Annotated in this window: 51 protein-coding genes and 2 pseudogenes (2 of these 53 only partly in view); 29 read left to right on the top strand and 24 right to left on the bottom strand. The window is 57.2% G+C overall.

Annotated elements, in window-relative coordinates:
* A pseudogene (locus MUU53_RS05575) lies at nt 1-138 on the top strand (MurR/RpiR family transcriptional regulator); its annotated part reaches 687 nt to the left of the window's first position; the annotation flags it as partial.
* A 13-nt stretch (nt 139-151) separates the two neighbouring features.
* Here MUU53_RS05575 and MUU53_RS05580 read toward each other — a convergent pair.
* The 5 genes from MUU53_RS05580 to MUU53_RS05595 form a co-directional block, all read right to left on the bottom strand.
* Nucleotides 152-814: a hypothetical protein gene (locus MUU53_RS05580; protein ID WP_247260007.1), complete on the bottom strand. Its 663-nt coding sequence runs from the start codon at nt 812-814 to the stop codon at nt 152-154.
* A 124-nt stretch (nt 815-938) separates the two neighbouring features.
* On the bottom strand, nt 939-1,181 hold the full coding sequence (locus MUU53_RS05585) for a hypothetical protein (RefSeq protein WP_247260008.1): 243 nt from the start codon (nt 1,179-1,181) through the stop codon (nt 939-941).
* Nucleotides 1,182-1,219: 38 nt separating this feature from the next.
* Nucleotides 1,220-1,843 carry a hypothetical protein gene (locus MUU53_RS05590; protein ID WP_247260009.1) on the bottom strand — a complete coding sequence of 208 codons (624 nt, stop codon included), beginning with the start codon at nt 1,841-1,843 and terminating at the stop codon, nt 1,220-1,222.
* A gap of 183 nt (nt 1,844-2,026) precedes the next feature.
* Nucleotides 2,027-2,635, bottom strand: a complete 609-nt coding sequence (locus MUU53_RS23335) for a helix-turn-helix domain-containing protein (protein WP_425524253.1) — start codon at nt 2,633-2,635, stop codon at nt 2,027-2,029.
* Between the two features lie 316 nt (nt 2,636-2,951).
* Complete coding sequence (locus MUU53_RS05595) at nt 2,952-6,929, bottom strand: Pls/PosA family non-ribosomal peptide synthetase (protein ID WP_247260098.1); 3,978 nt, start codon at nt 6,927-6,929, stop codon at nt 2,952-2,954.
* Nucleotides 6,930-7,497: 568 nt separating this feature from the next.
* Between MUU53_RS05595 and repA the strand changes: the two genes are divergently transcribed.
* The 17 genes from repA to MUU53_RS05680 all read left to right on the top strand — a co-directional run bounded on the left by repA (nt 7,498) and on the right by MUU53_RS05680 (nt 29,354).
* On the top strand, nt 7,498-8,673 hold the full coding sequence (gene repA, locus MUU53_RS05600) for a plasmid partitioning protein RepA (RefSeq protein ID WP_247260010.1): 1,176 nt from the start codon (nt 7,498-7,500) through the stop codon (nt 8,671-8,673).
* The gene (gene repB, locus MUU53_RS05605; RefSeq protein WP_247260011.1) at nt 8,670-9,659 is read left to right on the top strand and encodes a plasmid partitioning protein RepB; all 990 of its coding nucleotides are present in this window, start codon (nt 8,670-8,672) and stop codon (nt 9,657-9,659) included. The genes repA and repB overlap by 4 nt, the downstream gene beginning before the upstream one ends.
* A 157-nt stretch (nt 9,660-9,816) precedes the next feature.
* Nucleotides 9,817-11,157, top strand: coding sequence for a plasmid replication protein RepC (gene repC, locus MUU53_RS05610; RefSeq protein WP_247260012.1), 1,341 nt, complete (start codon nt 9,817-9,819; stop codon nt 11,155-11,157).
* Between the two features lie 121 nt (nt 11,158-11,278).
* Nucleotides 11,279-12,367 (top strand): RHE_PE00001 family protein, encoded by a 1,089-nt coding sequence (locus tag MUU53_RS05615; RefSeq protein ID WP_247260013.1) that lies wholly within the window; start codon nt 11,279-11,281, stop codon nt 12,365-12,367.
* Nucleotides 12,368-12,707: 340 nt separating this feature from the next.
* Complete coding sequence (locus tag MUU53_RS05620; protein WP_247260014.1) at nt 12,708-13,595, top strand: hypothetical protein; 888 nt, start codon at nt 12,708-12,710, stop codon at nt 13,593-13,595.
* 6 nt (nt 13,596-13,601) lie between these two features.
* On the top strand, nt 13,602-15,566 hold the full coding sequence (gene asnB, locus MUU53_RS05625) for an asparagine synthase (glutamine-hydrolyzing) (protein WP_247260015.1): 1,965 nt from the start codon (nt 13,602-13,604) through the stop codon (nt 15,564-15,566).
* A complete protein-coding gene (locus MUU53_RS05630) occupies nt 15,556-15,810 on the top strand; it encodes an acyl carrier protein (protein ID WP_247260016.1) in 255 nt (84 codons plus the stop codon). The genes asnB and MUU53_RS05630 overlap by 11 nt, the downstream gene beginning before the upstream one ends.
* Before the next feature lie 7 nt (nt 15,811-15,817).
* Nucleotides 15,818-17,326, top strand: a complete 1,509-nt coding sequence (locus tag MUU53_RS05635) for a class I adenylate-forming enzyme family protein (protein ID WP_247260017.1) — start codon at nt 15,818-15,820, stop codon at nt 17,324-17,326.
* 5 nt (nt 17,327-17,331) lie between these two features.
* Nucleotides 17,332-18,312, top strand: coding sequence for an NAD(+) synthase (nadE, locus tag MUU53_RS05640; protein WP_247260018.1), 981 nt, complete (start codon nt 17,332-17,334; stop codon nt 18,310-18,312).
* 81 nt (nt 18,313-18,393) lie between these two features.
* On the top strand, nt 18,394-18,993 hold the full coding sequence (locus MUU53_RS05645; protein WP_377307320.1) for an ANTAR domain-containing response regulator: 600 nt from the start codon (nt 18,394-18,396) through the stop codon (nt 18,991-18,993).
* A gap of 40 nt (nt 18,994-19,033) precedes the next feature.
* Nucleotides 19,034-20,317, top strand: coding sequence for a CmpA/NrtA family ABC transporter substrate-binding protein (locus MUU53_RS05650; RefSeq protein ID WP_377307313.1), 1,284 nt, complete (start codon nt 19,034-19,036; stop codon nt 20,315-20,317).
* A gap of 356 nt (nt 20,318-20,673) precedes the next feature.
* Nucleotides 20,674-21,966: a CmpA/NrtA family ABC transporter substrate-binding protein gene (locus MUU53_RS05655; RefSeq protein ID WP_247260019.1), complete on the top strand. Its 1,293-nt coding sequence runs from the start codon at nt 20,674-20,676 to the stop codon at nt 21,964-21,966.
* Nucleotides 21,967-22,034: 68 nt separating this feature from the next.
* The gene (gene ntrB, locus MUU53_RS05660) at nt 22,035-22,931 is read left to right on the top strand and encodes a nitrate ABC transporter permease (RefSeq protein ID WP_247260020.1); all 897 of its coding nucleotides are present in this window, start codon (nt 22,035-22,037) and stop codon (nt 22,929-22,931) included.
* Between the two features lie 12 nt (nt 22,932-22,943).
* Complete coding sequence (locus MUU53_RS05665; RefSeq protein ID WP_247260021.1) at nt 22,944-23,744, top strand: ABC transporter ATP-binding protein; 801 nt, start codon at nt 22,944-22,946, stop codon at nt 23,742-23,744.
* A gap of 5 nt (nt 23,745-23,749) precedes the next feature.
* Nucleotides 23,750-26,200, top strand: coding sequence for a nitrite reductase large subunit NirB (nirB, locus tag MUU53_RS05670; RefSeq protein ID WP_247260022.1), 2,451 nt, complete (start codon nt 23,750-23,752; stop codon nt 26,198-26,200).
* Between the two features lie 159 nt (nt 26,201-26,359).
* On the top strand, nt 26,360-26,692 hold the full coding sequence (nirD, locus tag MUU53_RS05675; RefSeq protein ID WP_247260023.1) for a nitrite reductase small subunit NirD: 333 nt from the start codon (nt 26,360-26,362) through the stop codon (nt 26,690-26,692).
* Between the two features lie 4 nt (nt 26,693-26,696).
* Complete coding sequence (locus MUU53_RS05680; protein WP_247260024.1) at nt 26,697-29,354, top strand: nitrate reductase; 2,658 nt, start codon at nt 26,697-26,699, stop codon at nt 29,352-29,354.
* Here MUU53_RS05680 and MUU53_RS05685 read toward each other — a convergent pair.
* Both MUU53_RS05685 and MUU53_RS05690 read right to left on the bottom strand, forming a co-directional pair.
* A complete protein-coding gene (locus tag MUU53_RS05685) occupies nt 29,338-30,507 on the bottom strand; it encodes an HPP family protein (RefSeq protein WP_247260025.1) in 1,170 nt (389 codons plus the stop codon). The genes MUU53_RS05680 and MUU53_RS05685 overlap by 17 nt on opposite strands.
* Before the next feature lie 123 nt (nt 30,508-30,630).
* Nucleotides 30,631-31,299, bottom strand: coding sequence for a GntR family transcriptional regulator (locus tag MUU53_RS05690; RefSeq protein WP_247260026.1), 669 nt, complete (start codon nt 31,297-31,299; stop codon nt 30,631-30,633).
* 288 nt (nt 31,300-31,587) lie between these two features.
* Between MUU53_RS05690 and MUU53_RS05695 the strand changes: the two genes are divergently transcribed.
* From MUU53_RS05695 to MUU53_RS05735, 9 genes are all read left to right on the top strand, one after another.
* Complete coding sequence (locus MUU53_RS05695; RefSeq protein ID WP_247260027.1) at nt 31,588-32,718, top strand: BMP family ABC transporter substrate-binding protein; 1,131 nt, start codon at nt 31,588-31,590, stop codon at nt 32,716-32,718.
* Between the two features lie 17 nt (nt 32,719-32,735).
* On the top strand, nt 32,736-33,881 hold the full coding sequence (locus tag MUU53_RS05700; protein ID WP_247260028.1) for an ABC transporter permease: 1,146 nt from the start codon (nt 32,736-32,738) through the stop codon (nt 33,879-33,881).
* On the top strand, nt 33,881-34,807 hold the full coding sequence (locus MUU53_RS05705) for an ABC transporter permease (protein WP_247260029.1): 927 nt from the start codon (nt 33,881-33,883) through the stop codon (nt 34,805-34,807). The genes MUU53_RS05700 and MUU53_RS05705 overlap by 1 nt, the downstream gene beginning before the upstream one ends.
* A 21-nt stretch (nt 34,808-34,828) precedes the next feature.
* A complete protein-coding gene (locus MUU53_RS05710; RefSeq protein ID WP_247260030.1) occupies nt 34,829-35,845 on the top strand; it encodes a formamidase in 1,017 nt (338 codons plus the stop codon).
* Between the two features lie 10 nt (nt 35,846-35,855).
* Nucleotides 35,856-36,557, top strand: a complete 702-nt coding sequence (biuH, locus tag MUU53_RS05715; RefSeq protein ID WP_247260031.1) for a biuret amidohydrolase — start codon at nt 35,856-35,858, stop codon at nt 36,555-36,557.
* Between the two features lie 32 nt (nt 36,558-36,589).
* On the top strand, nt 36,590-38,134 hold the full coding sequence (locus MUU53_RS05720) for an ABC transporter ATP-binding protein (protein WP_247260032.1): 1,545 nt from the start codon (nt 36,590-36,592) through the stop codon (nt 38,132-38,134).
* Nucleotides 38,134-38,802, top strand: a complete 669-nt coding sequence (locus tag MUU53_RS05725) for a cysteine hydrolase family protein (RefSeq protein WP_247260033.1) — start codon at nt 38,134-38,136, stop codon at nt 38,800-38,802. The genes MUU53_RS05720 and MUU53_RS05725 overlap by 1 nt, the downstream gene beginning before the upstream one ends.
* Complete coding sequence (locus MUU53_RS05730) at nt 38,795-39,136, top strand: cupin domain-containing protein (protein WP_247260034.1); 342 nt, start codon at nt 38,795-38,797, stop codon at nt 39,134-39,136. Before MUU53_RS05725 ends, MUU53_RS05730 begins: the two co-directional genes overlap by 8 nt.
* A 188-nt stretch (nt 39,137-39,324) precedes the next feature.
* Nucleotides 39,325-39,600 (top strand): porin, encoded by a 276-nt coding sequence (locus tag MUU53_RS05735; RefSeq protein WP_247260035.1) that lies wholly within the window; start codon nt 39,325-39,327, stop codon nt 39,598-39,600.
* Between the two features lie 594 nt (nt 39,601-40,194).
* On the opposite strand, the pseudogene MUU53_RS05740 reads toward MUU53_RS05735, so the two are convergent.
* The 6 genes and pseudogenes from MUU53_RS05740 to MUU53_RS05765 all read right to left on the bottom strand — a co-directional run.
* Nucleotides 40,195-40,376: pseudogene (locus tag MUU53_RS05740) on the bottom strand (polysaccharide deacetylase family protein); the annotation flags it as partial.
* A gap of 65 nt (nt 40,377-40,441) precedes the next feature.
* Complete coding sequence (locus MUU53_RS05745) at nt 40,442-40,603, bottom strand: hypothetical protein (protein ID WP_247260036.1); 162 nt, start codon at nt 40,601-40,603, stop codon at nt 40,442-40,444.
* A 162-nt stretch (nt 40,604-40,765) separates the two neighbouring features.
* Nucleotides 40,766-41,056, bottom strand: a complete 291-nt coding sequence (locus MUU53_RS05750; RefSeq protein WP_247260037.1) for an HU family DNA-binding protein — start codon at nt 41,054-41,056, stop codon at nt 40,766-40,768.
* Between the two features lie 168 nt (nt 41,057-41,224).
* Entirely contained in the window at nt 41,225-42,151 is a 927-nt protein-coding gene (locus MUU53_RS05755; protein WP_247260038.1) for an MYG1 family protein, read from the bottom strand.
* A gap of 138 nt (nt 42,152-42,289) precedes the next feature.
* Nucleotides 42,290-43,252: a dihydrodipicolinate synthase family protein gene (locus MUU53_RS05760; RefSeq protein ID WP_247260039.1), complete on the bottom strand. Its 963-nt coding sequence runs from the start codon at nt 43,250-43,252 to the stop codon at nt 42,290-42,292.
* Between the two features lie 99 nt (nt 43,253-43,351).
* Nucleotides 43,352-44,053: a GntR family transcriptional regulator gene (locus MUU53_RS05765; protein ID WP_247260100.1), complete on the bottom strand. Its 702-nt coding sequence runs from the start codon at nt 44,051-44,053 to the stop codon at nt 43,352-43,354.
* 107 nt (nt 44,054-44,160) lie between these two features.
* On the opposite strand from MUU53_RS05765, the gene MUU53_RS05770 reads away from it, so the two are divergent.
* Nucleotides 44,161-44,580: a GNAT family N-acetyltransferase gene (locus MUU53_RS05770; RefSeq protein WP_247260040.1), complete on the top strand. Its 420-nt coding sequence runs from the start codon at nt 44,161-44,163 to the stop codon at nt 44,578-44,580.
* On the opposite strand, the gene MUU53_RS05775 is transcribed toward MUU53_RS05770, so the two are convergent.
* The 9 genes from MUU53_RS05775 to murA all read right to left on the bottom strand — a co-directional run bounded on the left by MUU53_RS05775 (nt 44,581) and on the right by murA (nt 55,072).
* A complete protein-coding gene (locus MUU53_RS05775; RefSeq protein ID WP_247260041.1) occupies nt 44,581-45,696 on the bottom strand; it encodes an anhydro-N-acetylmuramic acid kinase in 1,116 nt (371 codons plus the stop codon).
* A 10-nt stretch (nt 45,697-45,706) separates the two neighbouring features.
* Nucleotides 45,707-46,720 (bottom strand): serine hydrolase domain-containing protein, encoded by a 1,014-nt coding sequence (locus MUU53_RS05780; RefSeq protein WP_247260042.1) that lies wholly within the window; start codon nt 46,718-46,720, stop codon nt 45,707-45,709.
* Between the two features lie 15 nt (nt 46,721-46,735).
* The gene (locus tag MUU53_RS05785; RefSeq protein ID WP_247260043.1) at nt 46,736-48,487 is read right to left on the bottom strand and encodes an ABC transporter ATP-binding protein; all 1,752 of its coding nucleotides are present in this window, start codon (nt 48,485-48,487) and stop codon (nt 46,736-46,738) included.
* The gene (locus tag MUU53_RS05790) at nt 48,484-49,326 is read right to left on the bottom strand and encodes an ABC transporter permease (RefSeq protein WP_247260044.1); all 843 of its coding nucleotides are present in this window, start codon (nt 49,324-49,326) and stop codon (nt 48,484-48,486) included. The genes MUU53_RS05785 and MUU53_RS05790 overlap by 4 nt, the downstream gene beginning before the upstream one ends.
* The gene (locus MUU53_RS05795; RefSeq protein WP_247260045.1) at nt 49,323-50,285 is read right to left on the bottom strand and encodes an ABC transporter permease; all 963 of its coding nucleotides are present in this window, start codon (nt 50,283-50,285) and stop codon (nt 49,323-49,325) included. The genes MUU53_RS05790 and MUU53_RS05795 overlap by 4 nt, the downstream gene beginning before the upstream one ends.
* A gap of 22 nt (nt 50,286-50,307) precedes the next feature.
* Nucleotides 50,308-51,768, bottom strand: coding sequence for an ABC transporter substrate-binding protein (locus MUU53_RS05800; protein ID WP_247260101.1), 1,461 nt, complete (start codon nt 51,766-51,768; stop codon nt 50,308-50,310).
* Nucleotides 51,769-51,892: 124 nt separating this feature from the next.
* Entirely contained in the window at nt 51,893-52,816 is a 924-nt protein-coding gene (murQ, locus tag MUU53_RS05805) for an N-acetylmuramic acid 6-phosphate etherase (protein ID WP_247260046.1), read from the bottom strand.
* Between the two features lie 124 nt (nt 52,817-52,940).
* Entirely contained in the window at nt 52,941-53,819 is an 879-nt protein-coding gene (locus MUU53_RS05810) for a glucosamine kinase nucleotide-binding domain-containing protein (RefSeq protein WP_247260047.1), read from the bottom strand.
* Entirely contained in the window at nt 53,816-55,072 is a 1,257-nt protein-coding gene (murA, locus tag MUU53_RS05815) for a UDP-N-acetylglucosamine 1-carboxyvinyltransferase (protein WP_247260048.1), read from the bottom strand. Before murA ends, MUU53_RS05810 begins: the two co-directional genes overlap by 4 nt.
* Before the next feature lie 122 nt (nt 55,073-55,194).
* Here murA and MUU53_RS05820 point away from each other — a divergent pair, with 122 nt between their 5' ends.
* A complete protein-coding gene (locus tag MUU53_RS05820; protein ID WP_247260049.1) occupies nt 55,195-56,043 on the top strand; it encodes a MurR/RpiR family transcriptional regulator in 849 nt (282 codons plus the stop codon).
* Nucleotides 56,044-56,052: 9 nt separating this feature from the next.
* Here the strand turns inward: MUU53_RS05820 and MUU53_RS05825 are convergent, their stop codons facing one another.
* Nucleotides 56,053-56,901, bottom strand: a complete 849-nt coding sequence (locus MUU53_RS05825; protein ID WP_247260050.1) for a carbohydrate ABC transporter permease — start codon at nt 56,899-56,901, stop codon at nt 56,053-56,055.
* Nucleotides 56,898-57,671: the 3' portion of a carbohydrate ABC transporter permease gene (locus MUU53_RS05830; RefSeq protein ID WP_247260051.1), read on the bottom strand. Its footprint extends 147 nt past the window's final position; the window shows 774 of its 921 coding nt (coding positions 148-921); its start codon lies beyond the right edge, outside the window — the gene reads right to left on this strand; the stop codon is at nt 56,898-56,900. Before MUU53_RS05830 ends, MUU53_RS05825 begins: the two co-directional genes overlap by 4 nt.

The following is a 57,671-nucleotide window of genomic DNA, read 5'->3' on the forward strand; positions in this document are numbered from 1 at the left end:
GGACCTCTCTTCAACCACACGGCTGTCATGACGCTCTGCCATCTGCTGATCACCCGTTGTCTTGAAAAGGCAGGCGTGGAGGGCAGGAAGCGCCTGCGGCAGATCGAGACGTTAAACGAAAGGCTTGATGAGCTTTGACCTCGCCGAACCATCAACTGGTCAGCTGGAACTGACATGTCGTATCGTTGAAGATGATGCTCTGTGTCGCATTAGAAGCCGAGAAGCTGAGGATAAGCGGAGGCTGTATGGTGACCTGTCCGGTGAGACGGTTGTCATAAGACGCTGAAAAATCTGGAAAGGAGTAGGTCGGGACCGCCATTCCGACTGCGGCACCCGACATGACCGTTATCATGATGTCATTGGTTGGCCAGAATGTCGCCAGACCTTGAACCATGAGAGATGATGCTGTGGTTGCCGCGGGTGCTTGCGTCTGACTGTTTACGGTGAAGACCTTTGCCAGTCCGGTCGTCACCGTACTGCCCGACCCATTCGTTAACTGAACAATGCCTTGCGCGCCAGCCTGTCCAGCCGCAGAAATGACACTCCCGTTAAACGCATAGGCCAATCCAAGATAGGCGATTTCCGAAGAATTTATTGGGATGATTTGATCCGTCGAAAGCTGCGTGGAGGACGTGTACACTGTAAGAGTATCGGTCCAGGCAACCTGGATGCTATTGAGAGGAGAAATCAGAACTGCGACGATCTGATAATATGAGGAAGCCTGCGGCACGAGAATCGCTATAGATCCGCCAGCCGCGTTGATCGTCTTGATACCATCGTTGTCGACAGAGATATTCAACAAGAAGTTTGTCACGCGTTCTCCTGATGTTAGAGGTGGCCGACCCCTCCCCCGAGGGATCGACCACCAGCCCTGTAACCCCTCTGCCCGAAATGCCAGGTTTTCCGAGCAGGAAGCTCTAAAGCGTCAGGAAGACACTTTACCAGGACAGGGTCAGATTATCGGGACCGGGCGCGGGTGTGGTATTTGACACCTTAACGCTCCGGCCACCGACGTTATAGGTATGGATCTGGCCCAACGGGATGACGTGCGGCTCAGGCTCTCCATCGCCGATCGCGATGGTGTAGGGCGTCATGACGCCCGTCACCTGGAGTGGTCCCCGAACCTGCCCTTCTCTCAGAAAGGCAGACTGCCTGCGCGGCACTGTTATGACCGATAGCATGACCGATACCTCAAACCATCGATGCTTCGATTGACGCCTCAGCTCATGATGAACTGGTTGTTCTGATCGTTATATGCGACGCTCGCAGTGGAGTTGGTCGTATAGGTGACCGTCAGCGCATTGCCAGCAACCTGCGAGATGACGATACCGTTGTTCGAATAGCTCGACGTATAGATCTGGATCGTCTCGATCGGCGTGAAGATCGCCTGTTGGTTGAAGAGAATGCCAACAGCGCAAATCGGGGCGGAAAGAGCCGCGCCGTTGACCGTTGCACCCTGTACGAGACCACCGGTCACCATCGCCACATTGTTGATCTTGAGGTTCGGATCGCCGTTGTTGATCTCATACTGGGTCGAAGCGACTACATTGGGAACACCCGGATCGAAGTATCCGGCGGTGTTGAGGTTGTAGCTGCTGCCGCCAATTGCCGTTGCCTGGGAACTGGTTATGATCTGAGCACCTGCCTGGGCATTGGTCGTCGACGCGTAAACCGAATACTGCTCCGTCCACGTAACGATGTTATTGAGCTGCGGCTGGAATGTGATCCAGGCGGTCTGAAGGCCGCCCGCAGACTGCTTTGCAATTGTAACGCTCTGTCCAGCCTGGCTCAGCGCCTGAAGACCGGCCTGATCAAATGCAATATTCAGGGTATAATTTGGCATGGTAATATCCTTATTGAGGCTTATGTTCATGTTATGGGGAGGTTTCCCTGCAGATTGTGGTCGCCTCCCCGTTGGTGGCTGCATTCCGTTAGGGCATTCTCTCCGAATCAACCTAAGCGTTTTTTATTGATGATTGCAACCTAAAAGAGAAGCTAGAATTCTTCTCTGAAGGTTTCTTCTTCGTTAGTCATCCTGACGTTTGCGTGCTTCATCTCTTCGGTATTGAAGGGGTGATTTGCCGAAACGACGCTTGAACGCCGTCGCGAAGTTGTTCGGCGATGGATAGCCAAATTCGGCTGCGATTTCGTTGATCGAATCCATGCTTCGCATCAGACGGTAGGCTGCACCTTCCAATCTGAGTTTTCGTTGCCAGGCGAGAGGCGGAAGTCCGAACTCCTGCTTGAAAAGGCGGTTTATGGTGTTGTGGTTGCTATGGAAATTTCTGGCTAGCGACCGGACGGATACAGTCCGCTGCGGATCCTCGCTCATGAAGTTGCAGATGCGTTCTACAAGTGGGATTGGCGAAAACCGGTGATATTTTCCTTCATCAGACCAGATCCCGCAACGACCGAGAATCCGAACGCTTAGTTCGGACGGCGTAAGGGGCCATGCGATGAAGTCGGTAAATCCGGACGCGTAGGTTGTTTCACGATTGGCCAGCGCGGGGGGTACGAGAGCTAGATTATGGACATTCGACGAAACCCTCGTGGAATTCGTGTCTGCAGTCGAAGATAGCAAAACCCCAGGACCTTGCCTGGTTCTACGGTTCTCCGTGGTATAGCTGCAAGCCATTCAACGACTGGATTGCAGTGGTGATGATCCCCATGAGATTCAGGTCGGTCGAATGAATTTCGAGCGCGATGGAGGTTCCGGTAATTTTGTGAGTGAAATGGATTGAGTGCATGTTACTACCAAATTGCTGTTTAAAACAATTTTTGGTAGCAGATTAGTTGCACTACTCTCGATCGCTGGAATCGATCACATTCATCATAGGTTGCATTTTACCGTTCTGCACATATGGAAAATCCGCTGCCACAGGGTGACAGCGGATGGAAGAATTCCGGTGAGAAAGGCTATCATGCGTCTCTCGAATCTCTCTGAGGTCGGCTCAATCGCCCGCCGCTTTGAAAAAGCCATAGAGTTTGCCGGGATTGCCACGCCAGATGGAATTCTTCTCCAGAATTTCACCCTTCATGATGAAGCAATCCAGATCCGCAGTAGAACCTTCCTGCATGACGACGCCGTAGTGGACGAACGCGCCTGTGGCCAAGGTACATCCGTTACCGATACGGATATGGTCTGACTTGAAGGCTCCCTCTTCCAGAGAGTGAGCCTGGATGACGCAACCTTCGTTCAACGTTACATCGTCACCGATTTGGACCAGCGAACGCTCGGTCAGGTTCGCGCCGCCATCATAGACGCGCTTGCCCATTTTGACGCCAAGCGCTCTCAAGATCATGGGCCTGAATGGTGTTCCCGTAAAAAGGTTTGTGATCGGAGAATCCGCCAGTTTCCAGTGCCGTTCATGCCGCCAGAACGAGATATCATAGATCGTTGTCATGTTCGGCTTCAGAGGCCGGAAACGCAGGCTTGCCCATTCGATGAAGATGTGCAGCACAATGGTGACACTGGCAGTCAGGACGACTGCACCGAACAAGGCGAGGTGACCCCACTCCGTGTAGTAGTTCAGCGCGCGATCCCAGATTGCGAGCGTTGAAAACAGCATGATCCACTGAACTGCGAAGAATGTGAGGCCCGTTGCCGCATTGTGCCTGTTCTTCCGCGGCAACTGCGCGCGTCGCTCGTCCTCGGTGACACCTTGGATAAGGTCGACATCGCGTTGAACGATACGGGGGATCTCGAAGGGTGGGGAACCCAACAGTCCTACATTCTCGCGCATCGGGCCATCAACCGGGATCATGACCTTGGTTCCGAGAAGAACATTCTCCCCCGTGCGGCCATTCGGCGGATAGAAGATATTGTTTCCAAGGTAGTTGCGCTCACCAATCTTGGTCTTTTCCAGGCGGAACGCGGTTGCAGACTTGTTGACGTTGATCATGTACAGACCGTCCGAAACCATTGTCCCGGAGCCGATCTCGCAAAAAAGCGGGTTATCCTGCTGTTGATTGCTGCCAAAGTTCGAACCGGTCTGAACCACCTTGTTCAGTTTCCATCCGAGAGCTCGAATGTAATGAACGATGGCGGAACTGTCGCCAAACAGAAGGTTCAGCAATCGCGCATTGGTGACAACTTCAACGATGGACTGAAGCCAGAAATGGAAACCATAGAGCTTGTAGGTCCGGTTCGGTCGCAAGATGAAGCTGAATAGTCGAGGCAGGATGAGCGCGGCAGCCAATAGACCCGCGAACAAGGCAACCAGCGTTACGGTCGTGCCGATTGCCACAACGCCAATGGATTCCTGGTAGTCGTCGGAGACATTCTGCCAATAGCTGTGGAACCACAGCGGGATAGGGGTGACAAAGACGAATAGCGTGATGACCTGGACGATTTCGTAAAGAATTCGGCGGGTCGTCGAAATCTGGACCGGTGGAACGGGGCAGTAATTGGCAGTCGTCTGGCTGGCAGGAGAGCCGTGCCAATGCTGATCGTCAGGTATCCGCTGCCCCCTCAGGAGCGAGGAGGCATGGCCGAGCTGCGACCGATTGCCAATACTCGTATCGATGTCGATCATGCAGCCCATCCCCACAAAGGCATTATCGCCAATCGAAATGGGGCCTGTGTGAATGTATCCAGACTGTGCGCGGTAACCAGTAAGCATGGACTCTTTGCGCAGAATGGAATTGTCACCAATCGAAATGAGATCTGTACAGACAGGAATTGAACGGCATTCGATCGTCGTATTGTCACCCAGACGGGCGCCTAACAAACGCAGGTAGACGCTGTAGAGGGGACTCCCTCTGAAAAGTACGACAGGCGCCGTTTGTATCAGCGTCTTCACGATCCAGAAGCGGTAATAGCGCAAACTCCAGAGGGGGATGCTCTCGGGTTTCCAACGTCCGATCAGCAGCCACTTCATCAAAATTGCAAAGCCGGACATACCGAAGAAGATAGCAAGCGATAGAAGTGCGCATCTCGCATAGAGCTGGGCGGGATCATCCAGCTTGTCATAGACCCAATTCAATCCAAGATTGAGCAACCAAAGATCTGCATATGCGTAAACTCCATAGAACAAGAGTTGCGCTGCGCCACAAGCCCAGTAGGCAAGATTGCTTGCTCGGTGACGGGGATACGTTTCCTCAACTGCGATAACCTCTTCCTCTGGTCCCTTGAGGTGTTGCGCCAAACTCGCAACAGAAGGATGCATGTAGATGTCACGCATCGAGGTGGTGGCCCACTCTTTGCGCATTCTCAGCTTTGCACAAAAGCGCGCCAGGAGGAGAGAGTTGGCGCCTAAATCGTCGAAGAAATGATCATTGATCGAATTGACTTTCATATTCAGCGCCTCGGACAGCGCAGCGGCAATAAAGCGTTCCTCATCATTGGTAGGCGGCACCTCTGGCCGTTCCTTGCTAACTCGCAAACTCGTGGGTTTTGGCAGACGACGCGTATCGATCTTGTCGGATACGGTCATCGGAAGCACTGGCAACTCCTCAAGGAAGGATGGCACCATATAGTCGGGCAGACGCTTTCGCAGTTCTGCAGCAATGGCGCTACGCGAAATCGTATCAACGCCGGACTTGTATGCATAGTATCCGACAAGCTCAACGCGGCCTGGTTCAACCTCCCAGGTCGTCACGGCAGCCTGAGCGATGGACGACTGCTCCAGGAGCACCGATTCAATTTCGCTCAGTTCGATCCGATAGCCTCGTATCTTCACCTGAGTGTCGATGCGGCCGTGATACTCGATGTCGCCTTGCTCGTTGATCCGCCCGAGGTCACCTGTCCGGTAGATGCGATTAGACGGATTGTTCGGCAGTCCAATGAAATCGCGGATGAACTTTTGCCGGGTTAATTCCGGACGGTTGAGGTAACCAACTGCAAGCCCGATACCAGCGATACCAATTTCACCCAGATCTCCATGCGAAACAAGTTCAGGAGCTTCAGGATCGAGAAGAACAATGGAATATGTTGGCAATGGTTTTCCGATTGTGACCGGATGATCAGGGGTCAGGCAACACATCGTCGCAGTGACGGTGGCTTCCGTGGGACCATAGGTGTTCAGGATCTGCCGGTCTGGACGCCACCATCTCTGTACAAGATTTTGCGGACAGTGCTCCCCACCAACAAGAATTGCGCGAAGCGACGGAACATCACTCTCAATGGAGGACAGGAGGGTAGGTGAGCACGCTATGCAGGTTATCTGGTTGGCGCGGAGGAATTCTGCAAGCTCCTCACCGACAAGCGTCATACGGCCCGGTGCCGGAACAACGGTCGCACCAGCGGCGAAGGGAACCCAGATCTCCTCGGTGGAAAAGTCGAAGGCAATGGTCATGCCCTGATAGATGCGGTCATCCGGGCGGTAGCCATAAGCATCGGCTGCGACGCGCACGAAATTGCAGATGCTTCGATGCGCAACGGCCACACCCTTGGGTCGACCTGTCGTGCCGGACGTATAAAGGATGTAGCAGAGAGAATCGGGAGCAGAACTAACCTGAACCGCCAAAGACGCGAACTTGGACAGATCTTCGCGGTCGAGCCTCGCTACGAGGGACGGCACGGATAGACCACACGCACGATCAGCATAGGCCTCGGTCGTAATCAAGAGGCTGACATTCGCGTCCTCCAGGATGAGCGCCATGCGCTCGTCCGGAAACGCCGTCGCAAGCGGAACAAAGACTGCACCGGCCTTCAGGATGGCGAGGATGGTGATGTAGGTTTCAGCAGAGCGATCGACCAGAAGCGCGATGCGGTCGTCAGGCTTCACATTCTGCTCGATCAACATGCGGGCGAACTGATTGGCGCACGCATCAATCTCGGCATAGGTCCATCGTCGACAGGAATCGATCACCGCTACCACATCGCCGTCTGTTGACGCGCGCTCGGCAAAAAGTTGCTCCAACCGTTCATCTTGATTGTATTGGAAGGCGGGTGCAGGACCGAGTAGGATCGCGGCATTCTCTCCCATGTCGGAAAGGTCAAGTCCGCGCAAATGTGTCCCCATCAAATTCATAATGTCCACCTGCCTACGCTGCGCCACCGCTGATCATACGTGAGGAGACGGTATTACCGGTTCTGGACTCATTATGATTGCAATGAATTCTTGCAGACTCTCGTCTATTCTGGAGCTGCGCCACACCTATGTTTCGTGGGGGCCGGTTCGGTCAAGACTTCTGTTTAGTTCGCCACTTTTTTTTGCACAGTGTGCTAATTCTTCAGCAGATCGAGCAAAACTCGAATTGCATATGTTCCGATCCTGGCCTCGCATTCTTACACAGCAGCCAGCGCTTCAGTAAAATCGGATTTCGGTAGATCCCATTATCAGATGAGGGTCTTGTCTGCCACCAAGACAACTGGACAAAGGGTAAGGTTCCCCGCGGGGAACTATTGCCCATTCACCACCAATCCGAATCGATATAGGCTTGTAGTTGCGCATAATTGCCGCAGTTCCGGTTTTTTGCGAAACATCACCGTCGTTAGAGACATGTTAACCAAGGCTGCTCCTATCTATCGCAATGCAATTGAGGACCCGAATCGTGAATCGCCATCTAAGTAGCCTTGACTTCATGCAAAGCTTTTCGAGCAAACTGGACAGCGCGCTCCAGAGCCTGACTCTAGCGCAATACCCTCCCGATTCCCGCCGTGAAATGCGCCTTTTTCCGGCAGCGGAGGTGGCAGCGCTGCTCGATGTGTCGGAAGCCTATATTCGCCAGATCGTTCAGAAGGAAAAGGGGCCCACCCCGGAGGTCAACGGCAATGGGCGTCGCATGTACACTCTTGAGCAAATTCTCGAGCTGAGAATGACGCTTGCGGAAAACGGGCGAAAGAAGTGGATGAACCCTCGCCGCGTTTTCGGCGAAGCCTGCCAGATCATTTCAGTGACGAATTTCAAGGGCGGATCGAGCAAGACATCCACGACGGTGCATCTGGCACATTACCTCGCCTTGCGGGGTTACCGCGTGCTGCTTCTGGATCTCGATCCTCAGGCCTCGCTCACCAGTCTTCATGGAGCGCTGCCGACGTTTGATCCACGGACAGATGATACGTTTTATGCGGCCATCCGGTTCGATCAACCGCGTCCAACACGCGAGCTCATTCACAAGACGCACATCACCGGCCTCGACGTCATCTGCGCCGGACTTGAACTGACGGAATTCGAGACCGCTGTCGCACTCGAGATGCGCAAAAGCGGCACAAGCTTCCTGCTGCGTGTCTCTCAAGCTCTGGAGCAGGTAACGGACGATTACGACATCATCCTGATGGATTCAGCACCGTCGTTGAACTTCCTCACGCTCTCCTCGCTGACAGCGGCAACCGGTGTCATCATTCCGGTGCCGGCCCATATGCTGGACGTAGACGCGACCGGCAAATTTCTCGAACTGGCATCGTCGTACATGCAGATCCTCAATGATGTCGGCGCATCCGTCTCCTGGGATTTTGCGAGATTCCTGATTACCAAGTATGAGCCGAACGATCATCCGCAAGCCAATATGGCTGCTCTCATGCGTCAGGTCTTCGGCGAGAATCTGCTGCTGAACATGATCATCAAATCAACGGCTGTGGCCGACGCACTGACCTGGAAGCAAAGCCTCTACGAAGTGCAGCGTTCGAGATTTTCGTCACCCAAGACCTACGACAGAGCAATTGAATCGCTAAACGCGTCGAATGAAGAAATCGAAAAACTGATCTGGACTGCATGGGGTCGCCAATGAGCCGTAAAGATTCCAAAGGGATGTTCGCCAATGTGCTGGGACAGATGCAGGCTCCGGCCAGCCCAACCATCCCGACATCGGCGCCGAATTCCCAGTCTCCACATCTCAAGAAAGTCGCCGACGGCATTCGCCAGATGCAGGAGAGGGGAGAAATTCTCGACCGACTGCTGAAGGAAGGCGACCGCATTGCTGAAATCGATGTCGACGATATCGCGCAGTCTGCAATTCAGGATCGCTTCGAAGGAGCTTATGACGACAGTGCAATGGCCGAGATGCTTGAATCGATCAAGCAGCAGGGCCAGATTGTGCCCGGCCTGGTTCGGCCGACATCGGACGGAATAAAGCCTTTTCAAATCGTCTACGGTAGGCGCCGTCTGGCTGCCGCCAAGGTTTTGGGTCTGAAGTTTCGTGCGATCGTCAAGGACCTAACGGATGAGCAGGCGATCATCTATCAAGGCGAAGAAAACACAAATAGAGACGATCTTACCTTCATCGAAAAGTGCAGTTTCGCCCTGGCGCAACAAGAGGCCGGTTTCAACCGCGATATTATCTGCGCATCGCTTTCTACGGGCAAATCGCACATCTCCGAAATGATCCGTATCGCAACAACGGTGCCGGGAGATGTACTGCGCCTTATCGGCCGTAGTCCAGATACTGGCCGACGTCGCTGGATGGAGTTCGTCGAACACTGGCATCAGGCTGACAATGCCGATGGACAGGTGAGGGCGGCTCTTGCCTATGTCAAAGATGGTGCGGATCGTTTCGCGCTGGCGCTCAACGCGCTGAAGACCCAAAAAGTCAAGCAAACTGTATCTTCAATTCGCGAGATCGAAGCGAGTGGATTGATTATCGGAACCCTTGCACATTCTAAATCGGGCTCGAAAATCAATTTCAACAAATCTGTTCCAACGGACTTTGCTGAATTCATTTCAGAGCAGCTGCCTATGCTGCATGCCCAGTATCTAAAGAAAAACAGGAAGGAATAGTCCGCAAAAGAAAAAGGCCCCCGAGACGTCGCCGTCGTGGAAGCCCTTCTCATATCCTTAAGCAAGACAGAGAATCGCACTTTCACGAATCGTAGTCAAGAGTTTTTGGCACCGTTTTGGTGAGCGGATTTCTTTTGCCTATTGAAAGGCAAAGAAGATGCATCTCGAATCTATAACGACGCCCTTTGGGCGACGGCAGTTAACGCGTGCTCAATTGAAACACCAAGCGACAGCGACTTCCGTCACTGGGTCTCAGATTGTCGATAAGTGGAAAGTGTTCCGGCACATCGCTGAAGCTCGCTCAAAGCTTGGTCTTCAGGATCGGGCACTTGCAGTGCTGAACGCGCTTCTGTCATTTCTTCCAGGAACCGACATGGACCCCAAGGCGCCATTGGTCGTGTTTCCTTCAAACGAACAACTCTCGCTTCGCGCCCACGGCGTTTGCGCCAGAACGCTACGGCGGAGCATTGCCTCGCTTGTTGAGGCCGGACTGATCTGCCGAAATGATAGTCCAAACGGTAAACGCTATGCCCATCGTTCGCGCAGTGGTGAGATCGAATGTGCTTATGGCTTCGATCTGCGCCCTATGGCGTTAAGGGCTACGGAGTTTGCCGAAATGGCAGCCGAAATCGTGGAAGAGGCAATGCGCCTGAAACGAACCAGGGAAGCGATAACAATTTGTCGCCGCGATCTGAGAAAGCTCCTGCAGTTCTACATCGAGGAGACTCGGTCGGAGGACCTCATCGCAATTTCCTGCCGCCTGGATGAAGTCCTGGCTCATCTTCCTCGTCAGGCAACTGCAGCAAATCTGCAAACGACGTTACGCGCGCTTGAAGCTTTGCGTTCAGAAGTGCTCAACATTCTGAATAACATCGAGAAATCGATTAATTCGTCCGCCAATGAGGGACAGTATGACCGCCACAAAGAGGAGTCAGAATCCGAATCCTATATTGAAAGAAAGAACGGAAAAACTTGCGGGAAAAGGGCTGCGACTTATCACAGCACTGACAGGTTCCAAGCGAGGGTGCTCAAAAGAACCGCCGTCTCACTGGACCTTGTCTTGAAAACCTGCCCCAGGATACTCGAGTGCAGTCCTACAGCACAAATAAGAGATATGACATCTTTATCGCGCATCTCTGAAGTTGCACGGCTAATGCTGGGTATAGACAAAGAACAGTACCAACGCTGTGTTCGAGTAGGCGGCGAACTGACAGCAGCCGTTCTGGTTTGCGTTCTTTATCAACGTCAGGAGCAGGTCAGATCACCAGGAGCCTATTTCTGCGAATTGCTAAAGCTCGTAACTTACGGACGTCTCGATGCAGAAAAACTTCTGCTGTCAATGCTGAAACATAGCTACACCAGAGATCAAGATATCGCGATAGCGGCCGATCAGCAAATTCCGGTCTCTCAGCAGCTTCTGAAGCTGTGCAATCGTACAGCAAACGAGGTACAGGAGGGACAAGAGAAAAAGATGGTTCGAATCACCTCAACCAATTAGAGTGACGAGGCCAAGAGAGGCCAATGCGACCTCACACTTATCCAGATTATATACTAGATGCTGTCAATCCAAGTGGCGGACATTAAACGTTAGTTCGTGTCTGTTTAATGAGTTATTCACCATGACATCAACGGCTTGCATTTCTTATAAATTGAATGTCGATGCACTGTTGAATGCACTCATCTCCGCGGATTCTGCGCTTGTAAGACTTGACGAACGTCTTTCCAGATCACCTATTCAGGAAGGATTCCTTGAACGGTTTCATTTCACGGATGCCTGCGCTTCTATGTGGATAGATGGTGAACTGGTTCATCTGGAAGATCTCGTTTTGCATGATGTCGCCCAGGATAGCCGGGCCCCCAGCCACGAGTTAACCATTGCAAACAATGTTCTTAGACAACGCAGACGAATAGTGGCGAACAAGGCTGATTGGGCGCTGACAACCTCTGGCATTGCATCTTTGCGTGGAAAAAGCATTGCAGAGGAAACGCCTCGTCTACAACTGAAGTCGGTGATTGTTGACGATGACCGCGAACCGGATGATCTGGATAGCAGTATTGCGGCCATGGATGCCTTGCTGACGAAAAGTGAAGCAGTTCTGCATGATATCCGGTTCACAAAAGCACCAAGCAAGGAAAGCCTTGTCTATGATGAAGACTGGGACGAGGAAGAGCGTCTCAGTGAATGGCTTCAGGTTGTTTCCAGAAACGCGCACTATCCCGCGCTGCTGCAATGTGTCATCGCCCTGGATAGCTGGAATATGCTACAGGTTTTTCAGCATGGAAGCTGGCTTGGCCGTTTACTCGCTGCTTCCCTGTTGCGGCAAAGACAGCGTGTGACGGGTTCGCATCTTCCGGCACTGAACCTCAGTTTAAAGCTTGCAAGTCGAGAAGACCGCTCTGCGCGCGATCCAACTGTTCGCCTTCGTAACATCCTGGACGGCATTCGTGCGATGGCGGAATTTGGGTTAAAGGAGCACGATAGACTTTTCCTCGCGCATCAGATGATGTCCCGCCATCTGGTTGGACGACGATCATCTTCAAGGCTTCCGCAGTTAATCAATCTTGTTTTGTCCAAACCGATTGTTTCGACTGAGATGGTTGCGCGTCAGTTGAGGATCACCCAGCGCGCAGCACTACGACTGATCGAAGAACTCAATCTGCGGGAAGTCACGGGTCGAGGCCGTTTTCGCGCCTGGGGTATCTTCTAGTGTGCTTAAGGTGAGACACTCAGGGTTCTGAGGAAGGGTCGTGCTTTACGCTTTCTACACGGTCCGCGGGCTAGGAGAAGCGGGTGGCCCTTGTGTTCCGGGCCTTGTGTGAGAGGCGATGGCGAAGGTCAGGACGTTCGAAGCAGCAGATTTGGATGACGTTGCGAACTTGTTCCAGCGGCTACTTCGTAAGACGTCGCAACCTGCAAACGACGACCTGAGATCTTACTTCCGCCAGATCTTTCTCGATAATGCTTGGCCGGAACCGGCTTTCAGATCACGGGTTCATCTGCGAGACGACGGAAGCGTATCGGGGTTTATCGGGGTTCTCCCGGTTTCGATGCAGTTTAAGGACAGGCAGATCCTTGCGCTTGATTGCGGGAGCTTTGTCTCCGATGATCGGGACGTCGATCCATTTGCAGGCGCACGCCTCTTGCGGGACGTTTTGTCCGGCCCCCAGGATCTGTCCTTTACAGAGACCGCCAATGATGTTTCAACTGAAATGTGGAAATCCATGCGGGCCACCGTTCTGGGGTCATACAGTCTCGGCTGGCTGCGAATCCTGCGCCCGGCGTCATTCGCCATAGAGGCTGCGACAAACCATATGCGCGCTCTTAAAGTGATGAGGCCACTTGGCCATGCGTTTGATGGCGTTCTATGTCGTGCAGTCAGCCCTTCAAGCTGGCTGATCTATGGACCGACACCGGGCAAGGCAGATGCCTTTTTGACTGAGCCGATTTCGGACGTAGATTTTGCTACGCTGTTGCCAGAACTAATGACCCAGTTTGCGGTTCGACCAGTCTGGCGCCAAGGACAATTGGAGTTGATGCTCCGGCATGCGGCTCGCAAACGTAGCTATGGAGAACGCCACCAGCGCGCCGTGAAAAACCGTGGTGGGAAGATCATCGGGCTCTATCTCTTTTATGGCAACAAGGGAGATATTGGCAGAACGGTTCAAGTCGTTTCGGAACCGGGCCTCGAATCCATCGTCATCGATTGCCTGTTGAGAGATGCGTCCGCCTCCGGGCTTGTGGCCATTCGAGGCGCCAGCCAGCCGAACATCATTCAGGCGATGATCGGCAAGAAGTGCGCATTCGTTCCTTCCGCGGCAACGATTGTTCATACGCATGATCAGGAACTGTTGGAGGCGCTGAAGAGCGGACAGGCGTTTATCAACGGTCTGGTAGGCGAGGGCTGGACCCGATTCATCGGCGACAGGTTCGAGTGAACCGTCATGTGCGCTATCGCAGGCTACTTTGGCGGAAACTTTTCAGGTGAAACCGGCGCTTCCTATCTGCGTCTCATGCTCGACCATCTGAACCATCGCGGACCCGATGGAAATGGCATTCTGATCTATGGCGATGTGGGGCTGGCCCATGCGCGGCTCTCGATTGTCGGACTGGCGGATGGCGCTCAGCCTATGGTCAGCACGGATGGCAATCTTTCCATTTCCTACAATGGAGAGGTGTTTAACTATGTAGAATTGCGCCAGGAGTTGAACCGGAAAGGACATAACCTCAGATCGAGCTCCGATACGGAGGTCCTTCTCGCGGCCTTCGGCGACAAAGGGCTGGATTGCCTCCCGGATCTCAATGGCGATTTTGCTTTCGCGATCCATGACAGATCCCGGCAACGCCTGATCCTTGCGCGAGACAGGATGGGTGTAAGACCCCTGTTCTACACACAATGTAACGGTGCGGTTTTCTTCGCATCCGAGGTTCAGGCTTTGCTCGCACTGCCGGGCGTCTCCCATGAGCTCGATCCGATCGCCCTTGATCAGACTTTCACCCTGTGGTGCCCCATATCGCCGCGCACGGCCTATGCTGCGATAAAGGAAGTACCGCCCGGCCATGTCATGGTTCTGGAGGCGGGCATGCAGCGGGTCCATGCCTGGTGGAAGGCAGAATTTCCCGATCGATCCGATGTCGCAACCGACGCGTCTCCTGAAGACCAGCTCGAAGAGCTTGAAGCTCTGCTGATGGACGCCACCCGCCTTCGGTTACGTGCGGATGTTCCGGTGGGAGCCTATCTGTCCGGCGGTCTGGATTCCTCCCTGCTGTCGGCATTGGCAGCCAAAATCCATGGTCATGAGCTTCGGACCTATTCGCTGCGTTTCGACAGTGTCGAACACGACGAAGGACCATGGCAAGAAATGATGGCGCAATCGATCGGCTCCCATCATGTCAGCGTAACGTCCTCGCATGACCAGATTCGGGATGACCTGCCGAGGGTCATGCGTTCGGTACGTCAGCCGGTTTTACGCACCGCGCCGATACCACTTCAGGGTCTTGCCCGGTCGGTCAGAGACGATGGCATGAAGGTTGTCCTCACAGGGGAGGGGGCTGACGAAATCTTTGCCGGTTACGACCTGTTTCGAGAGGCGAAGGTAAGGCGGTTCTGCGGCCGCCAACCTTCCTCGGCGAGGCGACCACGACTTTTTCAGCGCCTGTATTCTTACCTTCCGGGCGTTCAGCAGCAGACACCGGAGTATCTGGCCCGCTTCTTCGGTGTCGGTTCGGAAGATCTTCAGGATCCGCTCTATTCTCATCGGCCGCGGTTCAAATCGACAGCATCGGCAAAGCTGTTCTTTTCGTCCGAACTTCGCGGGATACTTGGAAGTTACGATGCAGCGGAAGAACTGGCAGGCCAACTGCCAGAAGACTTCAAGCGCTGGCATCCTCTCAATCAGGCGCAATATCTGGAGACTCGTTATCTCTTGCCGGGTTACATCCTGTCCGCGCAGGGCGACCGGCCGATGATGGCAAATGCGGTGGAGGGGCGTTTTCCGTTTCTCGATCACCGCGTCGTCGCGTTTGCCTCACGGCTGCACCCGGATCGCAAACTGAAGGGGTTGCGCGAGAAGCATATCCTGAAGGACGTTGCTCGCCGGCATATACCCGGCGAAATAATCGATAGGCCCAAACAGCCCTATCGCGCTCCCGATGCTGCCAGCTTCGCCAAGCCGCGAAGTTCTGACTACCTCAGGATCGTCCTCTCGCCGGAGAGCCTGAAAGCCTCTGCATTCTTCAATCCTGTTGCCGTCGGCAAACTTGCTGACAAGGCGATGCAAGGTGAAATCGCAAGCTTCAGAGATAACTCTGCTTTCATCGGAATCTTGTCCACGCAAATCCTGGCCGTCGGAACGAGCGACAGCCTCTCCAATTCCAAGAACGGGACCGACCTCAATCATGTCAGATGACACCAAAGCCATCCTTCGCGCGTTCATTGTCGAGAACTTTCTCTTCGGCGACGAGTCACAGCCGCTGACGGCGGACACATCTCTCATCGACAATGACTACGTGGACTCAACCGGTATCCTGGAGCTTGTGAGCTATCTGGAAGAGAGGTTTGGTATCAAGGTTGCAGATACCGACATCATCCCGGCAAATCTGGATAGCCTGGCCCGGATCACAGCATTCGTCGAGCGAAAGCAGGCAGGTTGACCGGTATATGACGCGGATCGAGCAGTATCTGGTTCATAGTGCACAGCTGCATGCGGGCAAGAACGCAATCATCTCAGATGGAATGCGGCTGAGCTATGCTGATTTGTCGGATCGATCCGCTCGATTGGCGCAGTCGCTTGCCAACAGTGGCGTCGGCGACGGTGATCGTGTCATCCTGTTTCTTGATAATGGCTGGGAGCTTGGTGTAACCGTTTTTGCAGTCTGGATGGCGGGTGCCGTCATCTGTCCTGTGAACCCGTCAACTAAGCCAGCGCGTCTGCAACAGATCGTTCAGGATTGCCAACCATCTCTCATCATCACCGAGACGAGGCTTGTCGGACACCTGGAGGCGATAGACGGCGACATTCCTCACATTGTCGCCGGAGAAGGCGGCAGCCTGAGACAGATGTTCGAGGCAGATCCATTGCCTTTCCTGTCGCGTTCGCCAGAGGCGCTGGCCGCCATCATCTACACCTCCGGCTCTACGGGATTGCCGAAAGGCGTGATGCTGTCCCATGCCAATCTCGACGCTGCCGTAACCTCCATCACATCCTATCTCGGAAACACCTCCGATGACGTCATTCTGGTAGTGCTGCCGATGTCATTCGGTTACGGGCTCAACCAGTTGATGAGTTCGGTGAAGGTCGGCGCGACGCTGGTTATCGAAAAATCATTCGCCTTTCCGGAACAGATCTACCAGACGATGGAGAAAGAGGGTGTAACGGGCTGGCCGATCGTTCCCTCGATCGCCGCGATCATGATGCAGGCGCGTGTGCTCGACCCCGGACGGTTTGCTAGTCTGCGCTATGTGACATGTGCGGCAGCGCCTTTGCCACTTGCCCACCAGGATTGGCTTCGCGATTTCCTGCCGCACGCTGACCTCTTCATCATGTACGGCCAGACGGAATGTACGCGTGCAACATGGTTGCCGCCCGCTCAACTCAATCAACGCCGCGGCTCGGTTGGAATAGCAATCCCAGGGGTGAAGTTGAAGATCGTCGACGAGGAGGGGAGATCCTTGGCCCCGGGCTACGTGGGTGAGCTTCTGGTTTGTGGACCGAACGTCATGCAGGGTTATTGGCAAAACGAAGAGGCCACTGGCCGCGCGCTTTCCATTGATCCGTTCACCGGAGAGCGCTGGCTGCGAACAGGTGATCTCTTTAGCGCCGATGAGAACGGTTTCGTCAGTTTCGTATCGCGCATGGACGATGTCATAAAATGTCGCGGCGAGAAGGTTGCGCCGCGTCTGGTGGAAGAGGTGCTTTGCCAGATGCCTGGTATCTCTGAGGCCGTCGCACTCGGCGTACCACATGATCTGCTCGGTCAGGCGATCAAGGCTGTCATCGTCAGCCAGGAGGCTCAGATGACGGCACGCGATGTTCAGCGATTTTGTGCGCGGCATCTTGAAGAGCATATGGTGCCGAAGCTCGTCGAGTTCAGAAACTCGCTACCAAAAACGCCTTCGGGCAAGGTCAGCCGCAGGCTCCTTATCGAGCCGGAACAGCCCATGGAGTAAGCTGAATGGGACATCAATCAAATCATATCCCTTCTTTTGCTCCTCTGATCCTGGATGCAAAGACTGAAATTGGGGCGACCGCGAACTGGTTGCGCGAGCGACTGCGCACGGACCTGCGTAAACGCGGACTGGTGCTCGGTCTGTCCGGCGGTATCGATTCCAGCCTCTGCGCTGCCTTGGCTGTCGAGGCGGTCGGAGCAAAGAACGTTTTCGGGATCTTCATGCCGGAGAATGATTCCGATCCGGAAAGTCTGCGTCTTGGTCAAAAGCTTGCCGCCCGGTTTGGCATCAAGACGATCATAGAGGATATTGGTCCCGCGCTTGCCGCTGCCGGATGCTATGAGCGGCGCGATGGCTTCATTCGTGAAGCGGTGCCGGAATATGGGCCCGGGTGGAGCTCCAAGATCGTCTTCGACAATCCGTTGACCAGTGGCGGCTACAATATCTCCTCGCTTGTTGTTCGGGCACCAGACGGAGAGATGCAAAAGGTTCGGTTGAGCGCGAAAGCCTATCTCGGCATCGTGGCAGCAACAAATATGAAGCAGCGCACGCGCAAGCAGATCGAATACTACCATGCCGATCGTCTGAACTTTGCCGTTCTGGGAACCCCCAACCGGCTCGAATACGATCAGGGTTTCTTCGTCAAGAATGGCGACGGAGCTGCTGACATCAAGCCGATCGCGCACCTCTATAAAAGTCAGGTGTTTCAATTGGCAGCCGAACTCGGCGTGCCGGAAGAAATTCTATCACGACCGCCGACGACAGACACTTACTCCCTGCCACAGACGCAGGAAGAGTTCTACTTTGCGTTGCCATACCAGAAGATGGATATCTGCCTCTTCGGTCTGGAAAACGATTTGTCTTCGCAAGAGGTCGCTGGTGCCGTGGGCCTGTCTCCCGAGCAGGTCGACCTCGTCTGGCAGGATATAAAGGCGAAGCGCAAGGTCGCCCGATATCTCCACGCAGCACCGCTGACGCGGCTTTGATCGGAATGATGAAAATTAAGGCATTATCATCGATGCCTTAATTTTCATCGATTGATCTTGTCAACCATGTTGCGTTGCGGCATGGTTGCGGCCATGAACCATCTCGACCTCACCATTCTTGTCATCGATGAAAACGCTGTGCGTGCGGCGATCATTGATGAAGGTTTGCGAGAGGCTGGGCATCACCGCGTCACTGTCGTCCATGAAGTTCACGGCATCGCCCGCCTGATCGAGAATCTGAAGCCCGACGTCATCATCATCGATATCGAGAATCCCAACCGCGACATGATGGAGCATCTGTTCCAGCTGACGCGCTCGATCAGCCGGCCGATTGCCATGTTTGTCGATCGTTCGGATACGGCATCCATCGAAGCAGCAGTCGATGCCGGCGTATCTGCCTATATCGTTGACGGTTTGCGGAAGGAACGGGTGAAGCCCATCCTAGATATGGCGGTGTCGCGCTTCAACGTCTTCAACCGTTTGCAGCGGGAGTTGGCAGAGGCGAGATCGGCACTGGAAGAGCGCAAGGTCATTGAGCGCGCGAAGGGCATTCTGATGAGGATGCGTAATCTATCCGAAGAGGAAGCCTTCACGCTTCTGCGTCAGACCGCGATGAATGAAAAGAAGCGATTGGCAGACATTGCCCAGTCGGTCGTGACTGCGGCCGGGATGTTGCTGTGATGACAGGTGATCACGGCACGTCAAAACCTAAGGGCGCGCAATGTACAGGATGACGAACGTGCCGGACAGCAACAGCAATCTCATAGCTCCAGCTTTGGGCGGAGAGCCTCAGCAGAAGGTCCTGCGGGCCGGTTTTATTCCCTTGATGGATGCCTCCGTTCTGATTGCTGCGGCGGAAATGGGCTTTGCTCAGCGCGAAGGCCTTTTGATCGAACTGGTCCGGGATGTCTCCTGGGCCAATGTGCGCGATCGCCTTGCTTTCCGGCAATTTGACATTGCCCATATGCTGTCTCCCATGCCGGTCGCGGCAAGCCTCGAGCTGGGCTCCAATCCATCGCCGACGATGACACCGTTCTCGCTTGGGAGAGGTGGCAATGCCATAACGCTGTCCACGCGTCTGTTCGAGAGGATGCAAGCCGTTACCGGGTTGGGAGAAGATGCATCCGCTTTGGGAAATGCCCAGGCGCTTGCCGCGGTTCTCGCTGATATGCGTGATAGAGGCGAGAGCCCACCGACGCTGGGCATGACTTATCCGTTCTCGTCGCACAATTACGAGTTCCGCTATTGGTTGGCAGCAGGGGGCATCAATCCGGATCGTGACGTCAAGATGGTCGTCGTGCCGCCGCCTCTGACATCAGATGCTCTGGAGGCTGGTGCTATCGACGGGTTCTGTGTTGGTGCACCTTGGAACATGGTGGCGTCCGAACGCGGGGTCGGGCGTATCGTAGCCGCCAAGCAGGATATCTGGCCCTCGGCACCGGAAAAGGTGATTGGCATGCGCCCGGAATGGGCGGAGGCCAACAGAGACACTGTTCTGCGTCTGATCGTTGCGCTGGATCAAGCCGCGCGATGGTGCGACGAACCGGCAAACCATGCGCATCTCGCGGAAATCCTGTCGGCTGACCGTTACATCGCAGCACCCGTCGAGATTATCCGTCAGGTTCTTGCAGGCCGCTTCTCGCTGGATGCCAAGGGAAATCGCCGCGTCATTCCAAACTATTTTACCTTCCACCGCCAGGGCGCCAACATTCCGCAGCCGCGCCAGGCGCTCTGGATCTTCAGTCAGATGGTGCGCTGGGGCCAAGTGCGATTCTCCCAACAGGCTGCGGATGCTGCTGCATCGGCATTCCGACCAGATCTCTACCGAGCCGCACTGGGGCAGGTCGGCGATCATAACGGCGATCTCGCGCCTGCAGCAAGCGAGCCCGATGATGTTTTCATGGACGGCAAGAATTTCGATCCGGCCGCCATTGAGGCTTACGTCAACAGCTTTGCGGTGCGGGCAGAAGAGAACGGTACGCTGCCGTCGACGCTGGAAACCTGAGGCCTCCTCTTGCTGCGCCTGCTCAGAATGGCAGCAGCTGACCAAACTCGACGCTTCCAAATTAGGCACACGGACGAGTGCCCAGATTTTAGATCGTTCAGTTCAAATCGGAAATAATTCAATCTTTACAGTGTTTTGTATTTAACTGCCAGAACTGGCACGCAGCTTGCATGAATAACATCGCACCGGTCAATGGCGATCGGCAGGCAGATGAGCGTCCGACAGGACATCATCCAGATCATCAGACAACGACGTCGCAGGCTTCCTTGCCGTCCGGCTCCTCCCGCCCGGATGCTGCATTCAAGCACGCGGCGTTTTTTCGTTTTGGCACTCCGTCACAGAGGGGAATGAAAAAAATGACGAAGGCATCCGATACCGGCATCAGCCGCCGTACGATTTTGAAGACGTCCGCGACTGCCGCCCTTCTTGGCGCAGTCAAGACTGCATTTCCCTCGGGAGCATTCGCGCAAGGGGCAGGTCCTGAAACAACCAAAGCCGTACTGGGCTTCATCGCATTGACTGATTCCGCGCCGCTGATCATCGCAAAGGAAAAGGGACTTTTCGCCAAGTACGGAATGCCGGATGTCGAGGTCGTCAAGCAGGCCTCCTGGGGTACGACGCGAGACAATCTCGTTCTCGGATCTGCAGGCAGCGGCATCGATGGTGCCCATATCCTCACCCCGATGCCCTATCTCATTTCTACTGGCAAGGTGACCCAGAACAACCAGCCCTTGCCCATGGTTATCCTGTCGCGTCTCAACCTCGATGCGCAGGCCATCTCTGTGGGTTCTGCCTATGCGGATCTCAAGGTCGGGCTCGATTCAGGAGCGCTGAAGGAAGCCTTCGCGAAGAAGAAGGCGGCAGGCGTGCCTGCCAAGGTTGCCATGACTTTCCCCGGCGGCACGCATGACCTCTGGATCCGTTACTGGCTGGCTGCCGGCGGCATCGACCCGGACAAGGATGTGGAAACAATCGTCGTTCCACCGCCGCAGATGGTGGCCAATATGAAGGTCGGCACCATGGACTGCTTCTGTGTGGGCGAGCCGTGGAACGAACAACTGGTCAATCAGGGCATCGGCTACACGGCGGTCAACACCGCTGAAATCTGGAACAAGCATCCGGAAAAATCCTTCGCCATGCGCGCCGACTGGGTGGAGAAAAACCCACGTGCGACGAAAGCGCTCTTGATGGCCGTTCTGGAAGCCGCACAGTGGTGCGACGACATGAAGAACAAGGATGAACTGGCCGAAATCGTCGGCAAGCGCAGCTGGTTCAACGTCCCGCCCAAGGACATCACCGATCGCATCAAGGGCAAATACAATTACGGTAACGGCAAGCTGGTCGAAAACAGCCCGCACTTCATGAAGTTCTGGCGCGACCACGCTTCCTATCCCTATCAGAGCCATGACGCCTGGTTCCTGACGGAAGACATCCGCTGGGGCAAGTTCGAGCCGACGCTCGACATCAAGGCGCTCGTCTCCAAGGTCAATCGCGAAGATCTCTGGCGCGATGCCGCCAAGGCGCTTGGTGTGACCGATATTCCCGCCTCGACATCCCGCGGCAAGGAAACCTTCTTCGATGGCAAGGTCTTCGATCCGGAGAATCCGGCTGCCTACCTGAAGAGCCTCAGCATTTCCCGCATGGCTTGAGCAAACCTGCTTCGAGGGCGCTGACTGCATGCGCCCTCGCACCCGGAATTCAACAAAGGAAAGCGGCCATGTCCGTTACGCAACTGAACATCAAGGAAAGTAAGCAGGTCAGCCCGAAAGCACAGGTGGTGGCCTTTTCCCCTGCCAAGCCGACGAGGCCGATTGGCTCGATGGTGGTCGAGAAGGCTCGCCGCCTGAATGCGACTATCCTGCCGCCGCTTCTGACGCTCGCGCTTCTGGTGCTTGCCTGGGAAATTCTCTGTTCCTCGCCAACATCAAGTCTTCCGTCCCCGAGCCGTGTGCTCAGCGAAAGCTGGGAACTGATCATTCACCCGTTCCATGTGGGGCAGGGGGTTGATCAGGGGATGTTCTGGCATATCGCCGCGAGCCTTCAGCGTGTTGCGCTGGGCTATGCGCTGGCCGCGATCGCCGGCATCGCGCTCGGTGTTCTCGTCGGTCAGAGCCAGTGGGCCATGCGGGGCCTGGACCCGATCTTCCAGATCCTTCGTACCGTTCCACCGCTTGCTTGGTTGCCCCTGTCGCTTGCCGCCTTCCGGGATGGGAATCCATCCGCAATCTTCGTCATCTTCATCACCGCAATCTGGCCGGTCATCATCAATACGGCTGTCGGCATCCGCAACATTCCGCAGGATTATCAGAACGTTGCCAAGGTGCTGCGCCTCAACGGGTTCGAATATTTCGCCAAGATCATGCTGCCCGCTGCCGCCCCTTACATCTTCACCGGCCTGCGCATTGGCATCGGTCTTTCCTGGCTTGCCATCGTTGCGGCGGAAATGCTGATCGGTGGCGTCGGCATCGGCTTCTTCATCTGGGACGCTTGGAACTCGTCTCTGATCAGCGACATCATCGTGGCGCTTGTCTATGTCGGCGTCGTCGGTTTCCTGCTCGACCGCCTCATTGCTTTCGTCGGGCGCCTCGTCACCCGCGGCACTGCCAACGCCTGAAGGATCACGACCATGGCACAATCCTATCTTTCGCTGGAATTCATCGACAAGACCTTCGAGCGCAACGGCACCAAAAGCGAAGTGCTGAAGCAGGTTTCGCTCGGCGTTGACAAGGGTGAGTTCGTTTCCATCATCGGTCATTCCGGCTGTGGCAAATCCACCGTGCTCAACATCATTGCCGGATTGATCGACGCTACATCCGGTGCCGTTTTCCTGGATGGAAAGCATGTCGATGCACCCGGTCCGGAGCGAGCGGTCGTGTTCCAGAACCATTCGCTGCTGCCCTGGCTCTCGGTCTACGAAAACATCAACCTTGCCGTCTCCAAGGTCTTTCGTGGCAAGAAAACCAAGTCTGAGCAGCATGACTGGGTGATGCACAATCTCGATCTCGTGCAGATGGCCCATGCGAAGGACAAACGTCCGGCAGAAATTTCCGGCGGCATGAAGCAGCGCGTCGGTATTGCCCGTGCGCTCGCCATGGAGCCGAAGGTGCTGCTGCTGGATGAGCCTTTCGGTGCGCTGGATGCGCTGACCCGCGCCCATCTGCAGGATGCGGTGATGGAGATCCATGCGCGCCTCGGCAACACCATGATCATGATCACACACGATGTGGACGAGGCGGTTCTTCTCTCCGACCGCATCGTTATGATGACCAATGGTCCGGCAGCAAAGATCGGCGAGGTGCTGGAAGTTCCAATCGCAAGGCCCCGCAACCGCATCGAGCTGGCGTCCGACCGCACCTATCTCAAGTGCCGCGAGGCCGTGTTGAAATTCCTCTACGAGCGTCACCGCTTCGTGGAAGCGGCGGAGTAAGCGAGATGATCCAGAAACTTGTCATCATTGGCAATGGCATGGCCCCTGGCCGAATGCTGGAACATCTGTTCGAACAGGCACCCGGTGCCTACGACGTCACCATTTTCAACGCTGAACCCCGCGTGAACTATGACCGCATCATGCTTTCCCCGGTTCTGTCCGGTGAAAAGACCTATGAAGACATCATCATTCATGGTGACGCCTGGTACGAAGCCCATGGCGTGACGCTCTATCGTGGCGACAGGATCGTAGAAATCGACCGCGCCAAGCGCACCGTGACCTCGCAAAAGGGTGTGGTCGCTGACTACGACCGGCTGATCATCGCCACTGGCTCCAACCCCTTCATCATTCCGGTGCCGGGCAAGGACCTGAAAGGCGTTGTCGCCTATCGCGATCTGGATGACGTGGATGCCATGCTTGCTGCTGCCAAGGCGGGAGGAGACGCCATCGTGATCGGCGGCGGGCTGCTGGGCCTTGAGGCCGCTGCCGGCCTCAAGGCTCGCGGCATGAACGTGACGGTTCTGCATGTGATGCCAAGCCTGATGGAGCGCCAGCTTGATCCTGCCGCCGGATATCTGTTGCAAAAGGCACTGGAAGATCGCGGCATCAATGTTCTCTGTAAGGCCAATACCAAGGCGATTCTTGGCGATGGCAAGGTAGAGGCCGTGGAACTCGAGGATGGCCGCATCATTCCGGCATCCATCGTCGTCATGGCCGTCGGCATCCGTCCCAATGTGCAACTGGCAAAGGATGCAGGCCTCGCCGTCAATCGCGGCATCGTGGTCGATGATGGCATGATGACGTCTGACGGCCACATCATGGCACTTGGCGAATGTGCGGAAGTGGGCGGTCAGGTTTATGGCCTCGTTGCCCCGCTGTACGAAATGGCGCGCATCGCCGCCTCGCATCTGGCGGGTGACAAGACACCGGCCTTCGTTCATTCCGACACGCCGACGAAGCTCAAGGTCACCGGCATCGATCTCTATTCGCTGGGCGATTTTGCCGAAGGGCCGGACCGCGAGGAAATCGTGCTGCGCGACGCGACGGCTGGCATCTACAAGCGGCTGGTCATCAAGGAGAACCGCATCATCGGCACCGTGCTCTACGGTGAAACGGCTGATGGCGCCTGGTTCAACGACCTGAAGAAGAAGCAGACCGATATTTCGGAGATGCGCGATACCCTCATCTTCGGCCAGGCCTATCAGGGAGGGTCTCCGCTGGACCCTATGGCGGCCGTTGCAGCCTTGCCGGATGATGCGGAAATCTGCGGCTGCAACGGCGTTTGTAAGGGAAAGATCACCTCGACCATCACGGCCAAAGGCCTGACAGGGCTGGACGAGGTGCGCGCCCACACCAAGGCTTCCGCCTCCTGCGGATCCTGCACAGGTCTTGTCGAACAGCTGATGACAGTGACGCTGGGAGACAAGTATAACCCGGCAGCTGTGACGCCCATGTGCACCTGCACCGAGCTCGGGCATGACGATGTGCGCCGCCTGATCAAGGCCAAGGGGCTTAAAACCATTCCCGCCGTCATGCAGGAGCTGGAGTGGAAAACCTCCTGCGGCTGCGCCAAATGCCGACCGGCGCTGAACTATTACCTCGTTTGCGACTGGCCGGATGAGTATGCGGATGACTATCAGTCCCGTTTCATCAATGAGCGGGTTCACGCCAATATCCAGAAGGATGGCACCTATTCCGTCGTGCCCCGCATGTGGGGCGGCGTGACAAACGCGAAGGAATTGCGGGCCATTGCCGACGTGGTCGACAAGTTCCAGATCCCGATGGTGAAGGTCACCGGCGGCCAGCGTATCGATTTGCTTGGCATCGAGAAGGAAGACCTGCCCGCTGTGTGGGCGGATCTCGGGCAGGCCGGTTTCATCTCCGGTCAGGCCTATGCCAAGGGTCTCCGCACAGTCAAAACCTGTGTGGGTTCGGACTGGTGCCGTTTCGGCACGCAGGATTCCACCGGCCTCGGCATCCGCATCGAAAAGTTCATGTGGGGTTCGTGGACACCGGCCAAGCTGAAACTCGCCGTTTCGGGCTGTCCCCGAAACTGTGCTGAAGCCACCTGCAAGGATATCGGCGTCATCTGCGTCGATTCCGGCTTCGAGATCCATTTTGCCGGTGCCGCTGGTCTCGACATCAAGGGCACGGACGTTCTGGGTCTGGTGAAGACCGAGGACGAGGCCTTGGAGGTGATCGTGGCGCTGACCCAGATGTATCGCGAACAGGGCCGCTATCTGGAACGCATCTACAAGTGGGCGAAACGCGTGGGCCATGACGAGGTTCGCGCTCAAATCCTTCACGATACCGAGCGGCGCAAGGCCTATTACGACCGCTTCGTCTTCAGCCAGCAATTCGCGCAGGTCGATCCTTGGTCGGAGCGCGTATCGGGCAAGGACAAGCACGAGTTCAAACCCATGGCAAGCGTCGGCTACGGCGAGGCTGCAGAATAAGACGGCCCCTTCTGGCCTGCCGGCCATCTCCCCCACAAGGGGGGAGAAAACGCAACGCGCTGTATAGCACAAACGCAGGCGCAGACGCCGCGGCAGGTTAGCCCCTCCCCCTTGTGGGGAGGGGTTGGGGAGGGGATCTCAACCAGAAGGACGACATCCATGAACTGGAAAACCATTGGACATATCGACGATATCCCGCTGCGTGGCGCTCGCTGCATCAAGACCCCGGGCATGAACATCGCCGTGTTTCGCACCAGCGAGAACGAGGTTTTCGCGATTGAAAACCGCTGCCCGCACAAGGCAGGACCACTGTCGGAGGGCATCGTGCACGGCAAGTCGGTCACCTGCCCGTTGCACAACTGGGTCATTTCGCTGGAAAACGGGATGGCGCAGGGTGCGGATGAGGGGGAGGTGCGGACCCTCGAAATCAGGAATGAGGACGGTCTGCTGTCGATCCTTCTCGATCAGCCGATGATGGTTGCGGCGGAGTAAGCCCATGCCAACTGAAACACGCACCACCTGTCCCTATTGTGGTGTCGGCTGCGGCGTCATCGCCAAGGTCGAGGATGATGGCCGGGTGAGCGTGAAGGGCGATCCCGATCATCCCGCCAATTTCGGCAGGCTGTGTTCCAAGGGCTCGGCACTGGCGGAAACTCTGGATATGGAAGGCCGTGTTCTGGCTCCGATGGTCAGCGGCAGGCCCGCCAGCTGGAATAATGCGCTTGATCTGGTTGCCGAACGCTTCTCTTCCGCCATCCGCGACCATGGACCGGATTCGGTCGCTTTCTATCTCTCCGGCCAGCTTCTGACCGAGGATTACTACGTTGCCAACAAGCTGATGAAGGGCTTCATCGGCTCTGCCAACATAGACACGAACTCGCGGCTCTGCATGGCCTCCTCCGTTGCGGGCCATAAACGCGCCTTCGGTTCCGATACGGTCCCTGGCACCTATGAAGATCTGGAGCTTGCAGATCTCGTGGTGCTGGTCGGGTCGAACATGGCCTGGTGTCATCCGGTGCTTTATCAGCGCCTTGCGGCAGCGAAGGCCAACCGCCCGCAGATGAAAGTCGTGGTGATCGACCCACGCCGAACCGCCACTTGCGATCTCGCCGATCTGCATCTGGCGGTGCGGGGCAATGCGGATGTCGCCCTGTTCAATGGTTTGCTTCATCATCTTGCGCAGGAGGGCCATGTGGATGAAGCTTACGTGGCGCAACACACAACCGGCTTTGCCGACGCATTGATGGCATGTCAGCACGCAAGTCTGGCCGAGCTTGCGGAAGCGACGGGGATATCCACCCTGCAATTGCGGCTGTTCTTCCAGTGGTTTGCAAAGACGCGCAAGGTCGTCACTTGCTACAGTCAGGGCGTCAACCAGTCTTCGGTCGGCACTGACAAGGTCAATGCCATTATCAATTGCCATCTTGCCACAGGCAGGATCGGCAAGCCGGGATCTGGACCCTTTTCCCTGACCGGCCAGCCCAATGCCATGGGCGGACGCGAGGTCGGTGGTCTATCCAATATGCTCGCCGCGCATATGGACATCGCCAATGATGCAGATCGTGATCGTGTCCAGCGGTTCTGGGCATCACCGGCCATCGCTTTAAAGCCAGGCCTGAAGGCAGTAGAACTGTTTGAGGCCGTCAAGGCAGGCAAGATCAAGGCGCTGTGGATCATGTCCACCAATCCTGTGGTCTCTATGCCGAATGCCGATGTCGTCAAGGCGGCCATCGAAACCTGCCCGTTCGTGGTGGTGTCGGACATGTACGGCAGTACCGACACGGCAAGACTTGCTCATGTTCTGCTTCCCTCCGCCGGATGGGGTGAGAAAAGCGGAACCGTTACCAATTCCGAGCGCCGCATTTCGCGCCAGCGCCCGTTTCTGGCCGCCCCTGCCGAGGCGCAAGCCGACTGGTGGCAAATGGCGCAAGTGGGCTGCCGGATGGGGTTCGGTGCCGGATTTGCCTATCAGAACGCCAGCGAGATCTTCCAGGAGCATGCAGCTCTTTCAGCCTTCGAAAACGATGGCAACCGGGATTTTGATATCGGTGCTCACGCCGCGCTGGAGCGGCAGGAGTATGATGCGCTCGAACCCTTCCAATGGCCCCAGCGAGCAGGATCCAAGCCTGACGAGACGCGCTTCTTCGCCAACGGTCGGTTCTATCACCCGGATGGCCGTGCCCGCTTCGTGCCGGTTCAAGCAATTCTCGACCATCGTCCTTCCACGGAGTTTCCGCTCATCCTGAACACCGGACGTATCCGGGATCAGTGGCACACCATGACCCGTACGGGCAAAAGTGCCCGCCTTTCGTCGCACATGGCCGAGCCCTTTGCAGAGATCAGCCCCTCCGATGCCCGGCAGTTTGATCTTGAGGATGCGGATCTGGTGGAACTGACCGGGACCACGGGCGCCAGATGCATTGTCCGTGCCCTGATCACGGATCGACAGGCTCCGGGCTCGGTCTTCGCCCCCATGCATTGGAACGACAGCAATTCGGCGCGCGCGCGTGTCGATGCCTTGGTATCCAATGAGCGCGATCCGATTTCCGGCCAGCCCGCACTGAAGAACGCTGCCATTACAATGAAAAAAGTCGAGGCATCCTGTCATGCCTTCCTTATCTGCCGTGAAAAGCCTCTCGAGCTCGATTTCGACTACTGGGCTATAGCGCCGTGTGAGGGCGGATATCGATTGGAACTTGCAGGTCATCCGCCAACAGATGGCTGGCAATCATGGCTCGTAAGAACAGTTCGGCTTCCCGAAAATTCAGACATCGTCGGACTGTCTGACGAGCCTACCGGTGCCGTGCGCGTGGCCGCATTTGCCGGAGAGCAGTTGCTGGCCGCTCTCTTCGTGGCATCTCGTCCGGTTGCCGTGTCACGTCAATGGGCAGTCAGCCAGTTGATGGAGACGCATGACAGGCGGTCACGCATTGCCTTGATCGCCGGTCGACCACCCGCGGATCAGCCGGACAAGGGCGCCATCATCTGCTCCTGCTTCAATGTCGGGCTCAACGAGATCGCGGCAGCGGCACAAACCGGTTGCAATACCGTTGCCGCCATCGGAGAGGTGCTGAAAGCGGGAACAAATTGCGGTTCCTGCCGTCCCGATATCCGCCGGATCATCACCGAGCGTCAGGTCATCGCCGCCGAGTGATGGCCATCTGGTCCAGTTCGCTTTGAAAGAGAGCTGCGAGCAGGTCCGATTGGCTGACGATGCCGACAAGCCTATTGTCGGCATCCACAACGGGCATCTGGTCAAGGCCCTGGTCGACCATCGGCGAAACCAGCGATGTGATGCGCGTTTCAGGAATTGCGGATTGAACCCGCGTCTGCATGATTTCGTCCACTCTGGTGGGGAGCTGCCGCTTGCTGAACAGCGCAAGCATGCGATGACCAAGCCCAAGTTTCAGCGATCCGTCACTGGAAAGAACGGAGTTCTCGAGAAAGTCTTCCAGGCCCACGATCCCGGTGAGCTTACCGTTGGCGTCCACGACCGGCAGTGCCTTCACATGGCGCGTCATGAAAATCCGCCAGACAGCTTTCAGGCTTTGGCCCGTCGTGGCGAAGATCACGTCGCGAGACATGATGTCGCTGCACGTCACTGCGCTGGTCTGCCGCTCGAATGCGCGGATCTGCGCCCTGTGAAAAAGGAGATCCAGATCCTCCGGGCTCACATCGATGAACTCATCCTGCTCCTGGATCACCGCCTCGATGTCCGATGCGACGACACCGATGCGATGAGAGGGCGCAGGATCTGCCGTTCCCTGTCGGGATGGCTGGCTGCCGGGCGTTGCATGCGGATAGCGCCGGCCTGTCACATTGTTGAAAAGCAAGGCGATGACGAGAAGGATGACGGAATTGAGCGCGATCGGCGAAAGAACGAACCAATAGCCCGCTTTCTGGATTGCCGGACCGCCCAGAACAGCTGTTAGTGCCACCGCGCCGCTCGGCGGATGCAGGCAGTTCAGCATCAGCATGATGGCAATTGCAGCCGAGACGGCGATGGCAGCCGCCAGCAATGGTGCGCCGAGAAACTTCGCGCATGTTACGCCAATGACGGCAGCGATCAGGTTGCCGCCGAGGATCGACCAAGGCTGGGCCAGAGGGCTGGCGGGTGCTGCGAAAAGCAGCACGGCGGACGCGCCCATTGGCGCGACGAGCAGTGGAACGCTGGCATCGGACTGAAGGGCGATTGTGCTGACCAGTCCGGTCGCAAGGATGCCGGTCAGTGCCCCCAGCGATGCGCGAAGCTTTTCGCGTGGGCTGGTCGGCACGATTGCCGGATTGAGTTTATGAAAAAGCGACATGCCTGGCATCTCTGCGCAACGGAACGATGCGCTGCAATAGCATGTTGCCCATCCCTTAGGCAGAAGAGATTTTCTAAATTTCAGGGGCTGCTGAAATGTTTGCTTCGGACGGGGCAGGTGGCATCAGTTGCGCGTTGCCGTGCTGGAAGCGAAAGTCCTGCTCGCATCGCCAACAATCGACACATGGGAGTAGGCGGCGCAGGAGGCCGCTGCTCCATCCCGGTTCAAAATGGCTCTGACGATACCCTCGTGCTCATCCCAGGAGAGTTGCAAGCGGCCCTCCAGGCGAAACTGAGCGCGACGAAAGGGTGCAAGGCGCGCTCTTGTCTGGAGCACGGTTTCCTGAATATGCGCATTGTGAGCGCCGGAATAGAGCCGGTTATGAAACTCGGTGTTAAAGGCCGCGTAGTCTTCCGATGCTCCGGTCTTTACGATGTCGAAGCTTTCCCGATGGAGAGATTCCAGCTCCTCGCGCTCCTGCGCAGTCATTCGTTCTGCTGAAAGTCGGGCGCAGATTGCCTCCAGTTCAGCCATAGCCTCGAACATGGAACTGAGGAATTCACCGGAAACATTGGTCACGACAGCACTGCGGTTGGGCGGGCGCTCCACCAGTCCCATGGCGCAGAGCTGCCTAAGTGCTTCACGAACTGGCGTTCTAGAAACCTGGAAGCGGCTGGCCAGCCCACCTTCGTCAAGCTTTGCGCCGGGTTGAAGATCACCACTGATAATGAGGTCGGAGATCGCGCGGACCAACTGTTCGACCGTGTCTCCTGTTCTGACCAATTCCCTCACAATATCGATGACCTATCAAAGCTGCATGCACTTATTCGAGCTTAGCGGAGATTCGGTGAAAGCGAAACGCCATCTTATAAGCCGATCGAAGGTCATGCGCGAATTTTACGCAGACTGAAGTTTTGCCTCAAAATATAGCGCGTCAATTCAAAGTGCATACAGTTTTCGCATTTATGCTGAGCTTTTTCGTGAATTGATGCCGCCCTACCGGCTGTTTCAGGCTGGCATAGGGATTGCATACACTTTTTTAGAGCCGGCAGAAGCCGGATTAAAAAAGGGGAACGACCAATGATCAAGTTGCCTTCCGTATCTCGCAGACAGTTTCTTCAGACGACCTTGGCGGGCGCCGCAGCAGCAGCAGCCACGCCGGGCCTGCTTTCCTCCGCAGCCTTTGCTGCGACGCCGTTGACGATCGGATTTATCTACGTCGGACCCAAGGATGATTACGGCTACAACCAAGCGCATGCCGAAGGTGCAGCCGCCCTGAAGTCCATCGAAGGCATCACGCTGGTGGAAGAAGAAAATGTGCCCGAGACCGTGGATGTCCAGAAGACCATGGAATCCATGATCAACCTTGATGGCGCGAAACTGCTGTTCCCGACCTCATTCGGTTATTTCGATCCCCATGTACTGGCCATGGCGAAGAAGTATCCGGATGCGCAGTTCCGCCATTGCGGCGGTCTCTGGACCAAGGAAAAGCATCCGGCCAATGTCGGCTCCTATTTCGGTTACATCCATCAGGGCCAATACCTGAACGGTATCACCGCCGGTTACGCCTCGAAGAGCAAGAAGATCGGCTTCGTGGCGGCCAAGCCCATTCCGCAGGTCCTCCAGAACATCAATGCCTTCCTGCTCGGTGCCCGCTCTGTCGATCCGTCCATCACCTGCCAGGTCATCTTTACCGGTGAATGGTCGCTGGCCGTGAAGGAAGCGGAAGCCACCAACGCTCTCATCGACCAGGGCGCCGATGTCATCACCTGCCACGTCGATAGCCCGAAGGTCGTTGCCCAGACGGCTGCCGGTCGCGGCGCTTTCGTCTGCGGCTATCACGCCAACCAGTCGGCTCTGGCCGGTGACAAATATCTGACCGGTGCCGAATGGGCCTGGGGCAATGTCTATACGGATTTCATCAAGACGATGCAGGCAGGCAAGCCAATCGGCAATTTCGTGCGCGGTGGCCTGAAGGACGGCTTCGTCAAGATGAGCCCGCTCGGTAAAGCAGTTTCTGCCGATGCGCGCGCCAAGTTCGAAGCCACGCAAAAGACCATGCTTGGCGGAAACTTTGCGGTCTTCAAGGGTGGCCTGAAGGATAACAAGGGCAATGTCGTCGTTCCCGCAGGCAAGGACTATACCGAGCAGGCCATCGAGCTCGAAAGCATGAACTATCTCGTTGAAGGCGTCATCGGCTCCGTCGCCTGATTGAAGGAGCGGAAGTCATGGCTGCCGAGATCGACATATCCTCCGTGGCTTCCGCCACCCGCAGGTTCACGCTGTCGCGCCTTCAGGAAGAACTCGCGCGCAGGCTGGAGCCACTTGCTATCACCTTTCTCGCCATTCTGGCGGGAATGGGCCTTTTCAGCCTCTTTCTTCTGGCGCTGGGCAAGTCTCCCCTCCAGTTCGTGCAATTGGTCTATGCGGGAGGTTTCGGCACCTGGTTCTCGCTGCAGAACGCGTTCAGCCGCGCGGCGCCCTTGTTGCTGACGGCTCTGTGCGTGGCACTTCCCGCACGCCTTGGGCTTACCGTCATCGGTGGGGAGGGCGCGCTTGCCCTCGGCGGTCTTGGAGCCGCTGCAATCGCCGTGCCCATGCTCTCTGTTTCGCACGGCTGGCCGCTGTGGATTGCAATGGGTATTGCCGGTTCCGTTGTTGGTGGTCTGTGGATCGCGTTTGCCGGAGCCTTGAAGCACTACCGTGGTGTGAACGAAACGATCTCGTCGCTTCTGCTCACCTATATCGGCATTGCGGTGATGAACCATCTGATCGAAGGTGTGCTGCGCGATCCCGCGAGCCTCAACAAGCCTTCCACCTTTCCGCTACCAGCAGATGGCATGTTCGGGAAGATCTGGGGCATGGATGTCCACTGGGGTTTTGCCATTGGCATCATCTGCTGCGTGCTCGCCTGGGTGTTGATCGAGCGAACCACCATCGGCTTTGCGGCGCGCGTTTCCGGCGGCAATCTCCGGGCCGCGCAGATCCAGGGATTGCCTGTCGGTAAGCTTATCGTCGGCTTCACTTTTCTCGCTGGTGCCTTCGCGGGTCTCGCAGGCATGATCGAGGTGGCGGCGGTGCAGGGCAGCGCCAATGGCTCCATCATTGCCGGTTACGGTTACACCGGAATTCTCGTTGCGTTTCTTGCACGGCATAACCCGCTGGCCATCATCCCGGTTTCCATTCTGCTCGGCGGTGTGGCGGCGGCAGGCGGCTTGATCCAGCGACGCATGGGCCTGCCGGATGCAACGGTTCTCGTGCTGCAAGGCACCCTGTTCATCAGCGTGCTGTTCTTCGAAACGCTCTATGGCCGATTCAAGCTCTTCAACCCGGAAATGTGGCGCAAAACACGCGCCGGAAAGGATGGCGAGTGATGGAAGAAACCGCACTTGGGCTCTGGGGCGTGCCCCTTGCCATTCTGGCCGGTGCTATTCGCGTATCCACCCCGTTCATTTTCGTCAGCCTCGGTGAGACCCTGACCGAACGCTCCGGCCGCATCAATCTCGGCCTTGAAGGAACGCTCGTTTTCGGGGCCATGTCCGCTTATGCTGTGGCCGTTCTCACACAGTCGGCCTGGCTTGGTGTGTTGGCCGCCATGATGGCCGGTGCCGTGTTCGGCCTGCTGCATGGCTTTATCTGCAAATTCCCGAAGGTGAACGATATCGCCATCGGCATTGCCATGATGCAGTTCGGGCTTGGCCTCGCCTTCTTCCTCGGAAAGCCCTTCATCCAGCCGGTTGCGCCAAAGCTTCCGGCCATTCCGCTCGGTAACTGGTCGTCTTTGCCGCAGGTGCAGGCGGCACTCACGATCAATGTGCTGTTCATTGTCGGGTTAATCCTAACATTTTCCATCGCGTGGATGCTGAAGAACACGCGTGTCGGCCTCATTCTGCGCGTGGTGGGCGATAGTTCTGATGCTGCCCGCGCCATGGGTATCAACCCAAATACAGTTCGCCTGCTGGCAACGGCTGCGGGCGGGGCACTGGCGGCAATCGGCGGGGCCTACCTTTCGCTTTTTTATCCCGGCTCATGGAACGAACGCATTTCGTCGGGCCAAGGGCTGATGGCCGTTGCGCTCGTCATCTTCGCTCGTTGGAACCCCAAGGGTTGCATGTTTGCCTCGCTGCTGTTCGGCGGGGCTGGCGCGCTTGGTCCAGCACTTCAATCGGTCGGTGTCACGCAGGGCTACTACCTCTTCTATGCGGCACCTTACGTGCTGACCTTGATCATTCTCATCATGACCTCTTCGCCGACGACGCGCCTTTCGGGTGCGCCGGAGGAACTTTCGCTGACCAAATGAACATGTGACTGGAGATCTGCCATGAACGGCTTGGGCGGTTTGAACAAATCGGAACACGGTGTCGGTATCGGACTGGTGCAGTTGCAACTGCCTGTTACCGTAACGAAGGAAGACTTGGCGCGGCAGACGCAGCGCATCGTCGAACTGGTGGGCAAGGCACGACGCAACCAGCCGGGCATGGATCTCGTCATCTTCCCCGAATATGCGCTGCACGGCCTGTCGATGGATATCAATCCCGAGATCATGTGCACGCTGGACGGGCCGGAAGTCGCGGCTTTCAAGGCAGCCTGCAAGGAGCACCGCATCTGGGGCTGCTTCTCCATCATGGAGCTTAATCCCGGCGGCATGCCCTATAATTCCGGCATCATCATCGACGATCAGGGAGAGCTAAAACTCTATTATCGCAAGATGCACCCCTGGGTGCCGGTCGAGCCGTGGGAGCCAGGCGATACCGGCATTCCCGTCATCACCGGCCCGAAGGGTGCCAAGATCGCGCTCATTATCTGCCATGATGGCATGTTCCCGGAAATGGCTCGAGAATGCGCCTATAAGGGCGCGGAAATCATGATCCGTACTGCAGGCTACACGGCGCCCATTCGCGACTCCTGGCGCTTCACCAACCAGTCCAACGCCTTCTGCAATCTCATGGTCACGGCCAATGTCTGCATGTCCGGCTCTGACGGCACCTTCGACAGCATAGGCGAAGGCATGATCTGCAATTTCGACGGCTCCATCATTGCCCATGGTACAAGCGGCAGGCCGGATGAGATTATCACCGCCGAGGTGCGGCCCGATCTGGTGCGCGAAGCAAGGCTCGGCTGGGGTGTCGAAAACAACATCTACCAGTTCGGTCATCGCGGCTATGTGGCGGTCGCCGGTGGCGCGCAGGATTGCCCCTATACCTACATGCACGATCTGGCCGCCGGTCGCTATCGCCTGCCTTGGGAAGACCGCGTGAAGGTAACGGACGGAACCTCCTGCGGGTTTGAAAAGCCCACACGCCGCTTCGGCGAAATCACCAAAACAGCAGCCGAATAGGGATATCGTCATGGATACGCTGACCAACACAGCCACCAACTTCGTTTCTGCCGATCCCTATCCATGGCCCTATAACGGCAAGCTGCGGCCGGACAATACAGTCTTGATCATCATCGACATGCAGACGGATTTCTGCGGTCCCGGCGGCTATGTCGATCATATGGGCTATGATCTGTCGCTGGTGCGGGCACCCATTGAACCCATCAAGGCGGTGCTCGCTGCCATGCGCGCCAAGGGCTACCACATTATTCACACGCGCGAAGGCCACAGGCCGGATCTGGCGGATCTGCCCGCCAACAAGCGCTGGCGTTCGCAGCGCATCAATGCTGGCATTGGCGATGCAGGACCCTGCGGGCGCATTCTCGTGCGTGGCGAACCGGGCTGGGACATTATCGACGAACTGAAGCCCCTCGAAGGTGAAACCATCATCGACAAGCCGGGCAAGGGATCCTTCTGCGCCACGGATCTGGAGCTGATCCTCAACCAGCGCCGCATCGAAAACATCATCCTGACCGGCATCACTACGGATGTCTGCGTGCACACCACCATGCGCGAGGCGAATGACCGCGGCTTTGAATGCCTGCTCCTGGAAGATTGTTGCGGCGCGACCGATTACGGCAACCATCTGGCCGCGATCAAGATGGTCAAGATGCAGGGCGGCGTGTTCGGCTCGGTGTCGAATTCCAAGGCGCTGATCGAGGCGCTGCCATAACCGACGTTCGGCCAAGGGAAGGATCGATACCCATGACAGGCACCACGCTAGGCCCCACAACAGGCAAGGCACTTTCGCTGGAAACGGTTGGCATGACCATGCGTTTCGGCTCCTTCACGGCGCTGGATGATGTCTCCATCAAGGTGAAGGCGGGCTCGTTTCACGCACTTCTGGGGGAGAATGGCGCGGGCAAGTCCACGCTCGTCAAATGCATCATGGGATTTTATCGCCAGACAAGCGGCCAGTTGATGGTGGAGGACCGCGAGGTTTCGGTTGCTTCGCCGAAGGATGCCGCAGCCCTCGGCCTCGGCATGGTATACCAGCATTTCACGCTGGTGCCGTCGCTGACTGGTGCGGAAAATCTGGTCATCAGCCGCAATGATGTTCCCGGTATCATCTCGTGGAAAACGGAACGGGAGGCGCTGGATGCCTTCATACAGACCATGCCATTTCGCATTCCGCTGGATCGTCCGGTACGGGAACTGGCGGCGGGCGAAAAGCAGAAGCTGGAAATCATTCGCCAGCTTTATCTCGGTCGCCGCTTTCTCATTCTGGATGAGCCGACCTCCGTTCTCACGCCCGCCGAAGCGGATGATATGCTGGGCCTTGTGCGTGGCATGACGGAACGGGGGGATTTGAGCGTTCTGATGATCTCCCACAAGTTCCACGAGGTGATGAAGTTTGCTGATGCTGTCTCGGTGTTGAGGCGCGGAAAACATATTGGTAGTGGCAGCACCGCCGAGCTGAACCCGCATGATATGGCCGCCATGATGATCGGGAATGTGAAGCTTGCCGAGCTGGATAGCCGCCTGCCGATCAAAAACGAGGCCCGCACCGTTCTCGAACTGAAGGACTTGCGCGCGAAGGACCGCAGTGGCCTGAAGACCATCGAGGTGGAAGCGCTCGGCATCAAGGCTGGCGAAATTGTCGGCATTGCAGGAATTTCCGGTAACGGCCAGAAGGAGCTTGCCGAAACGCTGGCTGGTCAACGAAAGGCGGAAACCGGTGAAATTCTGGTGGAGGCAAAGCCCTATCAGGCCACGCGACAGCAATCGCGCCAGTTTCGCGTTCGTTTCATTCCCGAGGAGCCGTTGCAGAACGCCTGCGCGCCGAAAATGTCGGTCATGGAAAATCTCTCGCTGCGCAGCTTCGATATCGATCCGTCAGGCAAGCCCCGCTTTTTTCTTGATCGTACCGCGATGCGTGCAAAAGCCGACGCGGTGATTGCTGCCTTCAAGGTCAAGACCGCCTCGCCCTCCTCTCCCATCGCCTCGCTTTCAGGCGGTAATGTGCAGCGGGCCGTGCTGGCCCGCGAACTCACTGGCGAGGTGGACCTGCTGATTGTTTCCAATCCCTGTTTCGGACTCGACTTCTCGGCGGTATCTGAAATTCGGGCCCGCATCATGAAGGCCCGCAATAGCGGCACTGCTGTCTTGCTGTTCTCGGAAGATCTGGATGAGTTGATGGAAATGTCGGACCGCATTCTGGTGATGTCGGATGGCAGGCTTGTGTACGAGACACCAGCACGCGGTGCCGATATCTCCATCATCGGATCCCACATGGCAGGACATGGCTGATGCCCACAATCAAGGCGCTTCCATTCGATTTCCGTTTCGAACCGGCGTCCACGGCGCTGATCGTCATCGATATGCAACGGGATTTCATCGAGCCGGGCGGCTTTGGCGAAACGCTGGGTAATGATGTCAGTCGCGTTTCGGTCATCGTGCCCGATGTGAAACGGTTGATAGAAGGCTGTCGGAATGCGGGGCTCACCGTCATTCACACCATGGAATGTCACAGGCCTGATCTCTCAGATTTGCCGGACGCCAAGCGGAACCGGGGAGATCCCACCTTGAGAATTGGCGATGCTGGCCCTATGGGCCGCATTCTCATCGCAGGCGAGGCGGGTTCTGAAATCGTGCCGGAACTTGCGCCGCTGCCGAGTGAGATCGTCATCGAAAAGCCGGGCAAGGGGGCGTTTTATGCCACCGGTCTTTCGCAGGTTCTGGCGGAAAAAGGCATCACACACCTCATCTTTGCAGGTGTCACCACGGAGGTTTGTGTGCAGACGACCATGCGCGAAGCCAATGACCGTGGCTTCAACTGCCTGCTCGTGGAGGAGGCGACCGCCAGCTACTTCCCCGAGTTCAAGCAGGCAGCGTTGGAAATGATCCGCGCTCAGGGCGGTATCGTCGGTTGGACCGCACACCTCGCAGATTTCCTGGAAGGAGTGAACCATGGTTGAAACCATACGATCGGGCTTTCACGCCGATGGTTGGAAGGAACTGCCGTTCGAAGCGTTCCGCGAGGGCGTGACAATCCACTGGATCAGGCGTTTCGAGGGTGAGGCGCCGGGTGTCGCACTCTTGAAGTATGAAGCTGGAGCAGCTGTGCCGCGGCATCTTCACGTTGGGCTCGAAACCATTCTTGTGCTAGAGGGAAGCCAGTCCGATGAAACGGGCCAGTATCTCACGGGTTCCTATATTGTAAATGCACCCGGTAGCGAACATTCTGTCTGGAGTGAGGATGGCTGCGTGGTGCTGATCCAGTGGGATGCGCCTGTTCAGATGCTTGCCTGATCATTCTTACTCTTGCAGCTTTCTTTCTCTATCTTATCTCCAGCGTGTCTTTCCTCACACCAACGTCTCGGAGAGAAAAGTTTATTATCGAAATCTAAAATTATGATGCTAATTTTCGACATATTTCAGTTGAGGCTCGCCTTTCGAAATCATGATCTTCAATCATATATCCCCCTGTAACGTGACCTATGCCAATAACCAGCCAGCGCAAAGCATCGGGGGACCCGAAAGCTGTGAAGGTTACCGGTCAATTCAAAATCACCCTCGGCGCACAGTACTTCTGGACACTTGACCAGAACCGCTTCGGCGACTTCACTGGCAACCGTGACGGCTGGCATGCCGGTCTGACGTTCGACTACCAGCTCGCAACCAACCTCTCTACGAAGGTTGCTGTGAACTACCAGGACTTCGACAACCAGCAGGAACAGTGGACCGGTTTCGTCCGCCTCCAGCGCCCATTCTGATCTGACGAGAAGTCGGAAAATGGAGACCCGGCCTCGTTCCCGGCTTCTTTTTCGTCTGGAGTGACACTTCTTCACAACAGTGCGTCAACGCTCAATTGATGACAGAAAATAATTTGGCTACTTACTTTTTCAGAGACAAACGGGCTGTCTCGCGCTAAATATGACGATGAGTCAGATGCGGTCATTCATCGCAATTCATCCTTGCCAATGAATGTATTCCACTAGGAACGGCATTTCGACTCCAGTCACGCCATCGATCTCTCCAGTCGATGACATTAATCTCCTCGGTAATGCCGAGGAGATTTCAGACTGCTGACAAAGTCCTTTTTGCCCTTGCTGCCGCCACTTTGATTCCGATCTGTTCTCTTTTTGATTCAGAGACTTTCCGTGAATCTTGAGCCTTGAGAAGGTGCCTGGGGGTTTGTCATCAAGCTGGGAATGGTCAGCCGTTGCTGACCATTCTTTTACCATCCGCCGCGGCATTCTTGGCGAATGCCAGCAATGTCGGCATACGTTTTAATCCAGACATCCTCATAAGGCGGCGACGGCTGGCACGAAGAAGATGGCCGGAACTCCGGCCTGCGTCAGCTCCTACAGAATGTGTGGCACGCCGACGCGGTTGCCGTACTGCCCCTGCGACATGCGGCCAATGGATTCGCCACCATCGCGCAATTGGTTGGTCTCGTGGTCGCTATCGAAGGAGAGGGCAACGGCGCAGCGCGCACGTTGTCCACCTTGCCGCGCCAGGTGGCCTCATCCCATTCCCAGGGTTCCATTGTAGAATTCGTCTTTATTCAGCCGCGACGGGCAAAGCGGGGACCGCCGCCAGCAGACGGCGCGTCTAATCATGTCGTGGATTGTCGTAGATCGCGGCCGCATCACCTTCTTCGACAATCTGGCCGCGATACATGATGGCGACCCGATCGCACAGATGCCGCACGACCGAGAGATCGTGGCTGATGAAGATCAGTGAGAGATCGAGTTCGGAGCGCAGGCGGATCAAGAGATTGATGATCTGCGCCTGGATCGATACGTCGAGCGAGGCGACCCGTCAGGCGAATACTGCCGGAGGTGGGAACAGTAATGCCCGCCGCCATGCGCCCCAGCGTCGATTTACCCGAACCGGATTCGCCACCGCAAAGGCAAGCGTGGAAGCCAACTCAAGTCAGAAGATAGTGACCAGCGGATCGAGATCAACTGCAGAACATGGCTGCTCAAAACGGTGAACTCTGTCAGCCAGGCAGCGCGCGCGAATTTCACCGTATTGCTCAGCATCAGTTCTCGGGTTCCTGCCCGTGCGAGGCGGATCATCAGTGAGAATTTGAAGAGCGCGAGATTGAAGGCTGGAAGTACCAGATGCTTCATCCGTCAGGAAGCTGAATTCGAAGCCGCCGATGCTGACCGTTTCGCCACGTCCGCCTGCAGGCATGATGCCAAGCTGAATGGCGAACACCATGATCGGCATCCCTTGAAAAATTGGTTGAACCGTAATGACTATCAGTTTGGGCGTTCAAAGTCGCCCAGCCAGTTGCTTATGGATGCTACGGGTTCCGATTTGTCCGTGACAGCCAATCTCGATGATCTAACTCGAAAGGTCCAAGCGCTGGAAAGCTGAAGCAGTTCGTCAAACCGCTTTCAGATGCTCTGTGACGGCAAGTTCAGCCAGTTGCAGAGCTGCTTCCCGCGTGGCTGCTGCGGCAATGAAGCGCCCGTTATGACAGAAGGTCGCGCCTGCCACGCCGCTCACATCGGCCAGTGCCTGGCCGGTCAGGCCTGCCCAGGCTTTTGGCAGATCCGCGCGCAATTCGAAACTGTCACTGACCCGGCGGATGCCGGTGAGGCACCAATCCTGATCGCGCGGATGCACGACAAAGAGGAGATGCTCCGCCCCTGCCTTTACGATTGCTGGACGGAAAGGCATTCCCATCGGCAATTCCAGAACCTTGCTGTCTCCGGCGGCGGCGATGGCCTCAATCACCAAGGACTCGGCGCGCAGCTTTGCGGCGTCCTGCTTCAGGTTCGCCTCAACGAAGCTGCGAGCAATGACGAGCGCGACATGAAACGCCCTGTCGTCGGCTTCCGGAGACTTGTCATCGAAAACCGGCTTCAGCGTTTCCAGAAGAACCGGCAATGTGAGATCGGCCAGCGGGCCAGCTGCGGATGGGTTCAGTGCCCCATTGTCCATGAGGTCGATCGGCAGAACGAAGTCCTGATCGAAGCTTTGATGAAGGGTGGCAACGTCCTTTTCTGGAACCTGCAAGGCACGCAGATAATCCTGCCCATAGTGCCGCCAGACCAGACCAAAAGAGCTGAACGGTTGACCGTCACCGCGCAAGGGTGCACCGCGCTGGTGATGATCGAATATGCTAGCATCCGGATCGAAGGCCCCGCCGACATCGTAGATGATCCGGTCGCTCGCGGGTGTGATCCAGTCCGGTGCGCGGCTACGAACGATGCGAGCTTGCGGATAAAGGCGCGTGAGGACGACACTCGACAGAAGCTCATCCGCGTGGAATCCGCCGGAATGCGTTACGAGGAATTCTGGAGCCATACGAGATGCCCGATTGAATTGAGATCATTAAGGTCGTTATCGGCTGACGCTTCCCAGTTCAAGAGGTTTGCTGCCGAAGGGCGCACCATCTATCTCGATATTTGTCAAGTTTGACGGTGCTCACCCCGGCGCAATACATCAAGGCATGTAGGTCTGGACGGCACCCGACTGCTGGCTCCAGCCTGCGTACCAGGTGTTGAAGAGCTTGAACTGCGCCTCAACATAGCCGCGCTGGCTTTCCGTCAGTTCGTCAGTTTCGTTGAAGTGCAGCGTGTATTCGCTCTCACCCTTCAGCACCATCATGTACTTGAAGAAGAGAACCAGATCCGGGCCTTCGTCGAAGGAGGAGAGAACGCCGAGCGCGCTTTCCAGTTCGAGTGCTCGGGCGCGAGCATCGAAGTCGCCGGCAGCGGCGGCCTGAGAAAGCTTGCAAAGGTGAAGAACTTCCTTCGGCAGAACATTGCCGATGCCGGTAATGGCACCGCTTGCGCCGCAATTGACATAGCCGTGGAAGACGGCCGTATCAACGCCGATCATCAGGGTCACCTCGTCGGCGCGGCTGGTGATGTTCTCCGCCGCATAGCGTAGATCCTCAGCGCCGCCGAATTCCTTGAAGCCGACGAGGTTCGGGTGCTCGGCGCGCAGCGCAAAAAACAGGCCGGCGCGGGTGGCAAAGCCATAATAGGGGCTGTTGTAGATGACGGCCGGAAGATCGGGTGCTGCGGAGAGGATCGCCTTGAAATGCGCCTTCTGTGCGGAGATGACGGAGCCGCGCGACAGGACGCGAGGGATGACCATCAAACCCTTTGCGCCAACCTCCTGCGCATGAGCCGCATGGGCAACGGCGGTTGGGGTGTTGACCGCACCGGTGCCGACAATGACCGGAACGCCAGCCTTGGCCAGACGCTCCACGCCTTCCATGCGCTGTGCATCCGTCAAAAGCGGCCAGTCGCCCATGGAGCCGCAGTAGATAACGGCAGACATTCCTGCCGCAATCAGTTCCTGACCCTTGCGCACCAGCGCGTCGAAATCCGGCGTGCGATCTGCTTTGCAAGGAGTCATCAGGGCAGGCATGACGCCTGAAAATACGGAAGTTGCCATGCGTCTGTTCCCTCTGTTCGCCCGCGCAAGGGCGGCGGCTATCCTCTGACCGCCTTTATAGATCTTTGTATTTTATTTGTCGACAAGATTTTCTGATAGTCAGATCTCGATCTTCAGCCGCTCGCCTGGTACCAGCAGCTTCTGAACCTGAGCGACGATCTGCTCGGCATGATCGCGGGCCAGCTCCTCGGCAAGTTCGAGATTACGATTCTCGATAGCAGAGATCATGTCCTCGTGCTCTTGCACGAAGCGATGCGGAAGTCGGTCTTCATAAGATTGATAGTAAAGCCGCAAGATGCGCCGCCCCTCATCAAGGAGCCGTTTGAAAAAGCTGACAAAATGGGTGTTGCGTCCCGCCTCCGCGATGGCAAGGTGAAATTCGGCATTGGTTGCGATCATCGCCAGCGCATCCTGCGCTTTGACCGCATCTGCAAACTGTATCTGCTTCTCCTTGATGAGTGCCAGATCCGGTGACCTGTGGTGTTGTGCCGCCAGTTTGGTCGTGACGCGATACATCAGCACCAATGCATCGAAATAGGTATGCATGTTCAGGAAATCGATCGGCGCGACCAGCGTCGAGCGGTTGGGCAGGGTTTGAATCAAACCTTCCGCGGCAAGCCGCACCAGCGCTTCGCGGATCGGCGTTCGCGACATGTTGAAGCGTTCCGCCAGTTGAACTTCGTCAATCGCGCTTCCCGGTTGCAGCACCAGGTCGAGAATTTCATCGCGCAGTACATCATAGGCCAGCTTGACGCCTGAGCCTCTTTTGCGATCGCTGCCGGTTGCCGCTTCCAGTTCCATCCGCCCCACGCCCCATTGTTGATTTTGGGCGAAGCTAGGCATTCATGCGTGCGCTGTGAAGCCTTTTGTCTCTGTTCAGCGCTGCGAATGCCGCTTACAACACAAAAATGGACACGAAACTCATTGTAACGGATAAACCAGAGCCGAATGAGCTTGGCGTCATCGGTGAAAGCCTCGCCGCCTTCAATGACGCCGATGTCGGGCCGTCGGAGCGCAGAACCCTGGCGGTTCTTGTCCGGGACGAGGCGGGCGCTCTCAAGGCGGGCATCAATGGCTATACCGGCTGGGGCTGGCTTTTCACCCAGTGGCTATGGGTCGATGAAAGCCTTCGCGGCCAAGGCATGGCTGGCCGCATGCTGCAAGCGGCAGAGGATGAAGCAAGAGCCAGAGGCTGCCATTCCGCCTGGATCGATACATTCAATCCCGTCGCCGAAAAGGCCTATACCCGTCAGGGCTATACAGTCTTCGGCGAACTCCCGGATTTTCCCATCGGGCGGACCCGGAAGTTTCTGAAAAAGAAGCTTTGACTATCCTGCCAGTCGACCGCCCTTCAGCGGTTCCGGCGCACCTGTCGTGGTCGGGAAGCTAATCGGCATGTCGCGAAGCACGCGCACGGCGAGGAAGGCGAAGCATTCCGCTTCCACCGCATCACCGCGCCATCCCAGCGTTTCTGCCGGTTGAATCTCGACCTTGGCGCGTTCGCCCAACATCTTCATCAGCGTCGGATTATGGCGACCGCCACCGCTGACGAAGAGTTTTTCAGGTCGCTGCGGCAAAAGATCCAGCGCCTTGCCAACTGCTGACGCAGTAAAGGCTGTTAACGTTGCCGCTCCATCCTCCAGCGACAGCCCGTCTGCCATGGAGGCACCAAAGTCGAAGCGGTCCAGCGATTTCGGAAACTTTGCCGTCAGATAGGGATGTTGCAGAAGCTTTCGCAGGCGCTCCTCGTTCACCGTGCCTGACGCGGCAATCAGGCCGTCGCGATCCATATCGCCGCGACCGTGCTGCTTGATCCAGTCGTTGATCGGTGCATTGGCCGGGCCGGTATCGAAGGCAATGACATGGCCCTTACCGTTACTCCAGGTCGTGTTCGCGACACCACCAAGATTGAGGATGGCCGCAGAGCCGTCCTGCGAAACGCCTTTCAGCAGGGCGGAATGATAGGCGGCGGCGAGCGGTGCACCCTGACCACCGGACAGTACATCGGCGCTGCGGAAATCATAGGCAACCTTGCAGCCCAGAAGCTTTGCCATCAACTCGCCGTCACCGAGTTGGCGCGTTGCGCCAATGCGGCCCGGCTGCGGGGCGCGGTGCAGAACCGTTTGACCGTGAAAGCCGACAACGCCGATATCCGCCATGGAAAGCCCGGTGCTTTCGACCAGTTCACGCACGGCTGCCGATTGCGCCCGTGTCAAAGCCTCTTCCGCGCGGGCAAATATCTCGGGCTCCGGTCCTTCGAAATTCCATTTGCGGGCTTGTGACAGGGTTTCTTCCAGCAGATCGCGAACTGACTGGTCGTAGGGTGCCAGCGTATAGGCACCGAATTCCTCGATCCGCTCGCCATCGGTTTTCAGGAGAGCAACGTCGATGTTTCCATCGAGAACGGTTCCGGTCATTAAACCTACGGCCCAGATCGGTTGCATCAGTCTCTCCTTAGTATCGGTTGATGACATCGCTTAACGCTGCCCTTAGCGCAAAAACGCCGCTGTCGAAATGGCGGGTGGGGTGAACGCGGTTGGTCAGCAGCGTCCAGGCGCGACCGCGCTCGAAATCGACCCAGAGGCCGGTTCCGGTAAAGCCCGTATGGCCGATAACGCTGTCATTGCAACGCGATCCGCCGGACCATCCGGCATAGGGGCGTTCCCAGCCATGGGTGCGTTTATCCGACAATGGCTGGCGCATCCATTTCACCACGGGATCGTTGTTCAGATCGCCCTGAAGAAGATCGCTTGCGTAATCCAGAACCGCATCAGCCGTGCCGAACAGCCCTGCGTGACCGGAGCCTTGCAGCGCATAGCAATTCTCGTCATGCACCTCGCCGCAGATCATGCGGTTGCGCCAGGCGCAAAACTCGGTCGCGGCTGTAACCGTCGGGTCGCCGGAAAAGGCGAAACCGGGACCGGGGTCCATTTCGCGTATGCGTTTTCCCGCCAGACGCTCCAGCGCAATACCGAGAAGGATAAAGTTGATGTCGGAATAGGCCGGCTCCCCCCGTTTCCACTTGCGTTGAAGCACGAAGGCCCGCAAGCGGTCAGGGTCATCGCCATAGGTGTAAATCGGCTCGACAGCCGGGAAGGGCGTCTGGTGGCCGAGGCATTGGCGAAAGGTGACCGAGCGCTCCCAGCAGTTCGGCGCATATTGCCGAAAATCCGGAATGACAGTGGTGAGCGGCGCAGCGAGATCTATGGTGCCCGCCGCTGCAAGTTCCAGAATGCGGCGCGTGGTGAAAATTACTTTGGTGAGCGACGCCAGATCGAACCATGTCCCGACCGTCATGGGGCGTTCGCCGCCAATCTTTTGCGCCAAGCCAATGGCGCGGGTCAGGCGATTGCCTCGGAGGTCGATCATGCCAAGCACGCCGCCGGGAATGCGGCCTTCGTCTATGCTGGTCTTCAGCAGCGTAAAGGCGGCTTCGAATGGGGCGGTGAGATCGGTAGTCTCTGGCATGGTTAAATCCGGGCTTTAGGCATTGGCGGCTGGCTGAATGCGCACACGATGATCCGGCGCGAGGGTGGACCATTCTGCCGGCTGAGGCTCAAATCCGGCTGGACGCAGAAGTGTTGGTACGGCTTCCAGGTTCAGCTTGAAGCCTTCGCGACGACGATCCATGGTCGGCACCGCCGCAATCAGCTTTTTCGTATAGTCATGTTGGGGGTTGGAGAGAACCGAGCGCGCATCGCCGATTTCCACGATCTGCCCGCCGTAAAGCACGGCCACGCGGTGGGCGATGCGCTCCACCACGGCCATGTCATGCGAGACGAAGAGATAGGCGAGGTTGCGCTCTTTCTGGAGATCGATCAGCAGATCGAGAACTCGCGCCTGAACCGAGACATCCAGTGCCGATACCGCCTCATCCAGCACAAGAATCGATGGATCGAGCATCAGGGCGCGGGCAATGCAGAGGCGTTGACGCTGGCCGCCGGAAAATTCATGCGGATAGCGGGTGAGGCTATCGCTCGGTAGGCCGACACGCTCCAACAGCGAGACCATCCGCGCCTGAACATCTTTGGTGATGCCTTGCCCGGTTGCAAGCACCGGTTCTGCCAGCAGGCTCTTCACATCAAGGCGAGGGTTGAGCGAGGCATAGGGGTTCTGGAACACCATCTGCATCGGTTTTTGCGATTGCGTGGCCTGTTGCGCATCAGCGCGAAACGCACCACGGGTCGGCTTCACCAGCCCTAGCAGCGCCCGCGCCGTGGTGGATTTGCCCGAACCGCTTTCGCCGACAATGGCAAGCGTTTCGCCAGGCAGGATATCAAAATCGACGGATTCCACTGCGTGGATCGCGCCGATGGAGCGGCGAAGAAGACCGGCCGTGGCGGGAAAGCGAACGGTGAGGCCTTCCACAGAAAGGCAGGCGTTTGCTGCCGATGGCGAAAGGCGTGGTGCATCCTCACGCACATGGTTGCCATTGGTGAAGTGCGGAACCGCCTTCAAGAGGTGCTGCGTATAGGAGTGCTCTGCATGATCGAGGATCTGGTCCGCCGCCCCCTGTTCCACCACCTGTCCCGCCTGCATGACCATGACGCGGTCTGCAATGCCCGCGACGAGGCCGAGATCATGCGTGATGAAGATGAGGCCGGTGCCGGTTTCCCGCTGAAGTTCTGACAGCAGCGCCATGATCTGCGCCTGCACGCTGACATCGAGCGCCGTTGTCGGCTCATCGGCAATCAGCAGGCGAGGGGAGGCCGCAAGTGCCATGGCGATCATCACGCGTTGAAGCATGCCGCCGGATAGTTGATGCGGATAATAGCCGAGACGGCGGGAGGCATCGGCAATGCGCACACGATCCAGCGCGCGAAGCGTCTCGGTCCGGGCTTCACTGCCGCTCTTTCCTTGCAGGCGGAACACTTCCTCGATTTGCTTACCGATGGTCACGACGGGGTTAAGCGAGGTCATCGGCTCCTGAAAGATCATGCCGATTTCGGACCCGCGGACGCGCTCCAGCTCATGCTCGGCGAGTGTTACGAGATCCACCGTGCGGCCGTTCGAGGCGGCAAAATCGATATGACCGTCCAGAATTCGCCCGCCGCCGTAATCAATCAGCCGGTTGATGGACAGCGCGGTGACGGACTTGCCGGACCCACTCTCGCCGACAATGGCCAGCGTTTCACCTGCATTGAGCGTGAAGCTGACATCCCGGATGATCGGTTTGATGGTGTCGCCTTTGCCGAAGCCGACGCTGAGGTTTTGGACTGAGAGAAGCTGTGTCATGCCGCGACCCTGCGCATACGTGGATCCAGAAGATCGCGCAGCGCATCTCCCAACAGGTTAAAGCCGAGAATGCCGAGCATGACGGTGAGGCCAGGAAAGATCAGCAGCCACGGTGCCATTTCCATGAGGTTGATGCTGTCGGCCAGCATGAGGCCGAGCGAAGAATTCGGCGGCTGTGTGCCAAGGCCGAGGAAGCTCAAGCCCGATTCCGTCAACAGCGACCATGCCAGCGCCAGCGTCACCTGAACGGTTAAAGGTGCGACGAGGTTCAGCATGAGGTGCCGCGTCAGGATATAGCTGGTGGAGCTACCGAAGGTACGGGCCGCATCGACAAAATCCCGCGCCCGGATGGAAAGGGCAGGACCGCGCACCACGCGGGTGAAGATCGGCGTATAGACAAAGGCAATCGCGAGAATGCTGGTAAAAGTGCCGGGGCCCACCACGGTAATGAATAGCAGCGCCAGCAGAATGGCCGGAAACGCCAACAGAACATCCATCAACCGCATCACCACGCCATCCCACAGGCGACCGAACCAGACTGCGGTCAGGCCAAGGATCGTGCCAACAAGCGCTGCAATGCCCACCGAAGAAAAGGCCACGAGGAAGGATTGGCCAATGCCGATCATCAACCGGCTCATCACATCGCGGCCGAACATGTCGGTTCCCATCCAGTGGGCGGCACTTGGCCCCTGAAGCCGGTCAATGCGAAACTGTTTCAGCGGATCGTAAGGCGTGAGGCCAAACCATGCGGCAAGGGCGATCGCAAGATAGAGGCAGACGATGAACGCGCCGATCCGCCCGCTCGAATGGCCGAGCAGTCTCGTGAGGAAGCTTATCATGATCGGCCTCCGAGGCGAATGCGCGGATCGAGCATGACATAGGCGAGATCAACCAGCAAATTGACGATCATGAAGTTCAGCGCCACGAACAGCACGGCCCCTTGCACCAGCGCATAATCCCGCTGAAGAATGGCCTCCAGCGTCATACGGCCAAGGCCGGGAAGGGCGAAAATCTGCTCCACCAGCACGGCACCGCCCAGCAGGTAACCGAACTCGACACCGCTGAGGGTTACAACCGGGATCAGTGCATTGGGCAGGGCATGCCGCCAGATGACATGGCGTTTGGATACGCCCTTGCTGCGCGCCGTTCTTACATAATCGTCGCTCAGCACATCCAGCATCGCGGAGCGGGAAATGCGGGTCACGGAGGCTGTGAAGGACAGACCAAGTGTGAGTGCAGGCAGTATCAGCTGGCTGAGATTGCCAAGCGGATCTTGAGCAAATGGAATATATTCGCCCATCGACGGCAGGATACCGAAGCCTGCCGAAAGAACGTAGATGATGCCGAGACCGATGACGAAACTGGGCGTTGATTGGCCGATCATCGCAAAAATGCGCACGCCGAGATCGGAGCCGCGCCCATTGCGGGTAGCGGCGAACACGCCAAGCGGCAAGCCGCAGCAAATGGCAATCAGCATGGAAAGAACGGCAAGTTCCAGCGTCAGCGGAAAGCGCTGGAGGATCACGTCCAGTACCGGCTTGCCATAGGTAACCGACAGGCCGAGATTGCCGGAGGTCACGCCGGACAGCCATTTGCCATATTGAACGAGCCAGCCTTGGTCGAGGCCGAAATAGGCGGCAAGCGCCTGGCGTTGATCCGGCGTCAAAAGGCCCGCTTCCGTGCCCAGCATGGCCGTGATGGAGTCACCGGGAACGAGGCGGATGGCCACGAAAACCAGAATAGAGACGCCCAGCATCACAAGAGGGAATGTGACGAGACGTCGTAGCAGGTAGTTCATCGTGTCATCCGCCTCGAACTCTTTATTTTATTGAAACCTTGGAAAGCCCGAAGAGCGAGCCATCCGGAGTTGCAACGAAGTTTTGTACGGTCTGCTGCTGGGCCGTGTAGGAATAGCCCGTGTAGAGCCAGATCCACGGCGATTTTTCAGCCAGATGCTTGTCGAAGGCAGCAAAGATTTCCTTGCGCTTGGTAATGTCGGTTTCCACGCGGCCCTTCTGCATCAGATCATCCAGCGTATCATCGACATAGTTGGCGACTTTTTGCAGGTTGCCAGCCTTGGTCCAGTAGCGGTTGTACATGGTGTAAGGGTCGGCGCGACCGCCGTTCAGCGCCACGGCCATATCGAAATCACCCTTCAGCCATGTATCGACATAGACGTTCAGTTCCATCAGCTTGATATCGAGCTTGATGCCGATTTCCTTCAACTGAGACTGGATGACCTGCGCTTCGGAAGCCGCGGTTGGCGGTTCGCCGGTGGCTGCGATCACGGTAGCCGAAAAGCCATCCTTGAAGCCGGCGTCAGCCATCAGCTTCTTTGCCTTCTCCAGATCCTTCTTGTAGCAGAACAGAGAGTTCGGGTCGGAGCGATAGAGCGGCATGGTCAGAGGGCCGGTGATCTGGCCTTCACCCAGAAGGGCGGTATCCAGAACATCCTGCCGGTCGATGGCGCAGGAAATCGCCTGACGAACGGCAAGTTCCGTCATCGGCTTGCGCGACGGGTTAAGTTGCAGGACGTGGTAGGACAGAACCGGCTTGCGGTTCAGCGTCAGTCCGGCAACCTTTGGCACGAGCGTTGCGACCAGCGGATCGTTCAGCAAGGCGAAATCCACCTGCTTGGCACGAAGGGCTGCAAGAATGGCGTTTTCATCCGGCAGAACGCTGATGTCGATGCCATCGACACCCACTTTGCCGCCAGCCCATTCGGGATTGGCTTTCAGCACTTCCTTCTGGTTCGGCTCCCACTTTTCCAGCTTGAAGGGGCCGGTGCCGACAGCTGCTGTGCCGATCTTGCCGCCAGTGATTTCAGACGCCGGAACGATGGCCGCATTGATGCTGCCCATGGCCGTCAGCAAAGGCACATCCGGCTGCGAGAGGTTGAAGACGACAGTCTTGTCATCGGGCGTATCGATTCTGGCGATCGACACATAGTTCGCGCGGGCGGCGGCACCGGTTGCCTGATCCAGAATGCGGGTGAAGGAGGCCTTCACATCGGCGGATGTTACAGCTGCGCCGTTATGAAACTTCGCCGCAGGGTCCAGCTTGAAGGTCAGCGTCTTGGCATCGGAAGAGAAGGTCCATTCCTTGGCAAGAGCCGGAACGACCTTGAGATCACCATCAAGGCGCACCAGCGGTTCATAGATGAGTTCGAGCAGGCGAATGGACGAAAAGGCCGTCTGCTTGTGCGGGTCGAGGCCCGTTGCATCCTGCGCCCAGGCCATTTTCAGCGTCGCGGCAAGGCTTGGAGTGGCAGTGGCACCCATGAGGCCACCGACGACGGCAGCACAGGCCAGCCATTTACAGGCGATTTTCAGTGTCATGCTCATTCTCCCTCTGGTGAGCTGGTCCCGAAGCTTCTGAAGGCCGGGCACTCAGCGAAAAATTCGTTCAGGCCTGCGCCTCTGCAATTGCCTTGCGAAGAAAACCGTCATGCCGGGTCAGCGCGAGATCTGCATCCTGCGCTTCCATGCCTGTGAGGATCATCAGGATTGCGCGCTTCACGTTATTGCCGCTCTTCTTCAGGTGGCTCTCCGCGATATCCGCAGAACACCCCGTTGCCTCGGCGATGATGCGGATGGCCCGCGCCTCGAGCTTCTGGTTGCTGATGGTCAGATCCACCATCAGGTTTTCATAGGTCTTGCCAATGCGGATCATGCTGGCCGTCGTCAGCATGTTCAAGACCAGCTTTTGCGCGGTGCCGGATTTCAGACGCGTCGAGCCGGTCACGACTTCCGGCCCGACGACCGGCGCAATGGCGATGTCTGCCATCTCGACCAGTGTCGATTGCGGATTGCAGGTCAGCGAAATGGTTTTGGCACCGATGGATTGCGCATAAGTCAGCGCACCGACCACATAGGGCGTTCTGCCGCTGACCGCGATGCCGACGACAACATCCTTGGCAGACAGGTTGATCTCTTGCAGATTGCGCCTGCCTTCCTCCACATCGTCTTCCGCACCTTCGACCGCGTGCAGAATGGCCTTGGGACCGCCTGCGATCAGACCGACCACCATGCCTTCCGGCACGGAGAAGGTGGGCGGGCATTCGGATGCATCGAGAACACCGAGCCGCGCACTCGTTCCCGCGCCAATGTAAATCAGGCGGCCGCCTTCGCGAAACGCGCGGACGATCTCGTCCACGGCCTTCGCAATTTCAGGGATAACATGGGCAACCGCCGCCGGAACCAGTTCATCCTCCCGATTCATAACGGTCAGAATGTCTTGCGTCGGAAGTAGATCGATCGACATGGATTTGGGATTGCGAGCTTCCGAAACCAGCTGCTCAAGTTCGGCCATCAGGTGCTGGTGCGACATGGATCCTCGCTCATCATTTTTTAACACACTATGATCGTATATTCCGACTGTCAACGATAAAAGGAATATATTATTCCTTAAGGGGCATGTCCAAATGTTCGCCTGATCAGTCCGTTGTCGGGGATTAAAGTCGCCTTGCGAGAATGATCGAGCCGCTCACCGCATCGCCATCGGCAGGCTTCAAGCGGCGGCGGACATCGGGTGAAAGCCACGGCTCCAGAGGGCCGGAAAGACCGCCCAGTAGGGTAACCAGAGGCGCACCGTATTCTATCAGCCTGCGCACCAGCGAATCGATCTGCTCGGCACCCGCCTGCACGATCTGCCGTGCTGCCGCATCGCCTTGGTCGGCATGGCGCAGAACCAGCGGCGCGAAGGTGGCGTAATCGGTGGCGGTCGCCTTATCCATCCAGCCGACGATCTTGGTTGGCGTGTGGTCGAAGCGGTTCAGCACTTCGTTCAGGAGCGCCGTCTTCTCCCGCCGCCCATCGAAAGCCCGCAGCGACAACTGAATGGCTTTCAAGCCGAGGTCGGCACCGCTGCCCTCATCTGAAATGGGAAAGCCATAGCCACCGGCGCGCAACTCCTGCCCGCCGACAATGGCAAGCCCGATGGAGCCCGTACCTGCAATGACGATGCCGCCATCTTGGCCGGAATGGGCTCCTAAACAGGCGGCGGCTCCATCTGATGTGAAGCAGATACTGTCGAAAGGATGTGGTAGTGCCTCCAGCTCTTCGCGAGAGCCCGCTCGTGTCAGGCCTGCAATGCCGATGCCGGCTTTGACATCTAGCGCCTGCGAGGGATCAAGGCCCGCTTCTTCCGCAGCCCCCGTCCAGGCCCGCATAACCGAGGCCCAGGCGTTTTCGACGCCCAGCCTCGTGGTGGCGGGGCCGGAAAGGCCTTGCCCCAGCACATTTCCCGCCTCATCCACCAGTCTGGCGCGGCAACCGGTGCCGCCGCCATCCACGCCGAGATAGAGCACCTGGTCCTTCAACTCGGCTGTCATCGGGAAACCCGCCGGATGTTTGCGCCGCATTGTGAAAGCTTGCGATCCAGCTGCTCATAGCCGCGATCCAGATGATAAACGCGCTTGATGACCGTTTCGCCTTCTGCCGCAAGCGCTGCCAGAACCAGACAGACAGAAGCGCGCAGGTCTGTTGCCATAACCGGCGCACCCTTGAGGAACGGCTTGCCTCGCACCAGAGCCACCGCTCCGTTCAGGGCGATATCCGCTCCCAGACGGCCCAGTTCCGGCACATGCATGAAGCGGTTTTCGAAAATGGTTTCGCGGATGACGCTTGCTCCATCCGCAAGGCAGGCCATGGCCATGAACTGCGCCTGGAGGTCTGTCGGAAAGCCGGGATAGGGCTCAGTGGTGATATCGGCATGTTTGATCCGTTCACTGCCGTTCACCACCACGCCCCGGTCTCCGGGCCATACGGTTGCGCCCATGCTTTCCAGCACTTGCAGAACGGATGCCATATGCTCCATGCGCGCATTGACAAGCTCGATCCGCCCGCCGGTGATCATCGCAGCGGCGGCATAGGTGCCTGCTTCCACGCGGTCGGGAATGGCATGGTGGCTGGCAGGCCGCCAGTTCGTTTCTCCCTTCACCAGAAGCCGGTGGGTGCCGGCGCCCTCGATCTCGGCACCCATGGCGGTGAGGCAGGCGACGAGATCTACCACTTCCGGCTCACGGGCCGCATTCAGGATTTCCGTTTCACCCTTGGCACAGCAGGCCGCCATTAATGCAGTTTCCGTGGCACCGACCGATGGCCCTGATAGAACAATACGCGCACCTTTCAGGCCGCCATTGGTAGACGCAACGATATAGCCGCCCTCGACGGAGACTGTGGCACCGAGTGCGGTCAGAACCTTCAGGTGCATATCAACCGGCCTTGCGCCAATCGCGCAGCCGCCGGGCAGGGAAACGCGGGCGGCACCGAAGCGGGACAGGAGAGGGGCCAGCACAAGAATGGAAGCGCGCATTTTGCGCACCGTTTCATAATCTACTTCGCCCGGCGTCAGTTGTGCTGCGTGAATGGTGGTGCCTGCCGCATACTGTCTCAGTTCCGCGCCATACTGGGAAATAATCCGCAGCATGTTCTCGACATCCGAGACCTTCGGCAGGTTCGTCAGCTCAAGCGGATGGGGAGAGAGGAGCGCTGCGGCGATTTGCGGAAGAGCGGCGTTCTTGGCTCCGGAAATCGGCACCGCGCCATCCAGCCTGTTGCCGCCAGTGATATGCAGTTCGTCCATGGGCTTGTCATCCGGTCAAAGACTGCGACATGCAGGAATCGGGGGGTGACCGATCATAGGATAGGCGCTATAATATTCCAGATAATTTTTAAATTTCGAATAGCTTATTCCGTGGAGGGATCATGTCGGTTCTCAAGGTTATCCAGGCGAAGCTGGATTCCATGACAGATGCTGAGCGCCAGATCGGCCGGTTCATCATCGATGATCCCGACCGCATGGTTCAGCTTTCCTCGGCGGAACTGGCGGCTGCCACCGGACGCAGCCAGTCCAGCGTGGTCAAGTTCTCGCAGAAGATCGGCTATGATGGCTATCAGCAGCTGAAGCTTGCCGTCACCAAGGCCAAGGCACAGGAATGGCGCGTGCCTTCCGGCATGATCCACGGCACGATCGATGCAGGCGACAATTTCGTCACCATCCAGCAGAAGCTGGTGGCGAGCAAAGTATCTGCCATGCAGCAGACCATGCAGGTGAACGCCGAGGATGAGGTGACGCAAGCGGTTGCAGTACTCGCCAAGGCACGCCGTATTCATCTGGCGGGCATCGGTGCCTCATCGTTGGTAGCGAGGGACTTTTCCTACAAACTGCTGAAGCTTGGCCTGATGGTGCTGATGGACCGCGATCCGCATGTGCAGATGGCGAATGCCGCCTCGTTGGGCGAGAGTGACGTGCTGTTCGCCATTTCCCAATCGGGCGGCAATAATGAAACGATCCGGCTGGCGGAACTGGCGCGCACATGCGGCGCCAAGGTTATTACCTTGACAGGCCTCCACGGTAACAAGCTGGCGCAACTCGCCGACATCTCGCTGCATACGGTAGCCGACGAAGAGCGGGTTCGCTCCTCCGCCATCACGTCGCGCGATGCGCAGCTTGCCATCTGCGATCTCGTTTTCCTGCTGCTGATTGCCAAGCTTCCTGGCGCAAACGATGCCATTCACGCCAGCGAGGCGGCGGTTTCCATCCTGAAGTCGTGAGTGCAGGCGCTACTTGATCGCACCCGCCGTCATGCCGTTGATGAACTGCCGCGACAGAGCGATGTAGAGAATGATGATCGGCAGCGCCGAGAGTGTGAGGCCGGAAAACAGCACCCCCCAATCCGTGCCGAATTCGCCCATGAAGGTCGTGAGGCCCTGCGGCAGGGTTTTCAGATTGTTGTTCTGAATGAAGATCAGCGGGAAGAAGAAGTCGTTCCAGATGGGCACCACGTTCTGGATCGCGGCAATCACCATGGCAGGACGAACCAGCGGCAGCATGATGGACCACATGATGCGGGCCTCGTTGGCCCCATCCATGCGGGCCGCATCTTCCAGCTCGTTCGGCAGGCTGCGGATGAAGCCGGTCATGATGAAGACGGTCGTCGGCAGGCCGGTCGCGACATAGATGAAGATCAGCGAGAGCCGCGAGTCGATCAGGCCAAAATCGCGTATCTGGATGAAGAGCGGAATGATGGCAAGCTTCAGCGGCAGGGTCAGGCCCGCAAGGAAGAACAGTAGGATGAGACCGGAGCCACGAAACTCGTAGCGGGCAATGGCATAGGCCGCCATGGTGCCGAGAATGATGATCAGTGCAATTGAGGCGCCGGTAACGATGAGCGAATTGCCCATGTAGAGCAGAAAATCCGTCTCGTTCCAAACTCGCAGAATGCTCTTCACATTGGTGAAGTCGGGAATTGAGAACGGCGACTGGAAGATCTGCGCATTGGTTTTGAAGGCAGAAAACACCATGATGACGATGGGAGCCAGCATGACGATGCTGTTTCCGATCAGAAGAATCTGGATCAGCCCATCCCAGCCGAAGGTGCGAAATGTGCTGCTCTCGACGGATTTCCTCATAGCTGGATCTCCCGCTTGCGCAGCCGGATGGTGATGACGCTGGAAACCACGGCAATGAACAGGAAGATCAGCACAGCGAGCGCACTGCCGGGACCGAAGTTTTCAGCCGACGCAGACATGCTGCCGAAGGCAGTCCGGTAGAAGTAGAGGCCAAGCACGTCTGTTGCACCATGCGGCGAGCCATCGACGCCACCCATGATGAAGGGCAGTTCAAACCAGTTAAACGCACCGACGAAGAGCAGCGTGAAGACCACGGTTGCGGAAGGCGCGACCAGCGGCCAGACGATCTTGCTCATCTTCACCCATTCGCTTTCGGTTTCCATCCGCACAGCATCCAAAATTTCGGAAGGAATGCGCTGCATGCCCGCCAGAAACACGAGTGTCGGGAAACCCACCATGTGCCAGGCATTGGCAACGACAATCGCGGTCAGGGCGGTCGAATCCTGCCCCAGCCATGGCTGGGCCAGACTGCCAAGTCCGACCGCGCGAAGGGTGGCGTTCACCGCACCGAACAGCGGATGATAGAACAGTTTCCACAGCAGGCCGACGATGACGGTGGACAAGACCACCGGCAGGAAGACTGCGATACGATGGAAGCGCGCGCCCCAAAGCTCGCGCCACAGGCAATAGGCGAGAATGAAGCCAAGGCCGTTCTGCAACACCATCAGGGCGAAGAAGACGAAGATATTGTGTTTGAACGCGTTGATCGTTCGTTCCGAGAACGGAAACTCGAACAGAACGCGATGGAAATTGTCGAACCAGACGAAGTC

Origin of the sequence: Affinirhizobium lemnae (genome assembly GCF_022968395.1) — a bacterium.
Classification (GTDB): Bacteria; Pseudomonadota; Alphaproteobacteria; order Rhizobiales; family Rhizobiaceae; genus Neorhizobium; species Neorhizobium lemnae.

What these genes read in the sequence shown, in the direction of transcription:
- MUU53_RS05620 (WP_247260014.1), top strand. Translation starts at nt 12,708, where the DNA reads ATGCAGTTTAAGGACAGGCAGATCCTTGCGCTTGATTGCGGGAGCTTT.
- MUU53_RS05665 (WP_247260021.1), top strand. Translation starts at nt 22,944, where the DNA reads ATGGCACAATCCTATCTTTCGCTGGAATTCATCGACAAGACCTTCGAG.
- MUU53_RS05680 (WP_247260024.1), top strand. Translation starts at nt 26,697, where the DNA reads ATGCCAACTGAAACACGCACCACCTGTCCCTATTGTGGTGTCGGCTGC.
- MUU53_RS23335 (WP_425524253.1), bottom strand. Translation starts at nt 2,635, where the DNA reads ATGGCTTGCAGCTATACCACGGAGAACCGTAGAACCAGGCAAGGTCCT.
- murQ (WP_247260046.1), bottom strand. Translation starts at nt 52,816, where the DNA reads ATGTCGCACCAGCACCTGATGGCCGAACTTGAGCAGCTGGTTTCGGAA.
- MUU53_RS05725 (WP_247260033.1), top strand. Translation starts at nt 38,134, where the DNA reads ATGCCCACAATCAAGGCGCTTCCATTCGATTTCCGTTTCGAACCGGCG.
- MUU53_RS05795 (WP_247260045.1), bottom strand. Translation starts at nt 50,285, where the DNA reads ATGAACTACCTGCTACGACGTCTCGTCACATTCCCTCTTGTGATGCTG.
- MUU53_RS05760 (WP_247260039.1), bottom strand. Translation starts at nt 43,252, where the DNA reads ATGGCAACTTCCGTATTTTCAGGCGTCATGCCTGCCCTGATGACTCCT.
- MUU53_RS05785 (WP_247260043.1), bottom strand. Translation starts at nt 48,487, where the DNA reads ATGACACAGCTTCTCTCAGTCCAAAACCTCAGCGTCGGCTTCGGCAAA.
- MUU53_RS05825 (WP_247260050.1), bottom strand. Translation starts at nt 56,901, where the DNA reads ATGAGGAAATCCGTCGAGAGCAGCACATTTCGCACCTTCGGCTGGGAT.
- MUU53_RS05765 (WP_247260100.1), bottom strand. Translation starts at nt 44,053, where the DNA reads ATGGAACTGGAAGCGGCAACCGGCAGCGATCGCAAAAGAGGCTCAGGC.
- repC (WP_247260012.1), top strand. Translation starts at nt 9,817, where the DNA reads ATGCATCTCGAATCTATAACGACGCCCTTTGGGCGACGGCAGTTAACG.
- MUU53_RS05695 (WP_247260027.1), top strand. Translation starts at nt 31,588, where the DNA reads ATGATCAAGTTGCCTTCCGTATCTCGCAGACAGTTTCTTCAGACGACC.
- MUU53_RS05810 (WP_247260047.1), bottom strand. Translation starts at nt 53,819, where the DNA reads ATGACAGCCGAGTTGAAGGACCAGGTGCTCTATCTCGGCGTGGATGGC.
- MUU53_RS05790 (WP_247260044.1), bottom strand. Translation starts at nt 49,326, where the DNA reads ATGATAAGCTTCCTCACGAGACTGCTCGGCCATTCGAGCGGGCGGATC.
- MUU53_RS05780 (WP_247260042.1), bottom strand. Translation starts at nt 46,720, where the DNA reads ATGCCAGAGACTACCGATCTCACCGCCCCATTCGAAGCCGCCTTTACG.
- MUU53_RS05700 (WP_247260028.1), top strand. Translation starts at nt 32,736, where the DNA reads ATGGCTGCCGAGATCGACATATCCTCCGTGGCTTCCGCCACCCGCAGG.
- MUU53_RS05655 (WP_247260019.1), top strand. Translation starts at nt 20,674, where the DNA reads ATGACGAAGGCATCCGATACCGGCATCAGCCGCCGTACGATTTTGAAG.
- MUU53_RS05770 (WP_247260040.1), top strand. Translation starts at nt 44,161, where the DNA reads ATGGACACGAAACTCATTGTAACGGATAAACCAGAGCCGAATGAGCTT.
- MUU53_RS05775 (WP_247260041.1), bottom strand. Translation starts at nt 45,696, where the DNA reads ATGCAACCGATCTGGGCCGTAGGTTTAATGACCGGAACCGTTCTCGAT.
- ntrB (WP_247260020.1), top strand. Translation starts at nt 22,035, where the DNA reads ATGTCCGTTACGCAACTGAACATCAAGGAAAGTAAGCAGGTCAGCCCG.
- nirB (WP_247260022.1), top strand. Translation starts at nt 23,750, where the DNA reads ATGATCCAGAAACTTGTCATCATTGGCAATGGCATGGCCCCTGGCCGA.
- MUU53_RS05735 (WP_247260035.1), top strand. Translation starts at nt 39,325, where the DNA reads ATGCCAATAACCAGCCAGCGCAAAGCATCGGGGGACCCGAAAGCTGTG.
- asnB (WP_247260015.1), top strand. Translation starts at nt 13,602, where the DNA reads ATGTGCGCTATCGCAGGCTACTTTGGCGGAAACTTTTCAGGTGAAACC.
- MUU53_RS05755 (WP_247260038.1), bottom strand. Translation starts at nt 42,151, where the DNA reads ATGGCTCCAGAATTCCTCGTAACGCATTCCGGCGGATTCCACGCGGAT.
- MUU53_RS05585 (WP_247260008.1), bottom strand. Translation starts at nt 1,181, where the DNA reads ATGCTATCGGTCATAACAGTGCCGCGCAGGCAGTCTGCCTTTCTGAGA.
- MUU53_RS05710 (WP_247260030.1), top strand. Translation starts at nt 34,829, where the DNA reads ATGAACGGCTTGGGCGGTTTGAACAAATCGGAACACGGTGTCGGTATC.
- MUU53_RS05595 (WP_247260098.1), bottom strand. Translation starts at nt 6,929, where the DNA reads ATGGGAGAGAATGCCGCGATCCTACTCGGTCCTGCACCCGCCTTCCAA.
- MUU53_RS05705 (WP_247260029.1), top strand. Translation starts at nt 33,881, where the DNA reads ATGGAAGAAACCGCACTTGGGCTCTGGGGCGTGCCCCTTGCCATTCTG.
- MUU53_RS05615 (WP_247260013.1), top strand. Translation starts at nt 11,279, where the DNA reads ATGACATCAACGGCTTGCATTTCTTATAAATTGAATGTCGATGCACTG.
- MUU53_RS05750 (WP_247260037.1), bottom strand. Translation starts at nt 41,056, where the DNA reads ATGGTGTTCGCCATTCAGCTTGGCATCATGCCTGCAGGCGGACGTGGC.
- MUU53_RS05635 (WP_247260017.1), top strand. Translation starts at nt 15,818, where the DNA reads ATGACGCGGATCGAGCAGTATCTGGTTCATAGTGCACAGCTGCATGCG.
- MUU53_RS05800 (WP_247260101.1), bottom strand. Translation starts at nt 51,768, where the DNA reads ATGGGTGCCACTGCCACTCCAAGCCTTGCCGCGACGCTGAAAATGGCC.
- nadE (WP_247260018.1), top strand. Translation starts at nt 17,332, where the DNA reads ATGGGACATCAATCAAATCATATCCCTTCTTTTGCTCCTCTGATCCTG.
- MUU53_RS05820 (WP_247260049.1), top strand. Translation starts at nt 55,195, where the DNA reads ATGTCGGTTCTCAAGGTTATCCAGGCGAAGCTGGATTCCATGACAGAT.
- nirD (WP_247260023.1), top strand. Translation starts at nt 26,360, where the DNA reads ATGAACTGGAAAACCATTGGACATATCGACGATATCCCGCTGCGTGGC.
- repB (WP_247260011.1), top strand. Translation starts at nt 8,670, where the DNA reads ATGAGCCGTAAAGATTCCAAAGGGATGTTCGCCAATGTGCTGGGACAG.
- MUU53_RS05645 (WP_377307320.1), top strand. Translation starts at nt 18,394, where the DNA reads ATGGTTGCGGCCATGAACCATCTCGACCTCACCATTCTTGTCATCGAT.
- murA (WP_247260048.1), bottom strand. Translation starts at nt 55,072, where the DNA reads ATGGACGAACTGCATATCACTGGCGGCAACAGGCTGGATGGCGCGGTG.
- MUU53_RS05730 (WP_247260034.1), top strand. Translation starts at nt 38,795, where the DNA reads ATGGTTGAAACCATACGATCGGGCTTTCACGCCGATGGTTGGAAGGAA.
- biuH (WP_247260031.1), top strand. Translation starts at nt 35,856, where the DNA reads ATGGATACGCTGACCAACACAGCCACCAACTTCGTTTCTGCCGATCCC.
- MUU53_RS05590 (WP_247260009.1), bottom strand. Translation starts at nt 1,843, where the DNA reads ATGCCAAATTATACCCTGAATATTGCATTTGATCAGGCCGGTCTTCAG.
- MUU53_RS05720 (WP_247260032.1), top strand. Translation starts at nt 36,590, where the DNA reads ATGACAGGCACCACGCTAGGCCCCACAACAGGCAAGGCACTTTCGCTG.
- MUU53_RS05685 (WP_247260025.1), bottom strand. Translation starts at nt 30,507, where the DNA reads ATGTCGCTTTTTCATAAACTCAATCCGGCAATCGTGCCGACCAGCCCA.
- MUU53_RS05630 (WP_247260016.1), top strand. Translation starts at nt 15,556, where the DNA reads ATGTCAGATGACACCAAAGCCATCCTTCGCGCGTTCATTGTCGAGAAC.
- MUU53_RS05650 (WP_377307313.1), top strand. Translation starts at nt 19,034, where the DNA reads ATGTACAGGATGACGAACGTGCCGGACAGCAACAGCAATCTCATAGCT.